Annotated in this window: 55 protein-coding genes and 2 pseudogenes (2 of these 57 running past the window's edge); 4 read left to right on the forward strand and 53 right to left on the reverse strand. The window is 43.3% G+C overall.

What is annotated here, in order from left to right:
- The 30 genes and pseudogenes from NST33_RS22555 to NST33_RS22700 all read right to left on the reverse strand — a co-directional run.
- A protein-coding gene (locus NST33_RS22555; protein ID WP_133385600.1) for a DUF2004 domain-containing protein crosses the window boundary here: on the reverse strand, window positions 1-127 show its beginning. 341 nt of this gene lie to the left of the window's left edge; only the first 127 of its 468 coding nucleotides appear in the window; it begins with the start codon at window positions 125-127; its stop codon lies beyond the left edge, outside the window.
- A pseudogene (locus NST33_RS22560) lies at window positions 124-504 on the reverse strand (HNH endonuclease); the annotation flags it as partial. The gene NST33_RS22555 and the pseudogene NST33_RS22560, both read right to left, overlap by 4 nt.
- A 77-nt stretch (window positions 505-581) precedes the next feature.
- A complete protein-coding gene (locus NST33_RS22565; protein ID WP_221821900.1) occupies window positions 582-1,022 on the reverse strand; it encodes an SMI1/KNR4 family protein in 441 nt (146 codons plus the stop codon).
- Window positions 983-1,402 (reverse strand): HNH endonuclease, encoded by a 420-nt coding sequence (locus NST33_RS22570; protein ID WP_339308748.1) that lies wholly within the window; start codon window positions 1,400-1,402, stop codon window positions 983-985. The genes NST33_RS22565 and NST33_RS22570 overlap by 40 nt, the downstream gene beginning before the upstream one ends.
- 447 nt (window positions 1,403-1,849) lie before the next feature.
- A complete protein-coding gene (locus tag NST33_RS22575; protein WP_221821899.1) occupies window positions 1,850-2,344 on the reverse strand; it encodes an SMI1/KNR4 family protein in 495 nt (164 codons plus the stop codon).
- Between the two features lie 26 nt (window positions 2,345-2,370).
- Window positions 2,371-2,811, reverse strand: coding sequence for an SMI1/KNR4 family protein (locus tag NST33_RS22580; protein WP_253502147.1), 441 nt, complete (start codon window positions 2,809-2,811; stop codon window positions 2,371-2,373).
- Window positions 2,812-2,911: 100 nt separating this feature from the next.
- The gene (locus tag NST33_RS22585) at window positions 2,912-3,451 is read right to left on the reverse strand and encodes a T6SS immunity protein Tdi1 domain-containing protein (protein ID WP_221821897.1); all 540 of its coding nucleotides are present in this window, start codon (window positions 3,449-3,451) and stop codon (window positions 2,912-2,914) included.
- 160 nt (window positions 3,452-3,611) lie between these two features.
- Window positions 3,612-4,058, reverse strand: a complete 447-nt coding sequence (locus NST33_RS22590) for an SMI1/KNR4 family protein (protein WP_221821896.1) — start codon at window positions 4,056-4,058, stop codon at window positions 3,612-3,614.
- A gap of 604 nt (window positions 4,059-4,662) precedes the next feature.
- Window positions 4,663-5,187 carry a hypothetical protein gene (locus NST33_RS22595; RefSeq protein WP_221821894.1) on the reverse strand — a complete coding sequence of 175 codons (525 nt, stop codon included), beginning with the start codon at window positions 5,185-5,187 and terminating at the stop codon, window positions 4,663-4,665.
- Window positions 5,188-5,361: 174 nt separating this feature from the next.
- Window positions 5,362-5,616 (reverse strand): Imm3 family immunity protein, encoded by a 255-nt coding sequence (locus NST33_RS22600; protein ID WP_339283616.1) that lies wholly within the window; start codon window positions 5,614-5,616, stop codon window positions 5,362-5,364.
- 1,037 nt (window positions 5,617-6,653) lie between these two features.
- Window positions 6,654-7,184 carry a hypothetical protein gene (locus NST33_RS22605; RefSeq protein ID WP_339305140.1) on the reverse strand — a complete coding sequence of 177 codons (531 nt, stop codon included), beginning with the start codon at window positions 7,182-7,184 and terminating at the stop codon, window positions 6,654-6,656.
- Window positions 7,162-8,349, reverse strand: coding sequence for a hypothetical protein (locus tag NST33_RS22610; protein WP_339305142.1), 1,188 nt, complete (start codon window positions 8,347-8,349; stop codon window positions 7,162-7,164). The genes NST33_RS22605 and NST33_RS22610 overlap by 23 nt, the downstream gene beginning before the upstream one ends.
- A gap of 49 nt (window positions 8,350-8,398) precedes the next feature.
- Complete coding sequence (locus NST33_RS22615; RefSeq protein ID WP_221821888.1) at window positions 8,399-8,785, reverse strand: hypothetical protein; 387 nt, start codon at window positions 8,783-8,785, stop codon at window positions 8,399-8,401.
- A 12-nt stretch (window positions 8,786-8,797) separates the two neighbouring features.
- Window positions 8,798-9,781 (reverse strand): hypothetical protein, encoded by a 984-nt coding sequence (locus NST33_RS22620; RefSeq protein ID WP_339305144.1) that lies wholly within the window; start codon window positions 9,779-9,781, stop codon window positions 8,798-8,800.
- A gap of 173 nt (window positions 9,782-9,954) precedes the next feature.
- Window positions 9,955-10,410, reverse strand: coding sequence for a hypothetical protein (locus tag NST33_RS22625; RefSeq protein WP_221821884.1), 456 nt, complete (start codon window positions 10,408-10,410; stop codon window positions 9,955-9,957).
- A 17-nt stretch (window positions 10,411-10,427) separates the two neighbouring features.
- Window positions 10,428-11,391, reverse strand: a pseudogene (locus NST33_RS22630) (hypothetical protein).
- A 17-nt stretch (window positions 11,392-11,408) separates the two neighbouring features.
- Window positions 11,409-12,005 carry a hypothetical protein gene (locus NST33_RS22635; RefSeq protein WP_221821881.1) on the reverse strand — a complete coding sequence of 199 codons (597 nt, stop codon included), beginning with the start codon at window positions 12,003-12,005 and terminating at the stop codon, window positions 11,409-11,411.
- A 193-nt stretch (window positions 12,006-12,198) separates the two neighbouring features.
- A complete protein-coding gene (locus NST33_RS22640; RefSeq protein WP_339308750.1) occupies window positions 12,199-13,113 on the reverse strand; it encodes an immunity protein YezG family protein in 915 nt (304 codons plus the stop codon).
- 8 nt (window positions 13,114-13,121) lie between these two features.
- Entirely contained in the window at window positions 13,122-14,393 is a 1,272-nt protein-coding gene (locus NST33_RS22645) for a hypothetical protein (protein WP_339305147.1), read from the reverse strand.
- Between the two features lie 212 nt (window positions 14,394-14,605).
- Window positions 14,606-15,556, reverse strand: coding sequence for a suppressor of fused domain protein (locus NST33_RS22650; RefSeq protein WP_221821880.1), 951 nt, complete (start codon window positions 15,554-15,556; stop codon window positions 14,606-14,608).
- An 18-nt stretch (window positions 15,557-15,574) separates the two neighbouring features.
- The gene (locus tag NST33_RS22655; protein ID WP_221821879.1) at window positions 15,575-16,510 is read right to left on the reverse strand and encodes a WG repeat-containing protein; all 936 of its coding nucleotides are present in this window, start codon (window positions 16,508-16,510) and stop codon (window positions 15,575-15,577) included.
- A 15-nt stretch (window positions 16,511-16,525) separates the two neighbouring features.
- Window positions 16,526-20,374, reverse strand: coding sequence for a hypothetical protein (locus tag NST33_RS22660; RefSeq protein WP_339305150.1), 3,849 nt, complete (start codon window positions 20,372-20,374; stop codon window positions 16,526-16,528).
- A 1-nt stretch (window position 20,375) separates the two neighbouring features.
- A complete protein-coding gene (locus NST33_RS22665; protein ID WP_221824334.1) occupies window positions 20,376-20,813 on the reverse strand; it encodes a DUF4280 domain-containing protein in 438 nt (145 codons plus the stop codon).
- Window positions 20,814-20,829: 16 nt separating this feature from the next.
- A complete protein-coding gene (locus NST33_RS22670) occupies window positions 20,830-21,153 on the reverse strand; it encodes a hypothetical protein (RefSeq protein ID WP_339305152.1) in 324 nt (107 codons plus the stop codon).
- Window positions 21,154-21,200: 47 nt separating this feature from the next.
- A complete protein-coding gene (locus tag NST33_RS22675; protein WP_339305154.1) occupies window positions 21,201-21,359 on the reverse strand; it encodes a hypothetical protein in 159 nt (52 codons plus the stop codon).
- Window positions 21,341-22,447, reverse strand: a complete 1,107-nt coding sequence (locus NST33_RS22680; RefSeq protein ID WP_221824338.1) for a pentapeptide repeat-containing protein — start codon at window positions 22,445-22,447, stop codon at window positions 21,341-21,343. The genes NST33_RS22675 and NST33_RS22680 overlap by 19 nt, the downstream gene beginning before the upstream one ends.
- 20 nt (window positions 22,448-22,467) lie before the next feature.
- Window positions 22,468-23,883 (reverse strand): hypothetical protein, encoded by a 1,416-nt coding sequence (locus NST33_RS22685; protein WP_221824340.1) that lies wholly within the window; start codon window positions 23,881-23,883, stop codon window positions 22,468-22,470.
- 15 nt (window positions 23,884-23,898) lie between these two features.
- Entirely contained in the window at window positions 23,899-24,558 is a 660-nt protein-coding gene (locus NST33_RS22690) for a hypothetical protein (RefSeq protein ID WP_339305156.1), read from the reverse strand.
- A 13-nt stretch (window positions 24,559-24,571) separates the two neighbouring features.
- Complete coding sequence (locus NST33_RS22695) at window positions 24,572-25,345, reverse strand: DNA and RNA helicase (RefSeq protein ID WP_339305158.1); 774 nt, start codon at window positions 25,343-25,345, stop codon at window positions 24,572-24,574.
- A 30-nt stretch (window positions 25,346-25,375) separates the two neighbouring features.
- A complete protein-coding gene (locus tag NST33_RS22700) occupies window positions 25,376-25,759 on the reverse strand; it encodes a hypothetical protein (RefSeq protein WP_339305160.1) in 384 nt (127 codons plus the stop codon).
- 602 nt (window positions 25,760-26,361) lie between these two features.
- Between NST33_RS22700 and NST33_RS22705 the strand changes: the two genes are divergently transcribed.
- Window positions 26,362-26,610 carry an IS3 family transposase gene (locus NST33_RS22705; RefSeq protein ID WP_339308752.1) on the forward strand — a complete coding sequence of 83 codons (249 nt, stop codon included), beginning with the start codon at window positions 26,362-26,364 and terminating at the stop codon, window positions 26,608-26,610.
- 839 nt (window positions 26,611-27,449) lie between these two features.
- Here the strand turns inward: NST33_RS22705 and NST33_RS22710 are convergent.
- The 18 genes from NST33_RS22710 to NST33_RS22795 all read right to left on the reverse strand — a co-directional run bounded on the left by NST33_RS22710 (window position 27,450) and on the right by NST33_RS22795 (window position 48,380).
- Entirely contained in the window at window positions 27,450-28,151 is a 702-nt protein-coding gene (locus tag NST33_RS22710) for an SMI1/KNR4 family protein (protein WP_339305162.1), read from the reverse strand.
- Window positions 28,152-28,167: 16 nt separating this feature from the next.
- Window positions 28,168-31,398 (reverse strand): hypothetical protein, encoded by a 3,231-nt coding sequence (locus tag NST33_RS22715; RefSeq protein ID WP_339305164.1) that lies wholly within the window; start codon window positions 31,396-31,398, stop codon window positions 28,168-28,170.
- A 2-nt stretch (window positions 31,399-31,400) separates the two neighbouring features.
- On the reverse strand, window positions 31,401-31,835 hold the full coding sequence (locus NST33_RS22720; protein ID WP_307543034.1) for a DUF4280 domain-containing protein: 435 nt from the start codon (window positions 31,833-31,835) through the stop codon (window positions 31,401-31,403).
- Window positions 31,836-31,850: 15 nt separating this feature from the next.
- The gene (locus tag NST33_RS22725) at window positions 31,851-32,366 is read right to left on the reverse strand and encodes a hypothetical protein (RefSeq protein WP_339305166.1); all 516 of its coding nucleotides are present in this window, start codon (window positions 32,364-32,366) and stop codon (window positions 31,851-31,853) included.
- Window positions 32,366-33,472, reverse strand: a complete 1,107-nt coding sequence (locus tag NST33_RS22730) for a pentapeptide repeat-containing protein (RefSeq protein WP_339305168.1) — start codon at window positions 33,470-33,472, stop codon at window positions 32,366-32,368. The genes NST33_RS22725 and NST33_RS22730 overlap by 1 nt, the downstream gene beginning before the upstream one ends.
- 36 nt (window positions 33,473-33,508) lie before the next feature.
- Window positions 33,509-34,924, reverse strand: a complete 1,416-nt coding sequence (locus NST33_RS22735) for a phage baseplate assembly protein V (protein WP_339305170.1) — start codon at window positions 34,922-34,924, stop codon at window positions 33,509-33,511.
- Between the two features lie 21 nt (window positions 34,925-34,945).
- Window positions 34,946-35,581: a hypothetical protein gene (locus NST33_RS22740; RefSeq protein ID WP_339305172.1), complete on the reverse strand. Its 636-nt coding sequence runs from the start codon at window positions 35,579-35,581 to the stop codon at window positions 34,946-34,948.
- Between the two features lie 31 nt (window positions 35,582-35,612).
- Window positions 35,613-36,386: a DNA and RNA helicase gene (locus tag NST33_RS22745; RefSeq protein ID WP_221824342.1), complete on the reverse strand. Its 774-nt coding sequence runs from the start codon at window positions 36,384-36,386 to the stop codon at window positions 35,613-35,615.
- A 31-nt stretch (window positions 36,387-36,417) separates the two neighbouring features.
- Window positions 36,418-39,069, reverse strand: a complete 2,652-nt coding sequence (locus NST33_RS22750) for a molecular chaperone (RefSeq protein WP_221824343.1) — start codon at window positions 39,067-39,069, stop codon at window positions 36,418-36,420.
- A 32-nt stretch (window positions 39,070-39,101) separates the two neighbouring features.
- Window positions 39,102-39,791, reverse strand: a complete 690-nt coding sequence (locus NST33_RS22755) for an iron-dependent peroxidase (RefSeq protein ID WP_100528546.1) — start codon at window positions 39,789-39,791, stop codon at window positions 39,102-39,104.
- A gap of 7 nt (window positions 39,792-39,798) precedes the next feature.
- Window positions 39,799-41,091 carry a normocyte-binding protein gene (locus NST33_RS22760; RefSeq protein ID WP_221824770.1) on the reverse strand — a complete coding sequence of 431 codons (1,293 nt, stop codon included), beginning with the start codon at window positions 41,089-41,091 and terminating at the stop codon, window positions 39,799-39,801.
- Window positions 41,091-42,935, reverse strand: a complete 1,845-nt coding sequence (locus NST33_RS22765) for a SpoIIE family protein phosphatase (protein ID WP_221824344.1) — start codon at window positions 42,933-42,935, stop codon at window positions 41,091-41,093. The genes NST33_RS22760 and NST33_RS22765 overlap by 1 nt, the downstream gene beginning before the upstream one ends.
- A gap of 40 nt (window positions 42,936-42,975) precedes the next feature.
- Window positions 42,976-43,857: a protein phosphatase 2C domain-containing protein gene (locus NST33_RS22770; RefSeq protein ID WP_260632975.1), complete on the reverse strand. Its 882-nt coding sequence runs from the start codon at window positions 43,855-43,857 to the stop codon at window positions 42,976-42,978.
- Window positions 43,842-44,375, reverse strand: coding sequence for an FHA domain-containing protein (locus NST33_RS22775; RefSeq protein WP_091013796.1), 534 nt, complete (start codon window positions 44,373-44,375; stop codon window positions 43,842-43,844). Before NST33_RS22775 ends, NST33_RS22770 begins: the two co-directional genes overlap by 16 nt.
- Window positions 44,376-44,418: 43 nt before the next feature.
- Window positions 44,419-44,970 carry an FHA domain-containing protein gene (locus NST33_RS22780; protein ID WP_127545040.1) on the reverse strand — a complete coding sequence of 184 codons (552 nt, stop codon included), beginning with the start codon at window positions 44,968-44,970 and terminating at the stop codon, window positions 44,419-44,421.
- A 42-nt stretch (window positions 44,971-45,012) separates the two neighbouring features.
- The gene (locus NST33_RS22785) at window positions 45,013-45,474 is read right to left on the reverse strand and encodes a DnaJ domain-containing protein (RefSeq protein WP_339178288.1); all 462 of its coding nucleotides are present in this window, start codon (window positions 45,472-45,474) and stop codon (window positions 45,013-45,015) included.
- Between the two features lie 126 nt (window positions 45,475-45,600).
- The gene (locus NST33_RS22790) at window positions 45,601-46,026 is read right to left on the reverse strand and encodes a hypothetical protein (protein ID WP_056695746.1); all 426 of its coding nucleotides are present in this window, start codon (window positions 46,024-46,026) and stop codon (window positions 45,601-45,603) included.
- 185 nt (window positions 46,027-46,211) lie between these two features.
- On the reverse strand, window positions 46,212-48,380 hold the full coding sequence (locus tag NST33_RS22795) for a transcriptional regulator (protein ID WP_221824348.1): 2,169 nt from the start codon (window positions 48,378-48,380) through the stop codon (window positions 46,212-46,214).
- Window positions 48,381-48,955: 575 nt separating this feature from the next.
- On the opposite strand from NST33_RS22795, the gene NST33_RS22800 reads away from it, so the two are divergent.
- Window positions 48,956-51,010, forward strand: a complete 2,055-nt coding sequence (locus NST33_RS22800; RefSeq protein WP_339305177.1) for a vWA domain-containing protein — start codon at window positions 48,956-48,958, stop codon at window positions 51,008-51,010.
- A 181-nt stretch (window positions 51,011-51,191) separates the two neighbouring features.
- Here the strand turns inward: NST33_RS22800 and NST33_RS22805 are convergent, their stop codons facing one another.
- The 3 genes from NST33_RS22805 to NST33_RS22815 form a co-directional block, all read right to left on the reverse strand.
- Window positions 51,192-52,181, reverse strand: coding sequence for a serine/threonine-protein kinase (locus tag NST33_RS22805; RefSeq protein WP_221824350.1), 990 nt, complete (start codon window positions 52,179-52,181; stop codon window positions 51,192-51,194).
- A 298-nt stretch (window positions 52,182-52,479) separates the two neighbouring features.
- The gene (locus NST33_RS22810) at window positions 52,480-53,349 is read right to left on the reverse strand and encodes an alpha/beta hydrolase (RefSeq protein WP_221824352.1); all 870 of its coding nucleotides are present in this window, start codon (window positions 53,347-53,349) and stop codon (window positions 52,480-52,482) included.
- 210 nt (window positions 53,350-53,559) lie between these two features.
- Window positions 53,560-54,213: a ribonuclease H family protein gene (locus NST33_RS22815; RefSeq protein ID WP_076214201.1), complete on the reverse strand. Its 654-nt coding sequence runs from the start codon at window positions 54,211-54,213 to the stop codon at window positions 53,560-53,562.
- A 154-nt stretch (window positions 54,214-54,367) separates the two neighbouring features.
- Between NST33_RS22815 and NST33_RS22820 the strand changes: the two genes are divergently transcribed.
- Window positions 54,368-55,003, forward strand: a complete 636-nt coding sequence (locus NST33_RS22820; protein ID WP_260632977.1) for a DUF421 domain-containing protein — start codon at window positions 54,368-54,370, stop codon at window positions 55,001-55,003.
- A gap of 145 nt (window positions 55,004-55,148) precedes the next feature.
- Here the strand turns inward: NST33_RS22820 and NST33_RS22825 are convergent, their stop codons facing one another.
- Both NST33_RS22825 and NST33_RS22830 read right to left on the reverse strand, forming a co-directional pair.
- Window positions 55,149-55,916 (reverse strand): ABC transporter ATP-binding protein, encoded by a 768-nt coding sequence (locus NST33_RS22825; RefSeq protein WP_339305180.1) that lies wholly within the window; start codon window positions 55,914-55,916, stop codon window positions 55,149-55,151.
- Window positions 55,917-55,918: 2 nt separating this feature from the next.
- A complete protein-coding gene (locus tag NST33_RS22830) occupies window positions 55,919-56,995 on the reverse strand; it encodes an iron ABC transporter permease (RefSeq protein ID WP_339308754.1) in 1,077 nt (358 codons plus the stop codon).
- A gap of 484 nt (window positions 56,996-57,479) precedes the next feature.
- Here NST33_RS22830 and NST33_RS22835 point away from each other — a divergent pair, with 484 nt between their 5' ends.
- Window positions 57,480-57,671 carry the start of a MarR family transcriptional regulator gene (locus NST33_RS22835; RefSeq protein WP_339305182.1) on the forward strand. The gene runs 231 nt beyond the window's last position, so 192 of the gene's 423 nt are visible here — the first part of the coding sequence; its start codon is at window positions 57,480-57,482; its stop codon lies off the right edge, out of view.

A 57,671-nucleotide genomic window follows, 5' to 3' on the forward strand; every position in this document is an offset into this window, starting at 1 on the left:
TTCCATCTTCATCTCCATCAATCATCAATGTAATTTCAAGTTCTCCTCCGAATAATTGAAACATAGTCTTCCTAGTCCAACCATAGTTATATTCGAGCACTCCAAAAACAGGATCATTCTTTATCATTGTGTACTCCCCTCTTTATTGTTTATTAGAAATCCCCCAGGTTCAAACGCTCCTGCATTCATTTCTCCCACACCTCCAAGATGCCCAAAAGTACTATTCATCTCTGTAGGTACTAGCTGCATTGTTTTAACATCATTTAATTCGTGCCATGTTAGTTTATTTCCATCTCGATAAATCTTTATATCTTTAGCAGTAATTTTACCAGACTCCATACCAAATTGGCGTGCTATTTCAGGAGAATTATTAAGTTGTTCAGCTAACCTTTGATCTGATTGAGCAAAATTAGCTCTTCTCGCTGCTCCTCCGTATGTGCCTTTTCCACCTAACATATACTCAATTTGAACTTCTGCTTTAGCTACTGGTGAAAGATCAGGGATCAGACAAATAAAAAAGCCAATTTCGACTTATAATTCAAGTTGAAATTAGCATTTCTGCATCCGTCATTTTCTAAAGATTAAACTTCATATAAACTATCTAAAAAGCTATCAAAAGAATCAGATATAAGAAACATATTGCTCATCTTCTCAGTAGGTTCTATATCATGAAGGAAAATATATATTTTCCCCGCATACTCTTCGCTAGTTCCCAGACAAATTTGATTTCCTCCAGAATCATCACCTATAGATATAAATTCGTTTGGGATTTCGCCATATAATGAGTCAAACACACTTGATAACTCATCGTAGGATTCATTGATATCTAGCCCATAAAGTGTGTTGAGAGCAGTCTCTCCTTCATCATCTGAAATTTCGAAAACATTTGGCTTTACATTACCACCGTTATACTCAAGCAAAAAATCGCGATATTGAACCGGAAGTAAGAAAGCATATTTTGCTTCAAATTCCTCAATATTTTTTAATTTAATTTTTTTATTTGTGTTATAAATCGTTGCCATGGTAATTCTCCTTTATAATCATTTTTTCCGTTAACTGTAGACTGACCACCTATATGTCTAAAGTCCCTATGGATATCCTTCTGAACAAGAACCATTGTCTTTCCATCTTCATGATGATGCCAAGTGTACCCAGTTGGAGGTTGATTTAGTTCAGTAACTGGTGGATCAGAATCCTTATTTAGTCCTGCTTCTAAGTTCGCCTTCTTGGAGTCCGCCTGAGGGTTTTTAGGAATAGTAATTTCTATTGTTACTGCTGGTTTAATAGCTGGTTTAATAGTTAGATGGTAAAATGCTGAAAAGTCAGGACACCCATTAGGATAACTAACCGATATTCCATTTTTGTTAGTATATGTCCATGTTCCATTCCCATCAATTGAAATATGTCCACCTTTATCCTACCATTTTTAGGGACAGGAAATTATTGGCTTCGTTTCCATTACTTCTTATGTCAAATCCGACAGTTTTAACTTCTTACCTTTACCCGTCTCCTCAGTGCCTTCCGTATTTTCCTTCGGATTGTTTGTATCCTATTCTACCTTTGGTTTCTTCGGTTCGGATGATTTAGACGGTTTCGCATCGACTTGCCGTTTACCTTCGCCTTTTTTTTAGATGGAGATGGCTTCCACGTATTCACTTCATTCGGCGTTTCATTTTTTTCTGGTTTCGTATTCGATTTGGTGCTATTTTTCGGCGTTGTCGGTGCATTAGGTTCATTCATTTTATTTAGAAATCTTTTCTCACAAAAAGACCCATTCCACCTGAATAATACTGATGAAATAGGCCTTATAATTTTAACTTCTAATTTTTGAAATTATTCACGATTATTCCTACGTCTGAGAAACAAATAAACTATCCAAAAGGTCAGTGAAACTTTCTGTGATCAGTCTGATATGTTCTTCCTCTAGAGGAAGTTTCTTTTCAATATAATTGTCATAATCCATATCGAAATGATACACACTCCCTTTATTAGGTCCTTCTACTACAATACAAACTAAATTATTCCTCGGTGTCTCACCTATTGGATAATAAATTCTCGATAAAATATTTGCTTCTGTGTACAGACGATACTTTTGTTCTGAATTATTATTTAAATTATTAGACAAAGGAAAAAACATCAAAATAGAAGACTCTATTTCACCTTCTTTTTGGTCATCATTTGTAGTAAATCTCCTTCTAGTACCAGTTTTTCCACCATTCTTTAACATTAAAAATTTCTTATAATCATCAGGGAAAATCATATTATACTTCTTCTCGACTATCTCAATCTCCTGAAGACTTACAGGAGGATATGAACTTTTAATAATATTTTCATCTATATTCATACTTATCCACCCACCTATTAAGAAAGTCAATAATATTCATCGCTGGCCTCATGTAATGTTTCTAAGAGCTCAGAAAAACTGTTACATACCTCAGTAATGGAGTCCTCACCAAATTCTTCATTGTTAAGAAAAACAACTGAAGGTGAATTTTTACTTTTTCGGTAATCAAAGCAAAGCTGATTGCCAAAAGGATCTGTTCCAAATGGAAATATCTCTTTTGGCATGAAATCACTTATAAATTCATAAACTAAAACAATATTAGGCTCACTTGTAAAGCTTAGTAAATGGTCAAAAACTCCCTCTCCTCCATCATCATAGGAAAATATATTTGGTACAGGATGCCCACCATTATAGTTTTTAACACATTCTCTATAGTCATCAGGAAATTGTATACCATATTTTTTTTCAACCTTATTAATTATATCTTCACTAATATCTCCAACTGTACGTTCCCAAATTATTCCCATTGCTTACTCTCCAATTAGCTTTTATATACCTCCTATAGATGCCCCTTATAGAAAATAATCCATACTTTTAAACATTTATATCGGTCTCCATTTTTTATTTTCATTCCATTGGTCCCATAAAATGATTGATTATATATATATGCTCAATAAATTTAACTTTTTTTAAATTCTCAACTTTCTCTGCTCCACCTAATCCTAAAAGAGGCACATAGCCAAAACATTCATCGTCAGCAGGCTCTCCATATTTTTCAAACGCTTCAAGATAGGGAGACCAGTCAAGAGCTTTATTCAAAAAATATTCATCACTTATGTCCCCAAAAAAGTACTTAAAATTTTTCCCTATAACATTTACTTCATGCTTTCTGAAGTTAAGCGCCATTAAGTATCCATCTTCCCAAATCAATATATCTCCCATTGCTGTTGTAAATAGAGGAATTGCTAATTTTGCTCGACTGTAGGTATCTTGTAATAATTCTAAATACTGATCAGGATTAATAATTTTCAGATATCCATTGGAAAGACTACCCAGTCCATATTCCTTCCATACTTCAATTAGTTCAACAGGAATTCTCGATCTGTATTTCTCGATAATGCTTATAGGTATTTCTTTCTCAAAAACGAAATTCGGAATAGATGGCATACTTCTTTATACCTCCTTTAGCTCTTAAAACATTTCCTGTTTGAATCGTTTAGTGTTCTATCTGCTGGTTGTATTGTACGATCTGTTGTAAATATTTGTGTAACATTAACAGGCCTAAGTATATTGTTTTGTTTATTAAGTTAACAATGCCAAAAAATCTTTAAAAACTTTCCGCCAAAAAATAACTCACTGGATCGAATTCACCAGAATTTGCGTGATCCCAGACACAAACATTAGGAGAATTTCTAGATTCACGAAAATCTAAGCATATAAAGTCACCAGAAAATAGAACAGCTACTGGTAACAAGGAAACTCCTATTAAGTCCTCATCATCAATTAATCTCTCATCAAGTTGAGATTTTGTGGCATCAATATCAAATATTCCAAATCCATTGTCGGTTGGATCTTCAAGAATGCACAAAAATCTAGTAATTAAGTAATTATGACTATTACAACTAAAATAACATCTTTCTGGAATGCCTCTGTTGTTTATCTTAACAAATTCTTTATAGTCTGAAGGCAATACTACCCTCCAAAAACCTTCTTCTTTTGACAATACCTGATCAGTTGGTAATGGATAGATAATAGATTTTGCTCTCGTTCCCACAATTTTTTTCCTCCCTTATCTCGGTGCATCTGCCCATATTCCGGTTGATCTACCACCATTATGAGTAGTAATGTTGTGTATACCAAAGGGAACTAATTGCATTTTCCCCGGTACTTCTGTGATGCCATGTATAAGGTCCATCGTTAACCGATTTCATTATGTCTTCCGGTAAATTTTATTCAGCCAGTGAAACTGCTCTGTGTCACCTTTTTTCCACAAATCTTTTGGAAGGTAATCTGTGTGCACTAATACACCAGCCCCCTCGAAATCAGCAAAGCCGAAACAAATACCTTCTACTTTCTTTCACTTCAATTTTTGGTATAAGCTTTAATTCCGCAGCTTTATTTCTAATCAGTTTTCTTTGTTTACCTGTTAAATCAGCACCTCCCTGTACACTTTTTCGTAATTTATAAAAATCTATTACAAAACAGATCGACACCATTGGCTCTTTGACCAGGATCGATCTGTTTTATTTATGCCTATATCTACTTTGTTTACATTTCTTTTTCCGATCCCACTTATATACTGTCTTATCGCGTATCCCGGACCTACTCCAAAAAATAATAACTTTTGAACTGATTAGTCTTCTAAAACCACTTTACGATTACTTTATTTTCTCATCCCAATTTTTGTCCAGTTTATCCAGACTATTTTCACTAATATCCATTGGTTCAACCGTGCTCATTTCTACAAAAACAATTCGAGAACGTGCAGCCCTTCCATAGGTTAACTCTCCATTATGGTATCTTATCCTCCCGCCTCTACTAAACAACTTTATAATTGGAGTATAGAGTCCTTGGAATTCAAGTGCTATCGACTCGTTTTCACCAGATAAATATGCCCATTCCAAATAGCTTTTACAAACTGATTTGACTAACCACTCATCCTTAATTTCGTTTAATTCATCACAGTATCCATATATTTCAATTGGCAACTTTATATCACAGATATCTGCTGCACTAAACACTGCAAGTCTCTTGTTAGGTTCTTGATCTATAAAATCATAAAAATGAGAACCTCTCCTTAAAAACTCATATAATAATATTCCATGTGAAGGTTTGTTAGGTTCTTCATTCTCCCAATTAATGTTTCTTATAATGGTTCTGGCATCTTCAAATATCTGATTCAACTAGCTGCCCTCCTAAAATTTAATTATATTAGTTAAATTATAAGATAGTGTCATCCGAATTAAAATCTGGGAAATACTTTTGCGGAGGAGGTGCAAGATCATGAGCCCCTCGTTAGGTGTTTTTCCAATCATACCTTCTATTAGATTTTATGATTCAATTTTACGATATGGTACTCATGATTTATAATTTTGAAGCTTAGTTAATACTTCCTTGATTCGTATAGAAAGATCTGATTGCTCAGCTTCTGTTAATTGTTCATCCACTTCATTCATATCGAATTTCTCGAATTCGCTTTTTATTTTCACAAATTCACGGATAAGTAGTTCTGCAAGTGTTGTTTTAACAACAATTTTCTCACTAAGTGTACTCCTACATTCACGATCGAAACGCTCCATTATTTGCTCAACGAGCCCACTCGTATCTTTCATGTCATTAATGATATTCCCAAAGTAATTTTTAACTTCATTCTCCATTTAATAGCAGTACAATCTTGAATATGGAATATATTCCGCATGTATACTTTCGATTCTATCAAGCACCATATCTCTTCGTTCTAATATGTCCTGGTACTCATCCGGAGTCGTTTCAAGTTGCAACTTGTTTAAATCTAAAGAATTTAATCCCTCAACTATCCTCTGTTTTGATTTTATGAATATACTTGAATGTGTTAAATAAATTCTTCCTTCTGAAATTAATATTACTGATTTCTCCCTTTCGCCTCTTTTTTGTATACCGAAGTATGCCTCAGTGGTACAAGCAAGTGCTTCAGCATTTACTCATTCTCTCGCTTTTATAATCAAAATACCTTTCATAAAAAGCACCAAATAAAGCTTCATAATTTCGTTTCATCTGCTTATCTCCTTTATTAAAACTCAACTAATTTGTCACCATTGTGGATTACTTCAATATCAATATTTGGATAATCTTCGTGGAATTTCTTAATAACTCTGCTCACTACTTGTACAAGTATTAATTTCAGTAAATAATTTTATTTTCCCATGGGCTTGTGAAGGATCATTTAATTTATCCAGTCTAGCAGCTAAATCATTTAGGATCTTATATCTGTATCATTATCTCCAAATCTTACACCTCCTCCTCTATCCGGCGCATGAGTAGCCTCATACTTAGGTTTAGGTAGCTTTATTGAATAATCAGCATAGTCTTTTGCCTTGTTATCACGATTCGATCCACTATGTGCATAAAATTCCTTTTTGTTTATACCTTCGATATTCACTTCTGAATATGCAAAATTCAGTTCATCTACAGTAGTGAGTAAATTTAAGAAACGTAATAAAGCTAAGAAAGAAAAAAGTCAGTTGCGGTAATATACTTGACTCGTTATCTCCTGATCCTTAATTGGCCGTGCATGGTGCGCATGGATGTTGGAGGTACAAATCAAAAAAACGGTCAATCATGGTAATATCTGACCATAATTGACCCGTTCGAGGTACGATATCGAGATTAACTAAACATCTTTATTATTAAGATCAATTCTCTCCAAATTAGAGTCACTTATATCGGTTTCTAGCCTACTGCTATGAAAATCAATCCAATTTTCAAGAACAAAAGCAGCACTACCACAACTCAAAGCCCTGTCGCTATCGAATCTTAGTTTCCCACCTCTTTCAAAAAACTTAATAATTGGTTCATAAATATTTGCTACTTTTAAGACTTCCGATAAGCCTTTTTCAACAACATATGCTGTTTCTAAATAATTTCTACATATTTTATAGTGTATAGGGTTGTTAATGTCAGGCAAACTTTCATCCACAATCCTATCAATTTCTAGCAGCAAATCATTGTTTTCAATATTTAGGACTCTAACTGGACTTCCTATTGGGCTTTGATTAGAAGTATAAGAACTTGTAAAGACAGCAATTCTTCTCAAGTATTCAGCTAACAGAGCTGAATGTGATTCTTTGGGCTTTTCTCCTGTATTCCAGTCTATTTCATTTATTTTTTTCACCGCACTACTAAAAGACAATCTCATATTCATCACCTTTTTTGATTTTATAAAATCTCGAACTTTCCTCCTTATATCCAGGAAATGTTCCAAATTCAGGTTGTGGTACAGCATTATCATGTGCACCAGGAGGCTTTGATTTCCAGGTTTTCGACTCGAAATCCCAAGAACCTGGATGCCTATAGTATTCTTCCCCAGAATCCATTCGGGCTTTTTCATCTAATTCATGTGCTTTTAACTGTTGAAACCATTTTTTCTGATCAGGAGTCAGTTCTCCATCCAGAACTTTGTGATAAGCATATATTACTTCGGGATCAGGTGTTAATCTAGTTTTATAAAAGTATAAACCTTTCTCATCGTAAGCTGGAAGATCATATTTATTAAGAAACAGATGTGATTTTAAATCAATTGCATCCTGTAACTCCAAACCTGTATTCTTAGCAAAATCCTCTATATCTTTCAATCCTGTACTTCTTATTTCTTCAGCTTTCTTTTCAGCAGCAATTTCAATCTTAAATTTAAATTCTTCCTCGGGAGGATCACCATACCTCTTCGTATCTTTTCCCGTCCCCTCAGCCTCTGATTCACTTTTTTGTCTTTCTTCCTCTTCCCTTTTACTTTTCTCCTCCTCTTTTTTCTTTTTATCATCTTTACCTTTTCCTTTTTTCTTAGATGAATCCTGTTTCCACTGATTATGACTGTTGGGAGTCTGATTATCTTTTTTGTTAGCGCTAGATGAGCTTGTTCCTTCACCTTCACTCGACTTTTTCCCTGTACCTGTATTCGATCCTGTAGTATCCGTTTCACCCGATGATTTGGACTTCTTACTAGTACTCGGTGTCTGACCCGTTTTCTTGCCACTGCTTGGTGAGTTTGTGCCTTCACCGTCGCCAGACTTCTTCCCTGTACCTGGACTCGATGCAGTAGCATCCGTTTCACCTGACGATGGAGACTTCTTACTGCTGCTTGGGGTCTGATTCGGTTTCTTGCCATTGCTGGAGGAACTTGTTCCTGCCCCGTCGCTTGACTGATTCCCAGCGTTCGAGCTAGTTTTCCCTCCGGAACCCACTTCCCCGGCATTACCCGACTCTTTGGGCTTGTTTTTTCCCAAGTTGCTCCAAGGCTGAAACCGGACGACCTGACTCTCCTTATAATAATCGCTGACGGCTTTAACCATCACATCTTTTGACTTTTTCACAAATGTCTTTGTTTTGCTTGTAGCCGGTTTGTCTGTCGTCGTTGTTCCTTTAGAAGCAGCTTGGAGAACCCGTTGTACCTGGCTGGTCTGAGGGTTCGGGTACACCTGAAGAACCCTTTTTCGTGCTTACTCTGCCCGTAAATCCATTGAACTCCCCGTCTAACCCTTTCATAGTCATCTCGTGTTGCTCGAATTCACCCATCAGGGTAGATAATTCTTCTTCGCTTATCGGAGCCATAATTCGCCGGGCAAGATACTTCTTCTGTTCGACCGTCAGATTCTGTTTCTGCCAGTAATTATAGTCACCCATTTCCTCGGCGGTGATGTCTATTCTTCCGATATCTCGAGCAATGCTGTTATGATAAGGGCCAAAAAAGAGTTCATATTTAATGTCATTCTGCTTCACATCCCCATAATACACGAGTGCTTCCTTCAACTCTTGGTCAACCTATTGATGAGCCCAATGCTCCCTCGTATTGCCTGGAATCTGATAATACATCTGGCTAATTTCCTTTTCCTGCTGATGCAGTTTCTTCACAAAATCCATAAAGGAAGTAGCCGTGCTTAACTCTCGTGCTACTGAGACAACTTTACCAAATAATTGGTGCTTATAAGCCTCTTCTTGCTGCATCTTGCCCACGAAATCACCATTCAGATAATTCAGAAGTTGTAGGGCCGAAGGCTTAAAGGATCCTGCACTTGGGATGTTCCCGATCAAGCCGATTGCTGCAGCGCCAACGACAACGGCCTGTGCCGCAATGGCTGGTGCACCTCCAAGCATACCCAAAACGGGGATCATGCCCGCCATGGCGACCGCTGCACCAAACAGGGAGACCTCCTTCATGTTAACCACGGAAGGCTGCATAGCAGCTGCCTCATATTGTTCAAGCGGAATAAGGGGCGGCTCCGGCGGCAAATCAGCTACCACGACCGGTGCCTTATGGCTGCCTTCTTGTTGAAGTAGTCCAGCACAAACATCAGCTTGTCCATCCAATATAAAGCTGCTTCCTCCGCCAAGAAGCCAAATTGCTTCAGGGGCGGTAGCTTTAATCTGACCTACTTTAAGCGATAGACTGCCACCCTGAATCGAGATATTACCTGCACTCTGCATCGTTACACCCTGGTCATTCAGTGTGATGACCAATCCAGCTCCAGCCTCTACGGTCACCTCATCCGATGACATACCAATAGATGGTCCGTCAGGGTGGCCCCACATTTTGTGTTGCGTTCCACCGGAAACCGAACGCTTGCTTTCGGGTACTGCATGACGAATATAAGCCTTGGACTCGCGACTTCCGGGAATGTACAGTTCTACCGTGTCACCAAGCTCTGGCATCAAGAGCAGATAGATCGTGGTTTTCGCATATGATGATCTTCTAGCATCATACGATGTGCAATGATGTGCAACCTGGACTCCATTCTGTTTATCCAAATCTTTAGTCATTTTTCTTATTACGTATCACTGAATATAATTCTTAAGACCTTGTGTATCATATGGTTGATCAAAGTTTTGACTTTTATTACGCAAGATTAACCCTTTCTAAAAAACCTCAAAACAAATAAGCCCCAGTCAAATAACTGGAGCCTGTCTGACTTAACTCTGAACTAAATATACAACTGGATATGACGCTCTTTTTCAGGAATATCTTCATCTTCTAGTAAATCCACTTCGGTTAGCGCACCCTCATGCTTAAGTTCGGCGATGAACAATGCATAGAAGTCTCCTGCTGTCGGATAGGAGAATAAACCATATCCTTTTCGAGAAATCAGCTTGTTTACCTCCCTAATTTTCTCAGGGAGATATTTGTAGTCAAACTCTCCCAACTCTTCTAGCTGATCTGCAGTTCCCAATTCGATATCATAGGCATACTCATAGTCTAAGATGTAATTGACGATTTCCTGATCCACTTCTCCTTTGTAGTCCAGAAATAAAAACCGTTTGGTCGCTAAGCCATGATTCAGCATACTATAATACGCCAGTGATTCATCCGGATCATTCAAAATTATGTCGATATCCTCTGTATCATCGAAAATTAACGGCACCAAATCTTCATCTGCCATGCAGTCTTCCTCCTCTCCTATTCAAACAGAACTCCATGGTGGTTTGGGATATACTCTGGATAGTTTTTGCGATAGAAGTCATCAATCATTCGTAAAACGGGATCCCATTCTGGATACGGTTCAGGATCTTGAATGTTCATTTTAGCCTCCGGTAAGTTCATCAGGAAATCATCAAAATGACTTGGGTTGGGCAGACCTTGTTTTTTCTCACATGAAGCAAATACAAAATTTCATAAGGATAAAAAGCGTAATCATAATTTCCAAACTCAAGCGATTTTCCTAACTCTGAAGCAAGCGTGGAATGATGTTCGGACATTCTTCCAATTAAATGCGTAATTTCATCCACATCAGGTGTATTCCATTGTTCCAATACTTCTCTGTAGATTCCAAGTTCTTCGGGAATCAAGCCACATGGCTGTTCCCGATTTGTTAATGCGGATTTCACAGCCAAGTGAACATATTCATTAGTTCCCTCAATTTCTTGCTTGGTATGTTGGAGATATAACTCTAGTAAAAACCAGATATGTTGATTCCAATCATTCGCTTCCATTAAATTATCTCCAAGATATTTGACTATAAAATCAAAAAATATCTTTTCCTCTTTTACCCATCCGTATAAATTGAAGTGTATTAATGCGATGATGCTATACTCGAAAGAATAATCAATCAATTTCAGGCTCGGATAACGCTCTCTATAAATATGCCTACCCATGCACTGATAAAATTTTATTTGTTGGATTTTTTTAGCGCACTTACATTTCGACCGTTTTTAATCAATACGTCATTTTTCCACACATCTAACCAAAAGGAAGATATATTATCCATATCAATTAATAGAATGTGATCTCTCTCTGTATCATTAATATCGATGACCTCAACAATCTCATTTTTACCTTCTTCGTATTCATTTACGGCATTACTACCAAAAAAGTTTTTGACATACCTTTTGTAGGCCAAATGCATTTTTTTTGAATTAACCATTGTGTTCTCCTTAAGTTTTATTTTATCTCCTTACTCCAATCTTTTACTTTTACAACATCTACTCCAAAACCAACCGAAGTTTTCGAAATATCAACCTCTACTCTGATATACTCAAACTCCAACCCTGGGTTATCTTTTAAAAGTTTCTTGTACTTTGCTTTAAAATCCGCAAAACTTTTATTTTTACGGCTTGACATCACTTCAAAATATTTAGCACCACCCAGTTTTTGCTCTGTTGAATAATTGAAATTTCCCCACTCGGAAGTCTTAGCCTCAATCATGGTTAATTTAGGAGGCGGACCTTTGGACAAAAAGGCTCCATCTATGCCGTTCCTACCAACTTGAAATTGATCGGAAATATCCTTACCCAGATTGTTGTTTATTGCGATTTTTTTCGCAACTTCCTCGCCAAAATCACCCTTATCATGATCATAATATTTTGTATTATCGATTTTTCGCTCATACCCTTCTACACTGGATAAATCAAATTTACTACTTATATCATCTGGAGTATCCAGTTGATTGATTGAATACCTTACTCCGTTGTCTTGACTGATCATCAGCTTATTTAAAAGTTGTGAGAAAACGAAGGTAATAAAAAAGAGGTCAATCATGGTGGTATCTGACCATAATTAACCTGTTTGATGTATAGGAATAGCGTTATTTAAATTATAAAATTAAAGCAATTGATTTGCGTACAACCGAAATGATGAAATCTTTATACGGGTATTACATGGGTTAGTTGTGTTATTGGTCGAATGATGGATGTAATCGGCACTGGGTAGTCCTACCAAAGAAAAATGGCATTTAATTCGCTTCTTCAAACTGCTTCATTTTTTCGATCTTTATTCTGTCATTCTCTTCTTGTGGAATATTATTCAGATATTTACTTTCCCAATATTCTAACCTGTCTGAAGGGCCAAAATTGGATTCTCCCCATTTTGTATAGTCGTATATTATATTTAATTTTCCTTCAGATGTAAGTTTCATGGTTATTGAAAACCAAGGCTCTTGTCCATCTTCTATAAATATATTTTTTAGATCATTGGTAACTTTCAACAACTTTCTCATAGTTTTTTTATATATTTCTGAATTAATATTGTAATTCTTCAAAATATCTCGGCAATAAACATAATCATGTTTATTTATTGGTTTGAAGAAAAAGAAAACACCCCCTTCTCCATTTTCTACCTCGCCATTAAAATAAAAATTTTCCCAATCTTCAGGTATCAATTCATTTATTGTTTCTGCTATCTCTCTATATAAATCATTCATCTGCTGTTCCATTCTACTAACCTCCCGGTTGATTCTGTATTGTAATAGTAACTTCTTTTTCTTCCCTATTTGGTAAGTTACTTCGAATGAATGTGGTCTCATTGAACTTCCTGAATAGACTGGTTCAATTTTCACAGTAACTTTTTTAGGTGGTACTTCATTCAGAGCATTCGCCCATTCAGTTTCCATTTCATACCATTTTCCGCCACTTCGATTAATTTGGCTATTCTGTGGCACTAAGTTATCGATATCCTTTGGTCCTTTAAACTGTGCCCCTATCAAGTGTCCACCATCGTCATCAGGTAACCTACCTTGCCCTTTTCCTACCGTCCTCTGGGCATATTCACTACGGTCTCCTTTACCAAGTACAAGTGCTCCTTCACATTCAATAATACGCCCTTGACTGTCCGTACGATAATTATAACCATCTGGTGATGTGTATTCTATATTTGGTTTTAAAACTTTTTTCTATTCTTTCTTGTAAAATGATCTCCATACTTAACTGTTTCATAGACTATTGGTGGCGGTATAACAGCTTGTCCCGTCCCCTCAGCCTCTGATTCACTTTCTTGTCTTTCTTCCTCTTCCCTTTTACGTTTTTCCTCCTCTTTTTTCTTTTTATCATCTTTTCCTTTTTTCTTCGATGAATCTTGTTTCCACTGATTATGACTGTTGGGAATCTGATTATCTTTCTTGTTAGCGCTAGATGAGCTTGTTCCTTCACCCTCGCTCGACTTTTTCCCTGTACCTGTATTTGATCCTGCAGTATCCGGTTCTCCGGATGTTTGGGTCTTCTTACTGGTATTCGGAGTTGGATCCTCTATCTTGCCACTACCTGATGATTCTGTTCCTTCACCATCGCCAGGCTTCTTCCCTGTACCTGGACTCGATGCAGTAGCATCCGTTTCACCCGATGATTTGGACTTCTTACTAGTACTCGGTGTCTGACCCGTTTTCTTGCCACTGCTTGGTGAGTTTGTGCCTTCACCGTCGCCAGACTTCTTCCCTGTACCTGGACTCGATGCAGTAGCATCCGTTTCACCTGACGATTGCGACTTCTTACTACTGCTCGGGGTCTGATTCGGTTTCTTGCCATTGCTGGAGGAACTTGTTCCTGCCCCGTCGCTTGACTTATTCCCAGCGTTCGAGCTTGTTTTCCCTCCAGAGGCATTCCCCGACTCTTTGGGCTTGTTTTTTCCCAAGTTGCCCCAAGGCTGAAACCGGATGACCTGGCTCTCTTTATAATAATCGCTGAAGGCTTTAACAATCACATCTTTTGACTTTTTCACAAATGTCTTTGTTTTGCTTGTAGCCGGTTTGTCTGTCGTCGTTGTTCCTTTAGCAGCAGCACTTGGAGAACCCGTTGTACCTGGGTGGTCTGAGGGTTCGGGTACACCTGAAGAACCCTTTTTCGTGCTTACTCTGCCTGTAAATCCATTGAACTCCCCGTCTAACCCTTTCATAGTCATCTCGTGTTGCTCGAATTCACCCATCAGGGTAGATAATTCTTCTTCGCTTATCGGAGCCATAATTCGCTGGGCAAGATACTTCTTCTGTTCCACCGTCAGATTCTGTTTCTGCCAGTAATTATAGTCACCCATTTCCTCGGCGGTGATGTCTATTCTTCCGATATCTCGAGCAATGCCGTTATGATAAGGGCCAAAAAACATTTCATATTTAATGTCATTCTGCTTCACATCCCCATAATACACGAGTGCTTCCTTCAACTCTTGGTCGACCTGTAAAAGCTAATTCTTCAAAAAATATAAAAGGAGATAAGCAATTTAAACTCCAGATTAAAAAAAGTTAATCACAAAGAAACTACCTCTCCTCAATCCTGATTTCTATTATCATTTATTCAAAAAAAGGACTCATTCCACCTAAAAATTGGAATGAATCCTCTAATCAAAATCATTTGTCTCTTTTTAGCAGCAATCAGTTACATCACAGAGTTTCTTCTTGTTGGACTATAATTAACATATCCTTTTTCAAACATTTTATCAGCTATAATATATATGTCATCTTCTTTTTTTGCTATCTCCAGTTCCTCAGCCGTTACACCTAGTAATAAATTTATTCTACCGTACCCAGAAGAAACAGGTATAATTTCAGGTAAATCTATTGGTGGAGTAATTATAAAACCACTTAAGTCTGTATTTGGAAGCCTACCTTCGCGATATTCTATAAATTGGCCAGGATAAATATGATTTTTTGTTTCTTCAATATATTTAGTCCAACTAACCAATTCATCTCTAAAAACACTTTCGTTAGGCTTTGCTGTTATCATCAATTCATACCCATATCCAGATGTTTTTCCATTTTCAAACTCAATAAGGGATGGGGTACTATTCTCAGGATTAGTTAGCCCCGATGTGATGTATACATCCAGTCCATCAAAAGCATTTTCATATTTAAGGATTAACAAATCACTCTGCTCACTTCTCCACACGATCCTAGGTTCTATGCAATCAAACATCGACCAATATATTATTTCAATTCGATCTGACAAGGGGAATTCTAAAGGTGGAATGAAAATTCTTTTTAGAATGTTTTCAACTTGAGGATAAATAAAATGTCCCTTATTTATTGTGATTTTCATTTTCGATAAGGGAACTTCAGATGAAGCAAGATTTAATAACTCCTCTTCATCTAATTCTATCCACACATCCGGATTTGCTTCATCACGGGAATATAAAGTATTAATATCCACAATACCTATACTAGATAATCCTAGCAAGTCTACTAATGGAGATTTTTGTTTTCCAGCAAATAATACAAGTTCACATCCACTCGGAAAGCAGAAACCTATTGATTCAAGACATCTACATAAATATTCAAAATATGGGGATCGTTCTAACACCAATTCTAGTACTTGTTTTCTATTTTCCACTTTGAACAAAACCTCCGTTTACCAAAGATTAAAATTGCTGGGTTTGAATACCCATTTTCCTCCTTCATCCACATAGCCCCATTCTCCATTAAATGTAACACAGCCAAGGTTATTGTAAAAAGAATCAGCTGTTGTAAATATATTTTTAATAATATAATTTCCATTTTTGTTAATGTATCCATACATATCCTTACTTTCAACTGGTGCTAAATTATTTTGAAATTCACCTACACTTTGAAATTTATCTTTGATGACCCTACTCCCCAAGTGATCTATAAATCCCCATTTTCCATTTGCTTTTAATTTGAATCCTCCTAATCCTTCGGAAAAACTTGAAACTTGATAATACTCAGGTTGTATAAGAAACTCCCCTTGTTGATTAATAAAGCCATAGAATTCACCGTCCACTGAGGCTTCAGCTAATCCCTCTGAAAAATTGGATACTGAATTAAATTGATAATCAATTTTCAGCTCACCTCTATCATTTATAAAACCAAATTTTGTCCCTTGCTTTACTAAAGCCAATCCATTTGAAAATGTACCCATAACATCAAAAATTGGATCTATAATAATTTCACCAGATACCCCAAAAATACCTACTTTCTTGTTTTTCTCCGCTATAACTGAAAACCCCGGATTTATTCCATGTATTCTATCAAAGATTGGTTCTATTACAAACTCTCCTTGCTTATTAATACATCCATACTTTCCTTTATAATAAACCAATGCTAAGCCATGTTCGAAGTCCCCTAGAAAGTCGGCACTCAATTCAATTACCCATTCGTTTTCAGTATTTATATATCCTTCCTTATCATCGAACGTCCAAACATATGCTAAACCTTCACAAAAATTGTTTACAGCCTTATAAGAAGGCTCAATTATAATGTCACCTTGTTTATTAATAAAACCATACTTCTCATTTATTTTAATTTTATAAAGATTATTATCCTTCATTTTTATTCTGTCCTCCTAATGGAACGGCCCTGGCTGCTTATACCATTCTTTGGGCCAAGTTTTTGCATTTGTTGACAATGGATTATATACAACATCTATTTTTTTATCAGGCATTCTCACTCTTACGTAACCTATCGGATTATCAAGGATATCTGTTATCACTAACTTTCCCTGACCTTCTTTTACTCTATATGTTTCGAATGCTTTAATTTTGGGATCGTTTACTTGACGCGTCTGAGGTACAATATTTAGAGGACTATCTTCAACTGCATTATCAAGAGCCCCTTCATTTATGGATTTAATATGTCCTCTTTCAGTTCCTGGACTAACTTTCGTTCGACTATACCCAGAACCACGCTTCCCTTTAGTACCAACTGTCCAAATCATCTTAACTGTATTTCCGAATTTATCCAAAAGAACCGTTGTTGTTTCTTTACCATTCAAATCTAATACACTAATCTTATACACAGCTCTTCCATCTGTAATCTTTTCGACTGAGAATTTGTTATTTGTTATACCTTCTCTTAATTCTTTTATCATAACACGCGATAAATTTTGAGATTTCAATGCGACAACCAGATCTTCAAATTCTGCATCTGTTAACTTGTTTTTTATAGTATCATTTGATCTATTTCTCTCGTCAGACTCATTCGGTTTCTGGCTATCTTTCTTCTTAGATTCGTTCGTATCCTTATCTTTTTGTGATTCTTGTGGCTTTAATAGATCCTTAGACTTATTTTCAGCCTCTTCACCCTTTTTACCTTTTCCTTTTTTCTTCGATGAATCTTGTTTCCACTGATTATGACTGTTGGGAATCTGATTATCTTTCTTGTTAGCGCTAGATGAGCTTGTTCCTTCACCCTCGCTCGACTTTTTCCCTGTACCTGTATTTGATCCTGAAGTGTCCGGTTCTCCGGATGTTTGGGTCTTCTTACTGGTATTCGGAGTTGGATCCTCTATCTTTCCACTACTTGATGATCCTGTTCCTTCACCATCGCCAGGCTTCTTCCCTGTACCTGAACTTGAACCCGTACTATCCGTTTCACCCGATGATTTGAACTTCTTACTACTATTCGGTGTCTGATCCGTTTTCTTGCCACTGCTTGGTGAGTTTGTGCCTTCACCGTCGCCAGACTTCTTCCCTGTACCTGGACTCGATGCAGTAGCATCCGTTTCACCTGACGATTGCGACTTCTTACTGCTGCTCGGGGTCTGATTCGGCTTCTTGCCATTGCTGGAGGAACTTGTTCCTGCCCCATCGCTTGACTTATTCCCAGCGTTCGGGCTTGTTTTCCCTCCGGAACCCACTTCTCCGGCATTACCCGACTCTTTGGGCTTGTTTTTTCCCAAGTTGCTCCAAGGCTGAAACCGGATGACCTGGCTCTCCTTATAATAATCGCTGACGGCTTTAACAATCACATCTTTTGACTTTTTCACAAATGTTTTTGTTTTACTTGCAGCCGGTTTGTCTGTCGTCGTTGTTCCTTTAGAAGCAGCACTTGGAGAACCCGTTGTTCCTGGATGGTCTGAGGGTTCGGGTACACCTGAAGAACCCTTTTTCGTGCTTACTCTGCCCGTAAATCCATTGAACTCCCCGTCCAACCCTTTCATAGTCATCTCATGTTGCTCGAATTCACCCATCAGGGTAGATAATTCTTCTTTACTCATGGGAGCCATAATTCGCCGGGCAAGATACTTCTTCTGTTCCACCGTCAGATTCTGTTTCTGCCAGTAATTATAGTCACCCATTTCCTCGGCGGTGATGTCTATTCTTCCGATATCTCGAGCAATGCCGTTATGATAAGGGCCAAAAAACATTTCATATTTAATGTCATTCTGCTTCACATTCCCATAATGCACCAGTGCTTCCTTCAACTCTTGGTCAACCTGTTGATGAGCCCAATGCTCCCTCGTATAGCCTGGAATCTGATAATACATCTGGCTAATTTCCTTATCCTGCTGATGCAGTTTCTTAACAAAATCCATAAAGGAAGTAGCTGTGCTTAACTCTCGTGCTGCTGAGACAACTTTACCAAATAATTGGTGCTTATAAGCCTCTTCTTGCTGCATCTTGCCCACGAAATCACCATTCAGATGATTCAGAAGTTGTAGGGCCGAAGGCTTAAAGGATCCTGCACTTGGGATGTTCCCGATCAAGCCGATTGCTGCAGCGCCAACGACAACGGCCTGTGCCGCAATGGCTGGTGCACCTCCAAGCATACCCAAAACGGGAATCATGCCCGCCATGGCGACCGCTGCACCAAACAGGGAGGCCTCCTTCATGTTAACCACTGAAGGCTGCATAGCAGCTGCTTCGGCTGCAGCTGCTGCTTGAGCTGCCTCATATTGTTCAAGCGGAATAAGGGGCGGCTCTGGCTCAGGCGGCAAATCGGCTACCACGACGGGTGCCTTATGGCTGCCTTCCTGTTGCAGCAGTTCAGCACGGACATCAGCTTGTCCATCGAGAATAAAGCTGCTTCCTCCGCCAAGGAGCCAAATTGCTTCAGGGGCGGTAGCTTTAATCTGACCTGCTTTAAGCGATAGACTGCCACCCTGAATCGAGATGTTACCTGCACTCTGCATCATGACACCCTGGTCATTCAGTGTGATGACCAATCCAGCTCCAGCTTGTACGGTCACCTCATCCGATGACATACCAATAGATGGTCCGTCAGGGTGGCCCCACATTTTGTGTTGCGTTCCACCGGAAACCGAACGCTTGCTTTCGGGTACTGCATGACGAATATAAGCCTTGGACTCGCGAGTTCCAGGAATGTACAGTTCCACCGTGTCACCAATCTCTGGCATCAGGTAGAGTCCGCTGTGACCTTCGGCGACGTAAGATGTCGATAAAGGATATGGACAGGAAGATTCTGCTTTAATCGGACCATCTTCGATATACAGTTCCATCTGTACACGATCACCAATAATGCGGATTACTTCACCGTATAAGGAGAGGCCAATGAGATCCAGAAGATCGGATCGTGGAACCCGAATATGGTCTTCCAACATCATACGATATGTAGTCATGAGCAACCCGGATTCCAATCGGGATTCCGCTTGAGTTACCGTTAATTCTTTCCCGTCAGGCAGTTCGACTTTATCACCCAAAGCATAGGTTTCATAACACTCCATCGTATAGATGAGCGCCCCCTGTGTACCTTTGGGATCCTGCATCATATACCGATGCTGTTCATCCCCATGCCAATTCAGATGGCCCATTTCTTTCTTGACATGATATGGACGATCCAGAGGCCATTTCCACAACTTGCCCATGGGCAACCCGAAGAACAATTTCGGTGAAGCCGCTGTCACTTCAGGCACCAGTACGGTACCAAACCGGGAAGCCAAACGTCTCAGAAACATCCAGTCGGTTTCTCTATATTGTAAAACAAGTTCTCCCAATTGGGTATTCTCTGTGACATTATCAATTACATCCGAGTAGGTATACGCCTTCATCACGTATTTAACTAATTCGCCATAGGACATCGCCCTGTTCTGGAATGCTCGCTCGGATATTTCAATGTCCATCTGATATGTATTCGATATGGCCTCTAGCTCGAACCTGTATATGCCACCAACCAAATGTACAGTTAATGAAGTCATCACGCCATGAAACAGACGCCTTACAGATTTCCCCATTTGATCTAGCTGTCTTAGTACAATCGGTTCTCCTTCAGCCTGGACATGAAGGATGCCTGGTCCATCTTCCTCCGGTATAACGCCGCTAATATATAACTTCGCATGCTCATTAATCTGTCGGGTAATTCGGATTTCTTCCAGCCATTGCACTTTATACGGCCAATATAAACGGAGTTGTTCGTATCCGATGCGTTCCTGTACCTTTTTCATGGATTCGTTCATCTCAAAAATCCAGCTGCTGTCCGTCATCCTCGATGACGATATCTCCACCATACAGACACTTATGCGTACAGTGACCAAGTAGAGCAGCTTTCCCTTCCACCTTGGCATCTCCTTTGCCATGTAGCCAAGGCATAGTCAATACAGGTACACACGGTGCTTTCTTCACCCCATAGATATCCACCATCATACTGTTGGATACAGCCGGATTCTCCATATTGGAGCAATTTCCAAATGATCCAATATGGACTCCAGGTACATAATCTTCAATCGTCAACTGAGCCTTGCCTTTGATGTAAACGCCATGACTAAATGGGATCTTCAATCGGGTACGCTGTGTACCACAACTGCAATGCAGAATCGCTCCGGCAACCACATAACTCTTGGAATCTCCTGTAGCAGGTTGAAGACTGATCTCACTCTCTTGATTACCTTGTGTCATTTCGCCTCTCTCCTCTCTATATTGTCTGTTCCTGCTCCAGACGGACCAGCTGAATCCCGGAAAAATCCCGACGCAGCAGACTCTCTGCCAAAGCTAGATTAACGATGATGACAGATTCACGAGGTTCCTTTAATTGAAACAAAGGAAGTTCAGCCTTACCTCGATCCAGAACAATCTGTTTCAGACTTCCATCCAGATGACGTTCCGTTTGGGGAGAGAGCACATCCATTACCGTTGGATAAATAGCCCAATAGGTCTCCTGGGACATACGTGCTTTGTCCGTCAACACTGCCGCCCTGCGAATTAAGCCGGGATGGTACAACGTAAATACTTCCAGCATTCGATCCGATACCAGAGGTACAGGGCGCTCCAAATAATCGGTGTAATCTACATTAGGTCTGCTTTTGATTGAAAGGTTAATTGCGGTGTGATTACCACTCCCTCCTGAAAAGAAGCATTCCACTCTCGACGCTGTACCTCACCAACCGCTTCTGTCTCTACACGATTTGTCCATCTGGTATCCTGCATCAGCCTAAAGTATCGCATGGCGATTCCTCCTTCACCGACTCCTCAAATATCGCATCTTCCAGATCTGCCCCATCCCATAACACGTTGGTTAGGTTTGCTCTACGAAATATAGCTCCACGGAGTCGCGCTCCCCTGAAATCTGCTCCGGTTAAGTTGGCATTCTCGAAGTTGATACCTGAGTACCCAGGACCCTGTATTCGACCATCAGGATGCCCTTCTTCCCCAGAAATGCCCCTGAAGATAGCCCTCTCCAGTGAACATCCATTGAAGTCAGCACCGTATAGTAGACTGTCAGCAAAATTGGTATCTCTCATATCACAGTTATGCCAACGTGTGCCTACCAAGACACAACGTTCAAAATCTGTTGATTTTAATCTGATGTCATTAAACCTGCTATACCGGAAGTCTAGATCACTGCATATCATCTCTTCCATGTCCAGATCGTGATAGTCCGCATACATCCCACCCAAACCATCACCCTCTTCAAGCTCCCTGCCGATGTCTTCCAGGTTCCGTTCTCGTTGGTCAAGTCGATACACACATTCACTGGTATCCAAATACTCCCCTACACGAACCTCAAATTCGGGCTCCACCTGCATATCCGATATCAGTTGGGAATCAAGGAGCTGATGGAAACATTGACGAATAAAATAAATAACATAGCGGTGAACCAAAGTTACCTCTTGAAGTCGTATTCGATCCAGTTCAACCATCGAGATCATCCCCTGATAATCAGGAAGTGTCTTCTTCAAACGATCAAGCATCCGTTCCAAACAATCAAAGGCCCACTGGGCATCATATATTGCCTGTATAGGCTCTCTGTCGAGAAGCCATGACATATCACTGGCTTCGGCAAGATAATGCATCGCTCCCGTAGCGACTTCTGTCCGCAACAAAGAATATTGGATGTAAGCAACATTCCCTTTGGCACCAATCTGTTGACTGTGCCTTACTTTACTAGTTAATTCTTCGAAATAACTTAGGAACTCCGTAGTCAACATTGGGGATTGGCTATTTAATGTATATTGAAGGTCAGCCATCAGCCTGATTCGTTCAGGCTCCACTTGATTCGTATAAAAGTGCAGTAGTGATTCCTTCCGGCTCACTGACTTTCCTCCTTCCAACGTTAATTAGATTTCACTTCTGTCCCGCTCATTTGAGCCTGACCATCCAGCCTTATTTTCCCTACTCCTCCTTCAAGAAGAAGTTCTGATCCAGCAGATAATGTAATTTTCTTTCCTGCTTTTAGCGAAATGCTCCCTCCTGCTGACATACTTACTTGCTGACTACCTGCAATATGAATACCTTCATTTCCACTAAGTCGAATATAGACCTCTCCTTCTTTGCCGCTAATGATTACAGCGTCTGGAGTAAGACGTATCTCTTTCCCATGAGGAGTGCGAAAAATTTTATGATCTGGATTGTTCAGCTTGTTGGTGGATGTCGACTTGTTATCCAGTCGTGGAGCACCTGTGGCGTAAGCATCTTCTTCATACATCGTTGGGAAATATACAGCTATCGGGTCACCAATTTCGGGCATGACATACCAGCCGGTCTCTCCCTCTGCAATATACGGAGATTGATACAACAGCCACAGTGCATCTTCCGTCCCTTGTTTATCATCACAATCAAGATGCACCTGAACCTGTCCACCATGTACACCGATAACACGCCCCATTAATGAGCTTCCAGCAATCAGCGGATTGTAGTACGTCTTTTGCCGCAATCCTTTGTGAAGACTCAGCACATATTTATGCTTTAGAATACCTCCGGCTAGTTCCGTATAGGCTTCCGTAAGATACAGACTTCTGCCACGGAATGAGATATGGTGTCCCAGTTCCATAACTTGATCTGTCTCCACTTCGTATACAATGAAGTCACTTTCATTCACATTTACAGTCTCGTTCTCTGTGAAGTACATGAACGGAGTCATGTTTTTGTGGACGGTATAACGCGTATTGTCCAGTTCGATCGAGTTACCATGCTCATATACGCCGAAATAAAATTTGGGACTGTCGAATTGAGCCGCAGGCATCAGACTCGTATGAAATCGGGAAGCCAGTCTTCTGAGAAATGCCCAGTCTGTTTCCTGGTATTGCACGGCAACCTTGCCAATCTTGGCTCCCCCGGTCCCCTCATCGATCACGTCCAGTCCCGGATAATCCTGATCCAGCTCCTTTAACAATTCAGGGAGCGTCATCTGGATGTTTTGAAACGTACGGGTTCGCTTCTTGACATCCATCAGGTATGTATGTGAGATTGCTTCAACCTGGAGCGTATATACGCCCCTCACAACCTGTACTTCTACAGATAAAGGAATGCCTTTGAATAGCGGACTTTTGTTCCCTTCCTCGTCCTTTTGCCACACTTCAATCGGGGTATTCTTATCCGTAACATCCACATAACGATCTTTCCATTCCTCGGATACCATGCCTTTGAAAACAAGACGGGTGTGCTCATTCATCTTTTTGCGGATTGTCAATTCTTGCAGATGTACTAGCTCATAAGGTTCAATAATCAGATTTTCATACGTCAGGCTCATGGACTCAGCTCCTCTCTAATTCATTTCGACAATGAGTGTATCCAGAAGTGTACCACCGGGTTCCATCCAATTTCTCTTCTCATCGTCCGTACAGTTAAAACCATAAACAAGGACTTTCTGATCTAAAATGGTGAACACCATATGGTTATAAATTTGATCATTCAATCCCTGAACAACGAACTGGCAGTAACCCGTGGAAAGACCGGCATCCGTCACTCGAACGCCGTGTTTTTTCCATTCTCGTACAGGTTGAGTTGCACGAATCACATCAGCCATCGATTCCGTAAAGGAATTCAGCTCTTCCGGAGCAAGACGATGATCCAATGTCTTGAACGTAAAGTTGATCGTTCCCGAATCATTGGTATAGATCCATTCAGGACGATGGGACGACGGATATTTTAACTGAGCTTCTCTTTCTGTCACCAAACGAAATGTGCGGGGAAGAGACACCGTAACCTTGCCCTCGTATAGCTCCGTTCTTCTCAGATGTATCGTTTCCTGTTCAAGGCGTATCATGGTTATTGGCTCGAATGGTTTTACTTCTCTTGATTCAGGAGAGGCTTCAACATCTCTAGTCTCTGTTCCCTGATGAGGTTCACCGTTCAATGTTTTGCCATATAACATCGGGATGATTTTGCGATCCATATGTTCCATAAACGAATTCCATCCTCCCATTCACTTGAAAATTTCAATCCACAATCATACGATGTGGTCCACCCACCGGCATACCCGAACGTCCCGTTCCCCGACCTGCATTCGCCAGTATGCGATCCAGATATCGATGAATCTGCGCATTATCATATTCTCTGTACTCCAGCCCTAATCGACTAGCAATGTGATGCAAAATGACGCTACGCGCAACCGTTCCTTCATTGAGACACATCATGGCGAAGACCAGATCCTGGGGATCAGAGGTCCCCGTTCGAAGCAACCTCTCGGCATAATCCTTCATGACAACAGGAGATAAGGTGCTTGCCCCCTCGGCTGCATAAGGGACATGAATGACATGCAGGGTGTTGAACTCCGTTGCCAAGTCGGCAAAGGTCTGGTAGTCACGCCGCAGCCGCGCCCCTTCCTTCAGCTTGAATCGAGCCAGCTCCAACTCTCTCGATGTGCACGTTGTCTCTTCATCCAAGAGCAGTTCGGAATGGCTTATCGTCATGTCACTCACGGTCTCCTCCGCGGTAAACCGAAGCTTCAACACATTGACCCGTCCCGTAGCTTGGTATGCCAGTTCCATAGGCTCTGTCAGCATATAAAGCCTTCCTTTATACAGCACCATCCCAGGAGCGACGACCAATTTGTCCGGGAAGACTTCTACCTCTGCACCTGCAAGAATGCCATCTGCATAACCGCGATAGTACAGTTCGATGAAGTCTCTGGGGAAATCACGTAGTCCCTCCAACATGGATGTTTTCAGAATTCTTCCCTTGTTAAAATGCGGATACGAATATGTGAACATGAGCGGTGTTCCCCCTTCTGCTCGTGATCCTCACTTCATTCCGTCAAAGAAGTCCAGTTCCGACAAGTCTGTCTCAAACGGAAGCAGCTTCTGCGATCCCAGATACAGCCGTTCATTTCTGCGAGCTACAGGCAACACATGGAAGCCCCAATGACTATCATCCGGAAAGACAAAAAACTTCGTCTCTCCATTCACGATGGAATCCGTATCATCTTGCGGAATTTTATCTCCATATCGATCTCGAATGTCTTCGTAGAGTACCTCTTTATAGAAATCCGGGCGGTTCGCATATACGAATTTTTGTCTCAGCTGGCCATCGCTTCCGCTAAGGTACAACTCCACTTCTGCCGTCTCGAATGGCCGGGAAATGCTACCGGGAATGCCATCACTCCGATCCAGACTGCTGATCAGCATTTTTTCACGTCCATTATGCGTGTAGGCACTTACGGTATACGGAATTACTGGTATTATCCCTTTAAGTAGACACTAAAAAAAAACTTCATGTTATCATGAGGGTTCAAGTGACACTTGGAGGGGGAATTTTATAAAAAAAAAGACAAACATTTCAGACCAATACCGAAGAATTCGAATTGAATGCAGTTCAATCGGTTGTCGAAGGTTCTTCGAGCTACAAGGTGGTTACTGAGCGCGAGGGAATTCGAAACTGTTCACAACTAAAGGTGTGGTGAAAAAGTGGAAAAACGGGGAAGCGTTCGATGATGCGAAAAAATAGTGTCCCGAACCCACTGAAGGGACGCCCCCGTACAAGCTTTGGCTGCGCAGAGGAAGAAAGAGATTACCTTCAAGCGCAGGTGGATTATTTAAAAAAGCGGTATCCAAATCTAGTAAAGGAGAAGCGTTGAGCCAGCGAGAGAACTGGCGCTATCCTAGATGAACTACGCTGCTCACATGGCATTACACGCCTATTAACGATAGCAGGAATCCCTCGATCCAGTTACTACAAATGGCGAGCAACACAGCCGCAGCGAGACGCAAGACAAGACCGCGATCGTGAGATCAAAGAATGTATGATGACCATTCATATGAACAACAGAGAGTTTGGTTACCCGCGTATGACAACGGCGCTCTGGGAGGCTGGTCTGAACGTCAATCACAAGAAAGTGTGGCGAATCATGCGGGAACTATCCATACAATCTGTCATTCGCAGGAAGCGGAAGAAGTCCAGCTATACGCCATCCGTTATCTACCCGGTCTGTGATTCAAGACTTGTTCAACAACGAAATTGTAGCTTGGCAGTTATCTAAACGGAACGATGTACAGCTCGTATTGGATACGGTGGAACAATGGACACAAAAAAAGAGACGTTTCGGAAGCCGTGCTCCATTCGGATTAAGGCTTCCAGTATACGTCTCAGGCGTACAACTCACGATTAGAAGCATTCGGCGTCAAAGACAGCCACTCTCGCAAAGCAACCTGCCTAGATAATGCATGCATCGAATCTTTCTTTTCACATCTCAAAACAAAGAAGCTGTACAAGAACCAGTGTAATTCAGAAGCGAGATTCGACAAGCGGTGGAAGAGTACATGTACAGTTACAACTATCGACGTTTTCAAGCCAAACTCAGACAACGCGCACCAATTGAATATCGATGCGCGTTGTTTGAGTTTGGCTTTTTTTCATCTGTCTACTTGACAGGGGTATGACCATTTTTGCTTGTTGAATATTTAAAACTACCTTATCATCTTTTCTATCGTAGTGGCGTATTTTACAGTTGCGATTGATCCAAAAAAATTTTGAGAAAGCGAAGAGAACAAAAAACAGATCAATCATGGTATTATCTGACCATAATCAACCTGCTTCGTGTAATGGAATAGCGTTATTTAGGTTACAAAACTTTAGCATTTCTTTGCGTACAAACAAAATAGCGAAATCTTTTATACGGGTATTACATGGGTTATATGTGTTATTGGTTGTATGATGGAGTCATTCCGCACTTGGTAGCTGCTCCAAGCTTGAATCTGTTAAAGAGTGTACACAATCTATTTTACAGACTTGAGCAGTTAACTCCCATTGCGGCAATTTATAAATCAGAATAGTAACTTCAAAAATAAGTTTTTGTAACTGCTCATATATATTAAACAACTATTCAAAACCAATTACAATCCATTCATCTACATAGCTCCAAAAATTTATATTATAATTCGGTTGTCTTTTTGCTGACCAAAAAGTCGCATTATTATTATTACAATTTTGATAGTCTATTACAATATACGTTCCCATACCATTTGTGAAAAAACCAAAAGATGATTCTAAATTAATTCCGATGGGTTCTTCTAATTCATCAATTATCCCCCATTCTAAATCCTCGTCTCCTAGAAACGTTACAGACTTGATAGGGACTAGCCCCATAGATTCACTAGCATAGTAATAAAAACCATTGTGAACTTCTTCATAGAATTTTTGAATTAAGTTGGGCATTTTCTCCCAAACTTCACGTAATTCCTTATTGTTAAATTGATCCTGTGGATTACGTCCCTCGTAATATAATATGTTTCCCTTAGAATTTTTGATTGTATATAGAACCGAAAAATCCTCCCCTGATTGCATTAATTCAACATCTACAAGAAATTCGCTTAAATAAGATATTGTGTTGCGTAATTCTATCCGTAGATATTCTTTCCAAATTCCTAGAATTCTTTTTATTCTGACTGTGCTATCTTGTTCTTTAAAAATATCATACCAATCATCTGGAAGTTGGTTAGTTGCAATACTACTGATGTCTTTATGAGTAAGCAATCTTATCTCTTGGTTATATTTTCTTAAATACTTCAATTTATCATCCATTGAAATTTTCAACTCCCTACTTGTTATTCAAATTATTCAAATCATCTATTTGCTTTTGTAGCTTCCTTTCTATTTCTCTTTCAATAATCATCATTCTTTGTCTGAATTCAGAATCGATTTCAATTTCACCTTTCTTTCCTTTTTTATAATGAGTCCATTCTTCAAAGGTTTTTGACTGTTTTGAAGTATTGGCTGACTTGCTTAATCCAATAAAGTTATCTGGATTATTAAGAACTTCAAGCTGTTGTGATTTTGTTAATTTCCCGAAACCGTCCATTTTAGTTATATTATTCATTGGTACGATATGGTCTGCTTCTAAAGAACCTATAAAAGTTTTTCCGGGTATTGCTTCGTCCTTTGTCTCCACATTTTTGTTGTGTCCCTCATTAACCTTGTCTCTTAACTCTGGTGTTGGCGTTTCATCTCTCAATATTTTATATTCTTTATCAGTAATTTGTCTATCTCCATAACGAGGCGGTGTCCCAACATCTCCCGCTCCCTCAGTGCCTTCCGAATCATCCTTCGGTTTGTTTGTTTTCGGATTCTCCGGTTCGGTTGATTTAGGTGGTTTAGTATCCGCTTCAGAATTATCCTCAACCTTATTTGGCAGAGATTTCTTCCATGAGTTCACGTCATTTGGAGTAGCATCTTTTTCTGGATTCGTCTTAGTTTCGGTATCTTTTGGTTTCTGTTTTGGTGGCTTCTGGTCACTATCCGCTTGGTTAGGTTTAGTTTCAGGTCCAACTTCAGCTTCTGTTTTACCACCAGAACCTGCTTGTCCCGTTTTTTTCGACTTATCCCCGCTCCAATCGCTTCCTCCCCCAGAAACGATCCTCATTTTCTGGCTATCTGTCCATTTCTTCTTTACAAATGTCGTTGCTGTTTTTAATCCTTTACCAACAACTTGCATGACCTTTCCTTCAATGTCTGGCGTCCTTACCCTTAGATTACCACCAATCATCGTTCCGTTCTCTATTAAATCGCGATGCATTTCATAATCGTAGATCATCTCTACGAATTTCTCATGGCTAATCGGATTGTAAATCAACTGTGTCAGATATTTCATCTGTTCCAATGTCAGGTCCTGACGCAACCAAAAATCATAATCTCTTAATTCCTCGACGGTAATATTATGATATATGCCAGCACTGTCTAATGCCCATGAAATTTCTTGGTAGTAGGGCGAAAAGAAGGTTTGATGTTGAACATCGTCTTTCTCCACACTCTTGAAAAATTCCAGCGACTTCTGCAGGTCACGTTGGAATTTTTCACGCGCCCATTTCTCACGGAAGTAACTCGGAATCTGCTCATAAGCAAGGCTAATCTCCTTGTTCTGTTGTTCCAACTTCTTAAAGAAATCGGTCACCGAAGTCGATGTAGTCAGCTCTTTGGCGGCCGTCAGCATTTTACCAAGCATCGTCCATTTCGCTTCGTTCTCCTGCTGTTGGAGCTCGGTAAATCTGTTCGTAAATCGGTCTAGCAAATTCAGAGCCGAAGGCTTGAAGGAGCCTATCTTCGGCACGCTCGCGATCAGACCCGTGGCAACGGCAGCAATACCTACGCCGATGGCTGTCTGAGCAGCAATCCCCCCTAGAGCTCCCAGGATCGGAATCATAGCAGTGATGGCCAATGCAGCTCCAGCCAACGATCCATCTTTCGGGTTCGTCGTTGATGCCTGCGTCACTGCAGCAGCCTCTGCGGCTGCTGCGGCCTGAGCTGCTTCGTACTCCTCAATCGGCATCAGCGGTGGCTCCGGCTCCGGAGGCAGATCCGCCACATGAACAGGCGCTTTGTTGCTGCCCTCCTGTTGCAATAGACCTGCTCGTACGTTGGCCTCCCCGTCCAAAATGAAGCTACCACCCCCGCCAAGCAGCCAAATCGCTTCTGGTGCTGTGGCTTCGATCTGTCCGGCCGCAAGCAGGATATTGCTGCCTTGAATGGACAGATTGCCTGGACTATTCAATACGATCCCCTGATCATTTAAGGTAATCGTCAACCCGGATCCAGATTGCAGTGTAACCTCCTCAGGCGACATCCCGATAGAGCTTCCGGCAGGATGCCCCCAGACTTTATGCTCTGTCCCTCCGTTAGTGGAACGTTTCCCCTCAGAGATAGAATGACGAATGTACGCTCCGGATTCCAGACTACTTGGAAAATATAATTCCACCTGATCCCCGATCTCCGGCATCATGTATAACCCGCTATGCCCTTCCGCAGCATAAACTGGCGCGACCGGATAGGGGCAAGCGGAGCCTTGCGTCATCGGGCCCTCATCCATGGGTAATTTGATCTGAATGTGATCATGAATCACGCGGACCACCTCGCCGTACAGCGATAACCCAATCAGGTCCGATAGGTTGCATCTAGGTACACGAATGTGGTCTTCGAGTACCATGCGGTATGTCGTCATGAGTAACCCGGATTCCAGTCGCGAATGGGCATACACCACGGTCAGCTCTCTGCCATCTGGAAGTTCGACCTTGTCTCCCAACGCATAGGTCTCGACACTTTCCACCGTATATTGCAATACGCCTTGCGATCCCTTGGGGCCCTGAATGATATATCGATCTTCCGTTCCGGAGCCGTGCCAGTCGATTCCAGCCAGCTCCTTACGAACCTGATAAGGTTGGTCTTCTGGCCATTTCCACAACTTACCTGCGGGCAAACCGATATACAGTTTTGGTGATGCCGCTGTGATTTCGGGGACCAGCACTGTACCGAATCGCGAGGCAAGCCTGCGTAGGAACATCCAATCGGTCTCTTTATATTGTAATACAAGTCCGCTCAATGAGGTATTTTCGGTAACCTGATCCATGACATCCGAATAGCGGTAAGAATTCATAATGAATTGAATGAGTTCTTTGAACGTCCACCCTCTGTTTTGAAAGGCTCGTTCCTCAATTCGCATATCCATTTGATAGGAGTTGGACAAGGCTTCAAGTTCGAATCGATAGACCCCTCCCGACAAATGAACCGAGAGCGATGTCATTACGCCATGGAAGAGTCTCCTCACTGATCTACCATTTTCATCGACTTGTCTGAGTACGATAGATTCCCCTTCAGCCTGAACTTGAAGAACGCCCGGCCCATCCTCTTCCGGAATTATACCGCTGACGTAGAGTTTCGCATGCTCGTTCACTTGGCGGGTAATTTGCACGCCTTCTAACCACTGTGCACGATAAGGCCAATATAGACGTATTTGCTCATAGCCGATCTGGTCGAGTTTTTTCTCCGTAATTTCACTCATCGTCAAAAGTCCAATTGCTGTCCGTCATTCTCTATGACGATATCTCCGCCATACAGACACTTGTGCGTACAGTGACTGAGCAGTGCAGCTTTCCCTTCCACCTTGGTATCTCCCTTTCCATGAAGCCAAGGCATGGTCAGCACGGGAACGCAAGGCGCTTTCTTAACCCCATAGATGTCAACCATCGTGCTTGCCGCTACTGCTGGATTAGCTGGATTGGAACAGTTACCGAATGATCCAATATGAATACCTGGAACATAATCCTCGACAGTCATCTTCGCCTTCCCCTTGATATATACGCCATGACTGAATGGTATCTTCAATCGTGTACGCTGCGTCCCGCAATTGCATTTAAGTATTGCTCCTGCAACGACATAGCTTTTAGAGGCTTCTCCAGCCGTATGAATCTGGGCATCATGATCTTGACTTCGCACCATCATAACCTCTCCCTTCTAATTCGTTTGTTCCAAGTCCAACGGAATGAATTGTACTCCTGCCACATCTCGCCGCAGAATGCTCTCCGACAACGCCAGATTGACAATGATCACGGTTTCGTGCAGCTCCATCAATTGGAACAGGGGTACATCCGGGAAATCTCGCTTCAGTACGATCCGCTCCAGACTTCCATCCATGCGCCGACGGGTATGAGGAGATAATACGTTTGCCAGTGCAGGAGGATGAATGGCCCAATACGTCTCTTGGGTCATTCGCTCCTTGTCCGTTAATACGGTAGCCCTTCGCTTGAGCTGAGGACAATACAAAATAAGTGTTTCAAGCAATTGATCTGAAACCAAGGGAACCGGCTGTTCCAAATAATCCGTATAATCGACATGGAATCCGCTTCGCACATAAAGGTTAATGGCTGTATGCTCACTGCCCGAATCATGAAAAGCCTGATTCCAGGTCCTGCGTTGCAGTTCACCGACAGGCTCAGTCTCTACGCGGTGTATCCATCTGGGATCGGCCATTAGACGAAAGTATCGGATAACCCTCGCCTCCTCTGGGCATCGTCAAAAATCGCACCCTCCACATCAGCACCCTCCCATAACGTATCTGTTAGATTGGCTCCACGGAATATGGCTCCACGAAGGTGTGCCCCCCGGAAGTCAGCACCTGAAAGGTTTGAATTCTCGAAGTTAAGTGCATCGTATTCTGGACCCTGAGCGAGTCCTTCCGGATGTCCCACCTCCCCTATTATCTCCCTGAAAACAGCTCTTTCCAGAGAACACCCGCTGAAATCTGCCCCATATAGAATGCTTCCGGTGAAATCGGTGTTCTCCAGACTACAATCGCGCCAACGTGTCCCTATCAAGATACAGCGTTGAAAATCGGTAGAATGCATATCGATACGATCAAAACGGCTGTAACGAAAATCCAGATCGTTGCACTCCATTTTGCTCATATCTAGTCCCTGAAAATGCGCGTACATGACCTCCAGACCATCACTTTCTTCCAATGCTTCACCAATCTCCTCAATGCTCCTAGTCCTTTGATCAAAACGAAATACGCACTCACTAGCATCCAAGTATTCTCCTACACGTACTTCGAATATCTGTTCCAGATCCATAAGGGAGTTCCATTCGAAGTCCTCCAGCGCGCTACAGCTACGGCGTATAAAATGTACAAGATACCGATTCACCAACGCCGCTTCCTGTAACATGATTCGTTCCAGTTCTACCACTGTAACGGTTCCTTGATAGTGAGGAAGTTCTTCTCTTAATCCATTGAGCATCCGCTCAAGACACTCATAGGCCCAGTGGGAAGAATAGAATGAACGGATGGGTGTTCGATCCAGCAACCATGAAGCATCGTATGCTTCGACCAGGACATTCATCGCCCCTCCAAGAAGTTCTGTTCGCAACATAGAATATTGAATGTAAGCGATCGGCCCTTTCGCCCCACGCTTTTGGGCGTCGCTGACTTCCTGAACCATAAACCTGAAATGACTTTGGAGCTCAGCTGTCAATTCCGTATACCTTGTATGCAGCGTATGCTGCAAATCATCCATAAGTTTGGCCCGCGCAGGTTTTACCTGATGGGTATAAAAATGTAATATAGATTCCTTGCGATCCATTGGAAATTATCCCTCCTGCCCATACGTCACCCTATACTAGTTGGCTTTCACTTCTGATCCACTCATTTTTGCTTGTCCATCCAATTTGAATGTCCCTCCCCCGCCTTCCAGCAACAATTGCGAATCGGCAGATAACGTTATTTTCTTCCCGGCTTTGAGCGAGATATTGCCCCCAGCAGACATCCGAATCTGCTGGCTTCCGATAATCTGAATGCCCTCGTCCCCGCTGAGACGTATGAACACCTCGCCCTCTTTGCTGCTAATGGAGATGGAATCTGGGGTCAGTCTGATTTCTTTGCCATAAGGCGTACGGAAAATTTTATGATCCGGTTTGTTTAATTGGTTCGTTCCAGTTACCTTATTATCCAGACGGGGTGCTCCTGTCGCATAGGCCTCTTCTTCGTTTTGCGTTGGAAAATATACGGCCACCGGATCACCCACTTCAGGCATGACATACCAACCTGTCTGGCCCTCTGCGATGTATGGCGACTGATACAACAGCCACAACGCTTCCTCTTCCTCCTGTTTTTCATCACAGTCCAGCTGAACTCTTACATGACCACCATGCACTGAAAGGATGCGACCAAGTAATGAGCTTCCGGCAATTATCGAATTGTAATATGTCTTTTGTCTTAGTCCTCTATGAAGGCTAAGTACATATTGGTGCTTCACTATTCCTCCCACAAGCTCGGTATATGCCTCAGTCACATATAGGCTTCTGCCTCGGAAGGTAATATGATGTCCAAGCTCCATCACCTGATCTGTCTCGATTTCATATATAATGAAATCTGATTCGTTGACCTTTATCGTATCGTTTTCGGTAAAGTACATGAATGGTGCCATGTTTTTGCGGATTGTATAACGTGTATTGTCCAGATCGATTGAGTTTCCGTGCTCAAAGACGCCAAAATAAAATTTGGGGCTGTCAAACTGAGCGGCCGGCATTAAGCTCGTGTGAAAGCGAGAAGCAAGTCTCCTGAGAAATGCCCAATCCGTTTCTTGATATTGCACGGCAACCTTCCCGATCTTGGCCCCCCCTGTTCCCTCATCAATCACGTCCAGCCCCGGATAATCCTGATCCAGTTCCTTTAACAAATCGGGTAACTTCATTTTGACATTTTGAAATGTACGCGTTCGTTTTGTAATGTCCATCCGGTATGTATGTGAGATGGCCTCCACGTGGAGCGTATATACACCTCTGACAACCTGCACTTCAACAGATAGTGGAATGCCTTTGAACAGAGGCTTCTTATTACCATCCTCATCTTTTTGCCACACTTCAATTGGGGTATCCTTATCCGTAACATCGACATAGCGATCCTTCCATTCCTCAGACACCATGCCCTTAAACACGAGCCGAGTGTGCTCATTCATTTTTTTCCGGATCGTCAGTTCTTGCAAATGCAACAGTTCATATGGTTCAATAATCAGATTTTCATAAGTCAGACTCATGTTTCTCATCCCCTCTCAACTTCAATGGATCGCAAGTGAATTAAGAATCGTCTCCCCAGGCTCCAGCCAATCGCGCTTTTCTTCATCCGTGCAATTAAATCCGTAAACAAGAACTGACTGGTCTAAAATCGAAAAACCGATATGGTTATAAATCTGATTATTCAACCCCTGAATGGAAAACTGACAGTAGCCCGTGAACTGTCCCGTTTCAGTAATTCGAACGCCATGTTTCTCCCATTGTCTGATAGGCTGCGTCCCTCGAATGACATTGGCCATCGTTTCGGTAAAGGAAGTCAGCTCCTCTTCCGAAATTCGATGCTCCAGCCTGTTAAACGTAAAATTGACTGTCCCTGAATCATTGGTATATATCCATTCCGGCCGATGAGACGAAGGATACTTCATGCTCGCTTCCTTCTCTGAAATTAAACGCAATGAACGTGGAAGGGATATGGCTACCCTACTATCGTACAGCTCAGTTCGTTTTAGAAATACGCTTTCCTTTCCAATACGGAGCCTCGCCGGCAGCTCTGCTGAATCAATAGCCTGAGATTTATGTGCCAATTTAACCGCCTCTTCAATTTCACTGTTCTGACCATTCTCTTCATTTTCACGATGGTTATATAATATGGGAATTACTTTGCGATCGAGATATTCCATATCAAGAACAACTTCCTTTCCTTGTGCTGAATCAATCCACAATCATACGATGTGGTCCGCCCACCGGCATACCCGAACGTCCCGTTCCCCGACCTGCATTCGCCAGTATGCGATCCAGATATCGATGAATCTGCGCATTATCATATTCTCTGTACTCCAGCCCTAATCGACTAGCAATGTGATGCAAAATGACGCTACGCGCAACCGTTCCTTCATTGAGACACATCATGGCGAAGACCAGATCCTGGGGATCAGAGGTCCCCGTTCGAAGCAACCTCTCGGCATAATCCTTCATGACAACAGGAGATAAGGTGCTTGCCCCCTCGGCTGCATAAGGGACATGAATGACATGCAGGGTGTTGAACTCCGTTGCCAAGTCGGCAAAGGTCTGGTAGTCACGCCGCAGCCGCGCCCCTTCCTTCAGCTTGAATCGAGCCAGCTCCAACTCTCTCGATGTGCACGTTGTCTCTTCATCCAAGAGCAGTTCGGAATGGCTTATCGTCATGTCACTCACGGTCTCCTCCGCGGTAAACCGAAGCTTCAGCACATTGACCCGTCCCGTAGCTTGGTATGCCAGTTCCATAGGCTCTGTCAGCATATAAATCCTTCCTTTATGCAACACCATCCCAGGGGCGACGAACAATCTGTCCGGGAAAACTTCTACCTCTGCACCTGCAAGAATGCCATCTGCATAACCGCGATAGTACAGTTCGATGAAGTCTCTGGGGAAATCACGTAGTCCCTCCAACATGGATGTTTTCAGAATTCTTCCCTTGTTAAAATGCGGATACGAATATGTGAACATGAGCGGTGTTCCCCCTTTCTGCCCGTGGTCCTCACTTCATTCCGTCAAAGAAGTCCAGTTCCGACAAGTCTGTTTCAAACGGAAGCAGCTTCTGCGATCCCAGATACAGCCGTTCATTTCTGCGAGCTACAGGCAACACATGGAAGCCCCAATGACGATCATCCGGAAAGACAAAAAACTTCGTCTCCCCATTCACGATGGAATCCGTATCATCCTGCGGAATTTTATCTCCATATCGATCCCGGATGTCTTCATAAAGCACCTCTTTATAGAAATCCGGGCGGTTCGCATATACGAATTTTTGTCTCAGCTGGCCATCGCTTCCGCTAAGATACAACTCCACTTCTGCCGTCTCGAATGGACGGGAAATGCTACCTGGAATGCCATCACTCCGATCCAGACTGCTGATCAGCATTTTTTCACGTCCATTATGTGTGTAGGCACTTACGGTATACGGAATTACAGCGGCATCATGCGTGATGTCGGCTTGAACGCTTCCCGTTTTGCGCGCACTCAGATAACGAATCGCCCCTCGAAGGCAGGCAAGTTTAAGATCAGGCACACGCCCTTCCGCAGGTTTTTGCCGAAACTCAATGCTTCTGCCTGGAACGAACTCTTTCAATGCTTCCCGAAATACATCAATGCGACAGGACTGACCTGTCAACTTGATAATCGAGTACTGGTTCATCCGTCCCTGCCGATAGAAATCATCCAAAAACTTGCGAACCACCTCATAGATATCGGCCTTAATCAGCTGGGTAATTTCCTTGATATTGAACACCACATCGGGGAACTCATATTCATCCTTCAACTCCCCATTCCGTTCTACCGAGAGGAACCAACGCTCCATGGTGGTGATCTGCAGATCACTGTCCCCGTCGCCCTCCATCTCCGAGTGGAATCGGTTACGCAAGATGCCGGTTTTGCGGAAAAATTGTTGCTTCATCTCTTCTGCGATTTCCCACAGGAAGTAGAAGTTTCCTCTTACCCGCAAATACTCATCCCGTGAACGGTTCTCTCTGCGCGCAAACGCAGTCGGGATGATGTGTTCTGCCTCCTCATAGCGTTGCTCCAGCTTCTGATAAACGGACTTCACACCCTCTTCGTCCACCTGACGGAACACATCCGCACCAGGTGCCTCAATCAGGCTATCAATATCCGTCACCTGACGGCGTCCGCTATAGTAGTCGGCGAATACAATCTTCATGAATTGCATAATACGATAGGTAATGTTGTGACCTCCGAAGTTCGTATCCCCATTTTCGTAGGTCGTATGGATATCGAGCTTGTACGCCATATGTCCATCCTCGATCGTAAAGGCACAGGAAGATAAATCCGTCGTTCCACCGCCACAATCAATCACGAGCGCATGATACGTCTGCCCTTCCATAAAAGCACCACGTTCCATCCCGTCAGCAAGGGTGTTATAGAGCACAGCCATTCCCTCATCCAGCGCATACGTCTGCTCAATCCGATAATCCGGGAGCATCTCTCCGAACATCTGCAAAAACTGTATTTTCATCTTCACGGGACTCGTAAAGTGCACATGGCGAAACTTGCACTTGAACTGATGCTCTGCCGTTCGGATGATGTAATTCATGTACGCACGCAGCAGATCCATACGAGAAACGATGGCCGCATTGCCATGAACATCGACGATTTCTTCCATTTTGTTGTAATTGTTCACCCATCGCTTCATGCTGCGGAAGACACTCGCCCGGCTACTGTATCCTCCCCGACGCATACTTCGCAGCGCTTCATAGCCGAACTCGTAACGAATGTTCGCTGGATCCGAACACTCCGCCACCCCAATGGCCGTAGGCAAGACCTCGATCCAATCCGTATCTTTGTATGTAGGATCGGGAAAAGAAACGTAGTTGATGGCATCCATACGGACTCGCCCATTCAGCAAATCCTGGCTGCTCGGCGCCTGAATATAACCGTTATGCAAATAGGCGCCTGCCGTCGTATTGGAGGTGCCAAAATCAATTGCAAGCACTGCTTCTGTCGGTTCAAGCTCCCGGATGTCCAGATCTGCCAGTGGGATTTGAGTATATTGAATATGAACCGGTGGAAGCGGTCTGCTGGAATAATAGGTCTGATATAGGTACTCCGAGTCGCGTTTACGGAAAAAGAGAAGACTATACTGTCTGTTTCCAGATCTCTTCCAGGTCGCCCCACTTCCTGCGGTCAAATAAAAGGTTCCCGATACGGAGTCGTCCTTAACCAGGTTGAAGATGCCGCACAGCTCCATGCTTTCATTGACTAAAAGTACGTTGGATTCGGTTAGTCCCCCCGGTGCCGTAACCACATATCGATCCAGCTTGTCCACGTTCAATCCTTCGTACAGAATCAGTCGCGCAGGTACACTAATGCCTCCATCACTGCTCATGGGCGCCGTCATATGACGAGAAATAGCCTTTTGTATCCGCTCGAATCCACCTTCAACAGACTGATTGATCCACAATATATCGTCCGCTCCCAGAAATTTTAAAATAATCCGAATCAGTTCTTCCCGCTCCGTCCGAGGACCCAATCCCTCGATTAACCGTTCCTTGTAGCAAATGTTCCGTAATTGGAACGTGGTCATGTCCATCAATTCTTCACGCGTATAACGCATGGTTCCTCTGGAACGTTCCCTGCTCGTGGCATCAGGATACAATCGGTATGAATAGCCGTTCATCTATACTTCCTCCTTACAACTGCTGGTGCTGCTTAATATAGGGCAATCCCGTCCTGTATCATCGTATAATCCACATCCAGAATGCCAAAATGATGCCCCCAGTATATTTCCGTGTCGAAACGTACCGGCAGAAAGAGTTCAAGAATCAGTTCCAGCTTCTCCTTCGCTTCCGTACGCTCTACCTGACCAATATACAAAAGCAATTCATCCTTTTCTTCACAATTGGCATATAGGGTTGAACGCGGGAACATTCGAACAAGGGTATCCCTCAGCAGATGAACCGCCTCTCCCGTATCATACAAACGGAGCATATTGCAGGCGATCACTTCCTGCTCCTCCTGTCCGAACAGCTCCAGTCGCCGCCGAACCCGATCCCCGTATACACCCGAATGCATATCCTTCAGAATGAAGCGAATATAATACTCCCTCTTGTTCATCCCCTGCATCAAATCCATATCCGCCAGAAAATGAATAACCAGATCAAAGAGCGCTTCCCGCAACTCCACCTGCTCTTCATTATTGATATCGAAGAGGTCCCGGAAAATATCAAAAAAGCGATAATACGGATTGACTTCAACCGTGCCTTCCACGCCTGAAGCATTCAGGTTTGTCTGGCTAAGTTCCATGTAAGGCGAATATACACGTGCTGGCACAAAGGTTACGTCGCGCAGATCGGTTCCATTACGCTTGGCCCGAATAATCAGATCCCAGATGTAATTCATGCTGTACTCACACCCATTCCCCTTCGCAGCAGTATTCCGGGAAAGCCAGCTGGATTTCGGATACCAGAAAGCTCAGCAGATCATCCAGAAAAATGGCCTGTCCCGGCTGCTTTCCGTGTCTGCTGAACCTTAAAATCATTCGATGTTTATCTGTTTCAACACGGACATGATCGCTAACAAATGCATTAAGTGGATACGTAATGCCCAAAGCGGGTCCTGGCGCCACCACTTGCACATCTTCCAGTTCCAACCCCTCTGCTGCCTGAAAAGCGTGAACCATGCGGGAAATCTCTCCTTTGGATCGTACAGAACGTCCTTCCTGGCGAGCATATTTACCGGCAAACCCTTCCCGCTTGTTATTGGAAAACAGCGGATAGTCCATCCTGCCAATGCGGGTTGCGACGGGACCCGCTATTTTCAGCACCGTCCATGAATCGGATTTTTCCAGTGGTGATACGATGGTGATATCTTCTTCCGATCTTTTGATATACCGAATATGCGATTCGTCTCCATCCACCAGATATCCGTGTTCCGTTCCGGTTTTGCGGAGTGGCAACACATGTTCATAATTGATTCGGTCCGAAGCCGGAACAGGGAATCCACCCGTTTTCATATCCAGCTTCTGAATGTTCCACAGCGGAATCATATTGGTTCTTTTATAAGACTCAAACTCTTCGAGATGGATGGAAAGTTCCTTGACAGCATGTTGTTTGTCCCATGCTTCTCCATCGTCCGAACTGACCAGAACACAATCAATGAATTTGTACACATAGGGTGCATTGATCGATTTCCATGGCAGACTGTTCTTACGAAAGACCCGGTACAATTCTTCAACTTTGGAGATATACGCTGCACTTGATTTCAACCGAACCGTTATGGCATGCCTGCCTCCACTGGTTACTATCTCCCCGCGAAATGTCCGATTACTGTTCAGTAGAGATTGGAGTTCCTGTTGCCCACATTCCATGTAGAACGTGAATAATTTCATCTCTTCCTGACGCGCCAATGCCTCTGAAGCCTCACTCAAATAGACGGACTGTGATTCAGCATCCTCAGGAATGATCGGGTACAGAAATTCATGAATGGGATCCAGATCTTCCCGCGCACATAATGTGACATATACATCATGACGTTCCTCCTGAGGCAACACCTCATCAAAAACCCGTTGCTCAATCTGTTTGTTCAGCGTCTCCTGATACTCCACAAGATTAAGAAAAACGCCTGTCATGAGATCTTTGAGCATGCGGCGTTGTTCGAGATCCTCCATCTTGTTAAGACGGTCACGAATCATGTCTTTCATCATGAATCTCCTCCTTCCGATGATTCCTGTTCGTTCACATCAGCCTCCGTGGTATCGGTGCTTCCGTCAGCCTTGGAGGCAGAATTGCTGCCAGCATTACTTGTCGTTTTTCCAGGAGAAGTACCTGAGCCGGAAGCATCCGCATTGCCATTTCCAGCCGAGGTGCCATTAGCAGTGGAAGAACCGTTCCCTACTGTATTGCCTGTATTCACACTTCCTGTACTCCCGGTCATATCCGAGGTTATGCCCGAGGTATTTGGTGAGTCTGATCCTGCCGTATCCTGCGTAAGATCAGCCGCCGGTATCGGTGGGTTCAATTTCTCATCCAGTTTGTTTATTTTCCGCTCCATGGCCAGCACACGTTCCAGCATATCGATCTCTTGATAAATTCCCTGTGCCGAAGCATAGGCATCCATGGCTCCGCTGTAGTCTCCGGCTTCATTGAAGCGGTCACCCTTCTGTTCCAGCGTATCTGCCTGAAGCTGCCGGGATTGTCGCTTGATATCTGCACGTTTGGTCTCGGCCGTCTCCAGTTGCGTAGCAATCTCCTTCAGCGCATCTTTGTAAGCTGTCTCCGTAGCGGCCGTTCTGGCCCGTTTATACAAAATGATTGCTCCACTGTAATCTCCGTTCTGGAGTTTCAGATCGCCCTCGGTGATCCAGTCTTGCACTTGCTGGAAAGTGGTCATCTGCTCCAGTCGCTCCTGAATAACTTCCCGGTTGAACATGCTATAGGATTCAGACAATTCCAATGCTTTGGTGTAACTCGCGGTTGCTTTGGTAATGTCGCCTTCTTTCAGGTGAGCTTCCCCATCAACCAGCGTCTGAGCAGCAGCCATTTTCGCAGTCAACAGCTTTTTATGTATCGGGTCCTTGATTTTGATGGAATTGTTGCGCGCCAAGCTGTAGTCCGAGACCGCCTTGCCATACTCTTGTTCCTTGACGTACTGGTCTGCGGTCTGTTCATATTGCAGCATATCTACGGCCAATTCAGCTTTTTTCGCTGCACTTTTCACCGCGTAGAATATGCCGGCTCCACCAAAAATCAGGAGCATAACCAGCATGATGGCAATCCGCTTAATCCATTTCTTACGGTTCTTGGGCTCTTCATGAAAAATCTTGTTCACATATAAGGCTGCCGCACTATAATTCTCGATACGGGCACGCTGCTTGCTAAGCATCACTTCTTCAAGCGTATCCGCCAGCGTCTGCGGGTCATTGGCACCTTCAACCGCATCGATCATCTCGGCATCCTGAACCCCTTCCCATAATCCAGGGGTGCAGAGCACAAGTACATCGCCATCGGCCAGCTTGATCTTATCCGATACATACGGCCTGATCATGCCAGGTTTGCCCGCGTATTCGTACAGATTGCCGCGTTCATCGTGCTGATCCACACGATCCTCTGCAATCTGGCCTTCGGCTGCCAACTGGACAGCAACGCTATGATCCTTGCTTTTTAATGCAAGCCGATTTCCACGGAAATGATACAACCGGCTGTGTCCGGCAGATGCCCACACCATACGTGTATAGTCTGTCACGACAATGACGAATCCCGCTTTGAGCCTGACTCGGCGACTTTCATACTGAAGCCATTCATGTGCAATCTTGATATACTCTGTTAGTCTGCGTTTGGACATGGTTGGCTTTTCCAGAAAGGATTCCAGAATGGTCTGTACTGTGATCTGTGCGCTATTCACTTCCGTATCCGTATCCAAACCATCTGCAATGACATAACAGGCCCAATCTTCCAGCTCAACGCAGCCGTAGAAATCCCGATTTTTCAGGAAAGATCCCGCTTCCGAGACAAAAGCCGTCTTGAATTCACTGTTCTCCTTCCTCATCCGTCTCCCCATTTCCCTTCCCTGTGCGTTGCCTGATCCGTTACCATCCTTGCTCCAAAATGATAATCGTGGCATTATCCTGATGCACGAGCTGTTTTTCTTCAATCAGATCAATGATGGTCTGGGCTGCATCAAATGGCGACATGTCTTTCGCCAGTATAGTTTCCAGTTCCATCTCAGTAAGAGAGTTGTATACCCCGTCACTGCATAACACAATCTTGTCCGCCGGTTGCAGTGCAAACGGCTCGTCCGCGATTTCCATTTGTTTAAAATGGTCGTACCCCAAATAGTTGACCAGCCTTTTGCGCTGCGGATTATCCAACGCCTCTTGCTCCGATATTTCTCCAGACATATACTGTTCTTCGAGTTGAGTTTCCAGCGTATGTTTATGATTGATAGCAAGTAGCTCACCTTTGCGAAACACGGCCAAAATGCTGTCCCCTACTGCGCCCCAGTACAGCTCCCTGCCCTTGATCATGGCTGATACCAACGTTGTTCCTCCAGGAACGCCAAGTAAATTGCGAAGAATCGCCTGATTTGCCGCATGGGAAGAAGCATCCCAAAACTCCGCCGGATCAGGAAACCGCTCCAACGCTTCAAACTCACGGATAAATGTTTCTACAGCAGTTGTACTGGCTACTTTCCCACCAGATAAGCCGCTAATTCCATCGGCAAGTACCGCAAGTACACCATATGGCTCCACGGCACAGGCAAAATAATCATCCTGCTCACTGCGAGCACCAATGGTCTGTCCATTCCCGATCTGAACACCCACTGGCCTATCGTCACGTTGCCTTACCGGAATCCGGCTTCGGACGAATAACAACAACCAGATCGACAAACAGCCTGCTACCAGAACCCAATAAGGCGTTAGCTCCTTGTCGTGCCACAAGATCATAAAGGTATTCACTGTTGCTCCCATTCAAAATGCACACCACATAATGGGATGAAAATGAATTTGCTGCGACCCAATTGAATGACGTCGTAGGCAGCCAGTTCCACCGGAGAATAGACCGCTTCATTGTTGTGATAAGCAAGGCCGGAAGCATCGCCGGGCAGCAGATAGAAATTCCGTTTTTTGGGATCATATACAATCACTGCATGATTACGCCTAGAAATCGTGTTATCCCCAAGGATTCGAACATGCATCTCTTCCGAACGTCCAATAAAGTTCTTTTCAGCCATAATTCGATAATCCTGGCCCATCTGTGGACCTTCGATGCACACCATCCATCCCGTTACCGGTTCAATTCCTGTCGTTTCTCCCAGGTATGGCATCGTTCTGTCATCCTCTGCCGTGCGAGGCGCGCGTGGGATTGCTCCCCCTGCTTCACTATTGCCGGAAGGCGGTGACTCGACGGCCAGATTGCAATATGGACAGGTGTTTCCGTGCCGTCTCGTGCTGAACATATGTCCGTTTCCACATCTTGTCAGACTCATTTCTTTTCATTCCCCCGTAAGTTTGTATGATGGTACGCCAACGTTATTTCACCAAAATGCGGGTATTGGCAATATAAATTAAGTCTCCTGCCTCAATCAGGCTGGGTTCTTCGATTTCCAATTTGGATGATCTGCTTTGATTTCCCTTACGTACGCCCACGCCGCTGGCGGAGTCAATATCCTCGATAAACCATTGGCCCGAAGCTTTGTTCAGCACAGCATGTTGCGGACTGATGAGGGAAGCATATGGAGTATCGGACAGATCAATGTCCGCCTCACTGTTCTTCGAACTTTTTCCGATCAATACACTTGTCTCACCCTGAATGTACCATTCCTTCACACTTGTACCGTCATCGTCCAACAGTACGAGTTTCACAACCCGTGAAGACAACTTCTTCTTTTCCCTCTTGCTGGCAGGTAAGTATTTAAAAAACAGGTATGCTCCCCCGGAGAGGACCACAATAATTCCAGTTATCCACTGGGCACTCATGTCCCGGTTAATGATGAATATGTAATACAGCACGGCTAACGAAATCATGGCGACGCATGCGTCAACCCCTATCGTCATTACCGACCTTCCTCGTTTCACTTCCATAACCTCCGCCTGAACCGGCACGATCCATTACAGGCCACCGGCTTACTTTTTTCGAACTCCGAAATATCGGTCAAACATGGCGGACATATCCATTCCTTTGTTGGGATCGGCTTTGCCACTGTTTGAGCTTCCCTTGCCTTTGGGGCGATAGCCAAAAAATTGTTCAAACTGTTCCTGCATTCGTGATGGATCCGACCATACCTTATCGGTATTCATAGGTCCATTTTGGGCTTGTCCACTCTTTTCTCGTGCAGTACTGGATGTTGCTCCATTTGGTCCTCCTGGGTTCCCTGTAGATCGAGGTTGCTGATTGTATGCAGCCCTTAACTCGGGATTTCCGAGTGTGCTGTAGGCCTCATGGACTTGCTTGAAACGCATCTCTGCCTGCGGATCTCCCCCATTAACATCCGGGTGGAATTTCTTCGCCAATTGACGATAAGCCTTCTTGATCTGCTCCGGAGAAGCTTCACGTTCCACACCAAGCACGGCATAATAATCATTCATGGTATTCGTCCCTGCCTCCCTGCCGTATTCGGGCGTAAATAAAGATTAAGGGGCACCAAGGCCCCTTAACATGACAGAATTATTCTGGGCCAGCCATAACTGACCCGGAACATCAGCTGCTCCCTTTTATACCGGGAAGCCGCCTTCAATTTTAGTGAATTCCGTTTTGTCTTTTTTCTGTTTGATGAACAGGCTGAATTCACCTACGCCTTCGGTATCTCCGAAACGTTCTGTGTAATCCACAACGAACGCGTTAGGCATGTAAATTTTGCGTACCACTTGATCCGCCGCAACCACTTCAAGGGTTACTTTACGGTAGCAATCTGCTTTTTCAGCTGGAACAAGGGACCACAGAGCAAGTTTCATCGTGTCATCTGCATTGTCACCGTCTGTTGCTGTAATAATTTTGCCACTGATGCGAAGTGTTGCACCTACATCTGTGGATCTAGCGTTGGAATCATCCGGTGTATCTGTGTCATACACTACTGTGCGGATATTATCCATTCCCAATTCGATTGTTTCTGCGCCTTCTACTTTCAATACAAAACCCATTAATAAAAACCTCCTTAAGATTAGAAAACAATGTGCCCGGCATGCTCTTCCATCTGGGGAGAGGTACCGAAATATATGTATAAGGTCAGCCAGTAAAGGCTGCCTCTAACACCAAAATGAATGTCTATAATTCGTTGTTTAAAGAATCATATTCCATTTCTAAAACTTGTACCCACTCCAGTTTCTTACACCTTCATCGCGCTGGTGCCTTTGGTAATCATGACCTCCAGGTTCTTCACGTTGCCGTTAAATACCAGGTCAATGTGGCACATATTGCTCTTCTCATCGATGATAAAGCTCATATCGTCACCTTCCTGAATGATCGAATTGATCGACCCTCGGGTTCCCAGCCACCGACTCTTCTGACTGCTCGGATTGTTGCTGAAGAATTTGACGATATTTTCATGCTTGAAATCACCCGTCTGGAAACGGAGCAAGCGCTCAATGTAAGTACTTACGAGTGTTTTATACAAGGAATCAAAGCCATCTTCGGACATCGCCATGCTTCTCGCTTTGTATACCGTGATCCGCTTGATGTCGCTATCCTGGATTTGGGCATTCTCCGATGAGAAAATAAATCCAAAGTTTTTCCGGTTAATCGAATCCTTGATGGTGTTCGTGAATCCGGAGATTTCTTTGGTCATCGTAGTCACTACACGCAGACTGTTATCCCCTGCCTCAATATCAAAACGCACACCTGGATAATCCCGGTTCACGGTTTTGAATGCGCCTCGTAGATACTCGGGGCACTGATATGCAGCCACAATTCCGGCAGATACATAAGACGCACCGACATACACACCTTCAATCCACAGCTTCAGAATGTCTTCTTTCTCCTTGGAAAGTTCCACACCATTCTCTGTCTGAAGCATACGGCTGTCGATAACGACACCCGATTTCTCTTTCGGAATGATGGTGAAATTCGGAGCACTTGGAATGGCGAATTCGCTGTAGTCCTTGCGAGTTAATACCGCGCATTTATCAATATATTTATCGATGCCCGCAGTAGCCATGCTGCTGAATGTAGTCTCTTCTCCGGATTCAAAGCTGAAGAATACTTGTACTTTGTAGTCTTTAACGACTTGCAGGAGCATGGACAGGGATTCCATACTGTTTCCATCTTGTTTAACCACTTTCTCGTTACCACGGAAACGGGCTCGGCTGACTTGAACTTGTCCCGTATTCTCCAGTTCAACGGAAGGAACAATACCGAACCAAATGGTGTCGGTAAAATCATTCTTGGCATTGACTGTGTTGAGATAGGTCTCCAGCCGCGGAATGTTACTGCTCTTAACCAGCATATCCAGCTTGGCATTGGCAATCAGCATGGAAGGCAGCATGCCTTTGTTTTTGGTCGCATATTGATCAAAGAACATTTTGACACCCAAAATTTTCTCTACCAGCGGTTTTACGGTTTTTACAAAGTCATCCTTGGCGTTCTTGTAAAATTCCAGGTATGTATTGTAATTCTGTACTTCAACTGCCGTATCGACATCCGTCTGAACCGCAGGCAGTGGGCAGAATGTACGAACGACCAGATCCTGTACATACGGTGAAGGTGCCTCGGAGAGTGAATCATAATCTTCGGCAAACACCTGAGTCAAATCTGTGCTTGTCGACTCATCCAGGAGCATCAACTCGTTGTTATCACTCTTTGGAGCTTCGATAATTTTCAATTCTCCGCTCTCACCAATCGTGAGTTGTCCTATCTGAATCGCTTCGGAAGAAGTTTCTTCTTGAGCACGGCCCAGCAACAAGCGGGTTTTGATATCTTCGATGGCCAGTGGCAGCATCGCCATGACATTGTTATAGTTCCGGCTCGCATCTTCAAACATGACATTAAGTTTATCCCCGATATCCAACTTCTTCGGGTCCCCGTCATCCAGCTTCTCATGCTGGCCGTACATGTAATGAATTTCTTTCCGTACCTGCCGAATGTCATCCATAACCTTTTTCGGTGAGATCATATCCAGCAAATTTTCAAACTTGAAATCTACATTCGTAATCCCCTGACTACGTTTGGTATCGATCAGGGTAAAGAGCATTCTCAGGAAGTCATTGCTATGATCAATTTTGATCTCAGAGATTGCTTCATCCGGAATCCCTTCGGGCTTTTTGAGCGTATACATGACTTTCTGGTTTACCGCATTGAAAAAGGAATACACACTGGGAGAAAACTTGTCCAAAAACTCATCGAAGCTTCGTACAAGCAGGTGTTCATTGATCTCCTTGATCTTGTCATCATTCAGACTGTCGATCCCTTTTACGTCACCGACAATCGTAATCAAATCCATTTTCTCAGGATTGATCTCTTCAAAAAGCATCGTTCGGTTCGTTTGATTAATAATATCCATTCAGGCAACATCCCCCTAATGATGGTTCATTCGGGCGAATGCTTCCCCCCCTCCATCAATTTTTGACACTCCGCACGCTCTATCAGTCTTTGGTCATGATCTAAGAGAATCATCTTCTCAGGCGATCACAAGTCCAATAGAACGAGCTGTCAACATATGACTGGAACTTATGTACCAGATTATGCCGTTTGCTTTGGAGATTTATGGAATTCATCTTAATCATCAGTGATATGTTTTGTCAATATTACCCTATATAGGTCTAAAAGCTCATTTTTGTGACTTCGATATACCTATAGAACTAATTTCCGATTTCCGCTTCACTTCCCATCGAATCATGCCGATGATAAAGAATATCCTATAATCTGGATGATGTTCAATGATTTAAAATTAGTAGAGTTTTACTCCTAATCAAGAGGAAATCGCCTTAACGTATGCGGTGTTGCAATATTTTTAACTTATTGAAACTACGCATAACGGGGTTATATCGTGTAGAAAAAAAATTTTTTCAACAAAAATTAGTTTGATATCAAAAACATTTGCAGTACCCAAAACAGAAAGGAGATTCAAAGCATCATATGATATTAATAAAATTCAAAAAAGCAATTTTCACTCTCTTGTTCATCAGCTTTTTAATTCCAGCATGGGACATTGGGGAAATACACGCAGAATCATCTGTCAAGACCCACGCGTACGAAGGTCTCGATGCCATGTTTGTCCTGGATGTTAGCTACTCCATGAATGAGACCGACAAAGATCGCATTGCCGAAGAAGTTATACATATGTTTATGGATATGAGTAGTGGACCTAAGACCCGATTGGGATTCGTAGCCTACAATGACAAGATCACTTCATCCGTACCACTGATGGATATTTCATCCTCTGGAGCTCGCAATAATCTTCGTAGTCGTGTGGATGGCTTAAATCGTTCAGGATATACAGATCTCGGACTTGGCTTACGCCGAGGTGCTAGCCTGCTTGAACAATCCCAGACGGACAAGCGTAAACCATTTATGATTTTGCTCTCTGACGGAGAAACCGATTTACGAGGATCGACGAGCAGAACACCTGCCGACTCATCCAAAGATGTGGACAAGGTTATTGAGATGGCACAACAAGCTGGTTATCCCATCTATACTGTAGGATTAAACCGCGACGGTACGGTTAACCCGGCAGAATTGGAGCGTATCGCCAAAGAAACAGGTGGTTCTTCCTTTATCACGGGAAGTGCGGACGATCTGCCTGAAATCTTCAATCGTATTTTTGCAGATCAGATTCAATCTGTTCTTGTATCTGTAGCGGCTGTAACTGCAACAGGAGCAATGCAGGAAGTAACCGTGGATATTCCTAACTCCAGCATGGCGGATGCCAACATTATCATGCTCTCTGATCATGCTGTCTCCGAAGCTCAGCTCTATTATCAGTCGAGCAATGTCAGCTTCATTCGGTCTGATAAATATGCTCTGATGAAGATCATTCGTCCGGTCAAAGGACAGTTCAAACTGAAATTCAAAGGCCGTAGCGGTGATCTGGTGAAGATTAACCTATTAGGGAACTACAACGTCTCTGCGGTCGCAAATATGGCAACGGAGCAGCCAGTCAAGGGGAAGAGCATCACATTTGAGGCATCACTCTACGACCAGGCTGTGGACCCTGAGCCCATTAAGGACTTGGATGTGTACAAGGGACTGGAAGCGGAACTCATTGTAAATCCATCTGATGGAAAGACAGAACGTATCCCTTTGACCAATACAGGTAGCGGATTTACGGGAAAATACACTTTTCCCAAGTCGGATCTGTATACATGGGGACTGCGGATCGACGGTCCAGACTTTTATCGAGAAATTACTCCGGTTGAAGTAGACATTACGAATCAAGCACCCGTAGCTACCGGTGAATCCATGGTGTTATCCAAAGACGACAGCAATACAGATGTCGACCTGAACAACTACTTTAAGGATGCCAATAATGATCCATTAACGTATGTCCTTGCAGACGGTGGAAGTGAGCGCAAACTCGGGGATGCCGTCATTGAAGGTAACCTGTTGCGATGGTCTTCTCTTCACACTGGAAGTTCAACGATCAAGGTGACAGCAACGGATTCTGAGGGAGCAAGTATAACTACGGACATTTCGTTGCAAATTCATTCTTTACGTGAAAAGGTACTGCTATATACAGGATTGGGCCTGCTTCTTGCTGGTGGTATTTTCGCACTGTATTGGTTCATATTGAAGCCAAAACCCATATTCCGCGGAAGACTGGAAGGATACTTTCTAGCTACAGCGAACGGCGAGGATATACCGGTGACCAATTGGCCTCTCACTTCATTGGAACGCCGAAAAGTAAGTCTCAGTGAACTGTTTGATCGCATGGACATCGGGGTCAAAGTACCGGAATCGGGACGAATCTGGCTGGAAGCGGGTAAGAAAGAAACGTTATTGGTCCGGCACGATACGAATTGTACGGTTGTCCGAGGCCGAACTCCAGTGAAGCGCAGACATACGGAAGCTATGGAGTACAACGAAAAGTTGTACATTACGTTTGAGGATGGCGTTACGGAGATCGAAATTCGTTACAAAGCCATCAAACCAAGTACCAACATCTATGTAGGACAAAAGAGAGATTCACAGTAAACACCGTGTGATAACTACGTGGAAATGAAGCACACTGATGCATGCCTTCTATCAAAATATAAAAGAAAACAAGCCAGTTCGTCCCCTTCAATGGTAAGAACTGGCTTGTTTATGTTGTTCATATATTCAACTGCTATGCTCATTTAAGTGCATCCACTTTATGAACATAGGTCACGCATGCTTATGCCATCTCATGTTGCTTTTTCGGCTCCACTTCATAGACCTGTGTATGTTCATTCTCGGCCAAAGACCATTCCACCGTTCCAGGTTTACGCACTTTCCACACCCAGGCTTGAACTCGCAACGAGCTTCTGACCCATGCTAAGGAGGCACAGCGTTTCTCAGAACGAACCGTCAAACCCCAATGAATAACACGAGCGAGCCAAGGATTCACATACTCATTATGTGAGCGAACAGATGGCAATTCATCCTGGAACAACCGCTGTTTCACGTCCATAGGGGGTTGCCCGCATGCCCAATAATGGAGCAGAGCTGCCAAACTATAGATGTCCGACATCGGTCCCTGACTGGATTTCTCTGAATAGAACTCCAGTGGAGAATAACCAGCCGATGTAAATATCACCTGTTTCTCTCCGGATTGCATAGGCCAACGGGTGGCTGAGCCGAAGTCCAGAAGTTTGGGTGTACCATCTTCCATAACCATAATGTTGGAAGGTTTCACGTCCCGATGAAGGATGCCTTGCTTATGTATGTAATCCAATGTATCCACCAGTGGAAGCAGCGTCTCCGTTATGAAGGCAGCATCAAGAGCATGATTGTGTTCATTCAGATACTCGGTCAATGTGATTCCCGTGCAGTATTCCATAACCAGATACCCCGTATCATTTGCTTCAAAATGATCCAAATACGAAACAATATGAGGATGGTCCAGTTTCGATAACAGTTCACCTTCAAGCAGAAATGCAGCCAGTAGCTCCTGATATTGCCCACCGTATCCTCGTGAAGAACAGAACACTCTCCGCTTGTCTGCCTGACGTTCAGCCAGTCTCTGTGGGAAAAATTCCTTAATGGCTACCTTGGCACCCGTGTTACGATCTCGTCCTGCATATACAATAGCCAACTCACTGCTGGCTAATACCTGTCTTACCTGATATGTATCATTTATAATCACATTGCGCTGCAATGCCATTTTACAATTGTCTTTTCTCATAACAGACCTCTTTTCAACCTTGTCGATCGGAAGACTTTCCGCGTAAATGCATCATTTGGTTCAACCCGTGAGCAATTCATCGCCAACTATACATATAAACCAAATGATGCAATTTGAAACACCTTAACGCGAAATATTTAAATATTAATTATACCACACTGACTATGAACTGGTCCTAAGCCATATGAAATTCTTCTATAGAAGGAAATATCTCTTATATACTCTATCGACAGATAAAGCGAATTACTTTATTAAACTGGAAAAAAACATTTCTCCGTCCAGCTCTTGCAGACTCTTTTTAATAATTCTTTTGTAAAAACTGCTGTATTTCCTCATTCATCTGAACCAAAACGTCCTGTGAAGGAAAATGTCCTGTATCATACTTGATGGCTTGAACATTTTGAATAATCTTTTGAGCCCGTTCAATGCACTTATCCGCAGGGAAAAAGACATCCTTCTCCCCTACCAACAACAAGGTTGGTGACGTATAATTCACCAGTTCTTCTCGCTCCGTGAGCTTGGGCAGATCTTGATCTATGCTGACGTATTTAAAAAGTTTGCCGATAATGTTTTTATCCATTTCTTTCATGCAGTTGCACGACATGTTGTCCGTAATTTTTTGCAAAGAAGATGGTGAAGACGTCATGCGGTACTTGACGAGCGGCAGCGTGATATCCTGAGCTGTTTTAATTTTGGAGTTGACCGCAAGACCCGCAGGAGCAACCAATACGGCACACGAGATGCGTTCCGGAATATAGGTAGCCAGTCTGAGGATAATGCCTCCTCCAAACGATGGGCCGATAAACGCACTCTTTTCAATATCATAGTGATCCAGCAGATCCGACACCCATAAAGCCAAACTATCAAACCGTGTGGAGATACTCGCTTCCTCACTATAACCAGGGTGACCAATCGTATCAGGAGCAATAATCCGGTATTCCTTGAATAAGGAAGAGAACCAGGACAACGTCATCGGATTCACACAATTACCGCCTTGGAGAATAAATAACGGCTTGCCATCTAGAGGTCCTGTCAGTAAAACATGCGTCTTGCCAAAACGCGTCTCTACATACTCCCGAGTAAATTTCTCACCCAACTCGTTCAAATAAATCTCATACTCTTCAAGTATGCTGCTCTTGCCTTCTTCACTTCTATAAATGGAACTCATGTCTGCCTCCTGCAATATATACTCAAATACCCCATTCTATTGAATGGACTTGCTAATCAGTGGACCAAAAAGATAAAGAGGGCCTGCAGATGACAGGCTCCTCCATATGTTTAACTAATCATATTCAGATGATTATAGAGCGGAAACTGGAAATTGTAAATAACGATTCTAATAGACCAGAAATAAAGGAGGCATCCTTTGGAAAAATTCCTACTTCCGTCCGTAATCTGCCTTGATTTCGCCCCACTGCTTGGTCTGCCATTTTAGCACTTTATTGCTGTACGTATTCGTCTGGAGCCACTGCTCCGCACGATCAATCATCAGCCAGATCTCTTCCGTGGAGTTGTCCCGTGCTAACGTCGTGGCTACTTTTTTCTGCTTTAGCCATTTCATGGCATTGACCGAGTCGGTATACACCGTTTTGGTACTGCCTTCTTTCTTCAGATGTGCGAGGGCATGTACAATGGCCAAAAATTCGCCCAGATTGTTCGTGCCTTTGGAGATCGGTCCAACAGAGAAAATAATCTCACCAGTGCGGGTGTCCACCCCTTTGTATTCTACAGGTCCAGGATTACCGCGTGTACCCACATCAACGGAGATGCTGTCGTAATCCACTTCCTCTGACGTTTCCATGCCAGCACTTCTTCCGCTACCAGCCGACTTTGTCTTCGACGCTCCGCCTGCACTTGAACCCCAGTTCCCTTTCCATCCAGCACGATACGCTTCTTCTGCGGCTGCTTTGGACTCATATGATTTATATTTTGCTCCGGTATAATGATCCGTCTGCGCTTTGCAATCTGCCCATGTGTTATATACACCAGGCTTCTTGCCTTCCCAGACAACATAGTATTTCTGTTTTGCCACTGTGACCCGCTCCTTTGTTCACTTCATCAATACCCTATTGTAAACGATTGGGAGGGGTGAATGAAAGCTACGGATTCAGCCAACTGCATAATTGCTCCAACTCCAGAACAGCCTAAGAAGCAAAGAGCAAACTGGAATAGAAAGGAATATACGTATGGACTGGATATGGAAATCCGTTTTACTTGTTCTTGTCGGCATGATCCTGCTGAGAATTGCAGGACGCAAGTCAATCTCCCAGATGAGTGTGGTTACAACGGTCATCATGATCTCCATCGGAACAACGATTGTGCAGCCCATCGCAAATCATGAACTTGGTAAAGCGATTGGATCAGCATCGGTATTTATCGCGACATTGCTTGTAGTGGAACAACTGCAATTGAAATTTAATTTTTTTGAACGGCTCATGAGTGGCACTTCCAAAATCGTGGTAGAGGACGGGAAGGTCATTATCCCGAATCTGAAACGTATGCGTTACACGATGGATCAGCTCGAGATGCACCTGAGGAAGGAAGGTATTACGAGTGTGAACGATCTGGAGATGGCAACGGTGGAACCCAATGGTCAACTCGGTTATGTCCTGAAACGACATGCTCGTCCCGTGACGATTGGAGATCTGGAAGAGATCCTACGAAGTTATGCAATTACATCACGTAGTAGCCCAGCAACGGGAGAACACCCTCAACAAGACAACAGCAACAAGTCTTCAACGCATAGTGATAACTCCTCAGATATTTTTCAAGAAGTCAGCAACGGTGCTCATGCTCATCCCGTTGATCCTAAGCTTCAATAATTGATCCCTACCCCCACCTAAAAAAACAAAAGACCGGCCCTGTGAGCACTCAACAACATCGCTCCAACAGGTACGGTCTATGTTCACTTCAATTGATTATTGCGAAGATTTCTCCACGTCATCCAGACGAAAGATATAGTCCTAATCAACGTGTACTCAGATAAGCGATGCCCAAACCACCCGTAACCGGGTTCTTATAGATTTCACAATCTACATCGAATACCTCACCAATCATCTCACGAGTCAGAATATCAGCCGGTTTGCCATGTACAACAATCTGGCCCTTTTTCACCACATAGAGATAATCGCAATATTCTGCTGCGAGTTCGAGATCATGAAGCGCTGCCAGTATACCAATGCCGAGTCCACGGACAATATTTAGAATCTGAAGTTGGTATTTGATGTCCAGATGGTTAGTTGGCTCGTCCAGGATCAGGAATTCAGGTTGCTGTGCCAGGACACGCGCCAATACCACACGCTGTTTCTCTCCACCAGACAGAGACACGTAATTACGATCTGCATGTCCAGTCAGATGTACTTTATCCAGAGCTTGCTCCACGATTTCGTGATCCCGTTCATTATCTGTCTCCAGCATTTTTTTGTGTGGAGTACGACCCATCATGACCATCTCGCGCACCGTAAAATCAAAACTCAATTCATTAAACTGACCGACAACGCCCATATGTCTGGAAACGACCTTCGGGCTGGATTTGAGGATATCTGTATTGTCCAGAAAAACCTTGCCTTGCTGCGGTTTGATCACTTTATAAATGCTCTTGAGCAGCGTTGACTTGCCACAACCATTAGGCCCGATCAGTCCAACGAACTGTTTACCGTTCACCTGTAATGAAATATTCTTGATGATGTCCGTGTTCAGCACAGAGATGGATACATTTTCTACGTTCAGCTTCATGGTTAATTTCCTCCAAAACCGTAGCCTTTTTTGACCAGCATATACATAAACATTGGTGCACCAATCATGGCCGTAATAATACCGATTGGCAACTCCACGCTGGATATGAGGGATCGTGCAATAACATCCGTCCAGATGAGGAAAATGGCTCCAAACAGTACGGATACAGGCATCACTTTACGATGGTCTGAACCCACCAGACCTCTGACGATATGGGGAATAATGAGTCCGACAAAACCAATCATGCCACAGCTCGCCACCATAACGCCTGTCACTAAAGCAGTTAACAGCATGTACACCCTGCGGTACACACTCAGATTAATGCCCAGTGTAACGGCTGCTTCATCCCCCAATAACATCGTATTAAGAACTCTGGACTGTAAAAGGAAGAATAGAATCGCCACCAGCACGACGATCCCTACGAGTGGAAGCTTATTCCATCCGGAAGCCGCTAGGCTACCCATGGTCCAGAATGTCACCGTTTTGATGCCTTCAGCATTGTTAGCAAAATAAATAATAAAGTTCGAAAAAGCGCTGCATAACGCGTTAATTACCATTCCGGCAAGCACCAGCTTGACCGACGTCATTTTCCCCCGAATCCCTGCCAAAGTCAGGACCAGTAAGGACGCACCCATCGCACCGGCAAATGCCCAGAAAGCAACCCCCGTCTGACCAAGCCACCCAATCGCACCGAATCCAATGAGAATTGCAAAGGTTGCTCCAAGTGAAGCGCCTGAGGATATACCCAGTATGTAAGGATCAGCTAGTGGATTCTGTACAGCAGCCTGCATAACAGCACCGCACAAGGCCAAGCCTGCGCCTATAAACATCGCCATCAGCACACGCGGGAAACGAATCTGCCAAATGATATCGGTAAAGGAACCTGCCTCAATGGGTGTTGTCCCCCACTGAAATCCCGTTAATTTGGTTAAAAGAATACGATATGACTCCGCCAGCGGAATACGAACCTGTCCAATGGAAACCGCGATCCCTACGGATATAAGCGTAATCATGATTAAAGCTGCAATCAGTATAGCAAACCCGGATTTACTATGAATCAGAGACTCTCTTTTCCCCATACGCTGTGTCTGAACCTGAACCGTCTGTGCCATCTCTTCCCCCATCAATTCGCGTAAAATGTAAAACAAATTAAATTTAGCTATTTACAATGTGTTTTCTCGGATTATAATTGAGAATGATTATCTTTGTCAATTTAAAACACATAGAAAAGGGGTTCATCATTTAATGAAATTCACATCCGGAAGCATGTTGAGAATACAAATAAAACGACGTACCCGCTCACAATTGAGAATTTCATGTAGGTAAAGAGCTGATTGTAGGTGCAAGTCCCGATCTGGTACTCGGACGGGGCGACCTGTTCGCTGATGCAGACTGGGGCGTAGGTACCGTCGATGGATTGAATGACATGAATATTCGTACGTTCGTGCAAACGACGAATCACAAAGGCTCACTCGATAGCCTGTATAGCGATATTGCACAACTTGGGCAGATCGTCACGAAACAAAGCTTGACATTAGTTTGATAACAAACTATATTACACGTATGAAAACAAGAGACGCTATTTCACTCATATCCAAAATTAAAGAGAAGGTCAACCGCTTTATCCTGGCCGAGATGGCTGAGCAAGGAATCCAGGATCTCGCTACGTCCCATGGGGATATTATCTATGCCCTGTACAATAATCATAGGATGACTATGGCTGAAATCGCCAAAAAAATTGGCAAGGATAAATCC

It is taken from the genome of Paenibacillus sp. FSL L8-0435, assembly GCF_037965655.1.
Lineage (GTDB): Bacteria > Bacillota > Bacilli > Paenibacillales > Paenibacillaceae > Paenibacillus.

What these genes read in the sequence shown, in the direction of transcription:
- NST33_RS22750 (WP_221824343.1), bottom strand. Translation starts at nt 39,069, where the DNA reads ATGAACGGCTATTCATACCGATTGTATCCTGATGCCACGAGCAGGGAA.
- NST33_RS22695 (WP_339305158.1), bottom strand. Translation starts at nt 25,345, where the DNA reads ATGTTCACATATTCGTATCCGCATTTTAACAAGGGAAGAATTCTGAAA.
- NST33_RS22770 (WP_260632975.1), bottom strand. Translation starts at nt 43,857, where the DNA reads ATGGGAGCAACAGTGAATACCTTTATGATCTTGTGGCACGACAAGGAG.
- NST33_RS22725 (WP_339305166.1), bottom strand. Translation starts at nt 32,366, where the DNA reads ATGGCCGATCCCAGATGGATACACCGCGTAGAGACTGAGCCTGTCGGT.
- NST33_RS22800 (WP_339305177.1), top strand. Translation starts at nt 48,956, where the DNA reads ATGATATTAATAAAATTCAAAAAAGCAATTTTCACTCTCTTGTTCATC.
- NST33_RS22690 (WP_339305156.1), bottom strand. Translation starts at nt 24,558, where the DNA reads ATGGGAGGATGGAATTCGTTTATGGAACATATGGATCGCAAAATCATC.
- NST33_RS22720 (WP_307543034.1), bottom strand. Translation starts at nt 31,835, where the DNA reads ATGGTGCGAAGTCAAGATCATGATGCCCAGATTCATACGGCTGGAGAA.
- NST33_RS22565 (WP_221821900.1), bottom strand. Translation starts at nt 1,022, where the DNA reads ATGGCAACGATTTATAACACAAATAAAAAAATTAAATTAAAAAATATT.
- NST33_RS22600 (WP_339283616.1), bottom strand. Translation starts at nt 5,616, where the DNA reads ATGAAAGATACGAGTGGGCTCGTTGAGCAAATAATGGAGCGTTTCGAT.
- NST33_RS22785 (WP_339178288.1), bottom strand. Translation starts at nt 45,474, where the DNA reads ATGAATGATTATTATGCCGTGCTTGGTGTGGAACGTGAAGCTTCTCCG.
- NST33_RS22775 (WP_091013796.1), bottom strand. Translation starts at nt 44,375, where the DNA reads ATGAGTCTGACAAGATGTGGAAACGGACATATGTTCAGCACGAGACGG.
- NST33_RS22700 (WP_339305160.1), bottom strand. Translation starts at nt 25,759, where the DNA reads ATGCTGATCAGCAGTCTGGATCGGAGTGATGGCATTCCCGGTAGCATT.
- NST33_RS22715 (WP_339305164.1), bottom strand. Translation starts at nt 31,398, where the DNA reads ATGAGTGAAATTACGGAGAAAAAACTCGACCAGATCGGCTATGAGCAA.
- NST33_RS22575 (WP_221821899.1), bottom strand. Translation starts at nt 2,344, where the DNA reads ATGAATATAGATGAAAATATTATTAAAAGTTCATATCCTCCTGTAAGT.
- NST33_RS22730 (WP_339305168.1), bottom strand. Translation starts at nt 33,472, where the DNA reads ATGGATCGCAAGGAATCTATATTACATTTTTATACCCATCAGGTAAAA.
- NST33_RS22760 (WP_221824770.1), bottom strand. Translation starts at nt 41,091, where the DNA reads ATGAAAGACATGATTCGTGACCGTCTTAACAAGATGGAGGATCTCGAA.
- NST33_RS22585 (WP_221821897.1), bottom strand. Translation starts at nt 3,451, where the DNA reads ATGCCATCTATTCCGAATTTCGTTTTTGAGAAAGAAATACCTATAAGC.
- NST33_RS22710 (WP_339305162.1), bottom strand. Translation starts at nt 28,151, where the DNA reads ATGGATGATAAATTGAAGTATTTAAGAAAATATAACCAAGAGATAAGA.
- NST33_RS22660 (WP_339305150.1), bottom strand. Translation starts at nt 20,374, where the DNA reads ATGAACGAATCCATGAAAAAGGTACAGGAACGCATCGGATACGAACAA.
- NST33_RS22635 (WP_221821881.1), bottom strand. Translation starts at nt 12,005, where the DNA reads ATGATTGACCTCTTTTTTATTACCTTCGTTTTCTCACAACTTTTAAAT.
- NST33_RS22685 (WP_221824340.1), bottom strand. Translation starts at nt 23,883, where the DNA reads ATGAGCCTGACGTATGAAAATCTGATTATTGAACCTTATGAGCTAGTA.
- NST33_RS22765 (WP_221824344.1), bottom strand. Translation starts at nt 42,935, where the DNA reads ATGAGGAAGGAGAACAGTGAATTCAAGACGGCTTTTGTCTCGGAAGCG.
- NST33_RS22740 (WP_339305172.1), bottom strand. Translation starts at nt 35,581, where the DNA reads ATGGAATATCTCGATCGCAAAGTAATTCCCATATTATATAACCATCGT.
- NST33_RS22675 (WP_339305154.1), bottom strand. Translation starts at nt 21,359, where the DNA reads ATGCGATACTTTAGGCTGATGCAGGATACCAGATGGACAAATCGTGTA.
- NST33_RS22625 (WP_221821884.1), bottom strand. Translation starts at nt 10,410, where the DNA reads ATGGCAGATGAAGATTTGGTGCCGTTAATTTTCGATGATACAGAGGAT.
- NST33_RS22830 (WP_339308754.1), bottom strand. Translation starts at nt 56,995, where the DNA reads ATGGGGAAAAGAGAGTCTCTGATTCATAGTAAATCCGGGTTTGCTATA.
- NST33_RS22580 (WP_253502147.1), bottom strand. Translation starts at nt 2,811, where the DNA reads ATGGGAATAATTTGGGAACGTACAGTTGGAGATATTAGTGAAGATATA.
- NST33_RS22795 (WP_221824348.1), bottom strand. Translation starts at nt 48,380, where the DNA reads ATGGATATTATTAATCAAACGAACCGAACGATGCTTTTTGAAGAGATC.
- NST33_RS22820 (WP_260632977.1), top strand. Translation starts at nt 54,368, where the DNA reads ATGGACTGGATATGGAAATCCGTTTTACTTGTTCTTGTCGGCATGATC.
- NST33_RS22755 (WP_100528546.1), bottom strand. Translation starts at nt 39,791, where the DNA reads ATGAATTACATCTGGGATCTGATTATTCGGGCCAAGCGTAATGGAACC.
- NST33_RS22805 (WP_221824350.1), bottom strand. Translation starts at nt 52,181, where the DNA reads ATGAGAAAAGACAATTGTAAAATGGCATTGCAGCGCAATGTGATTATA.
- NST33_RS22825 (WP_339305180.1), bottom strand. Translation starts at nt 55,916, where the DNA reads ATGAAGCTGAACGTAGAAAATGTATCCATCTCTGTGCTGAACACGGAC.
- NST33_RS22735 (WP_339305170.1), bottom strand. Translation starts at nt 34,924, where the DNA reads ATGAGTCTGACTTATGAAAATCTGATTATTGAACCATATGAACTGTTG.
- NST33_RS22745 (WP_221824342.1), bottom strand. Translation starts at nt 36,386, where the DNA reads ATGTTCACATATTCGTATCCGCATTTTAACAAGGGAAGAATTCTGAAA.
- NST33_RS22790 (WP_056695746.1), bottom strand. Translation starts at nt 46,026, where the DNA reads ATGGGTTTTGTATTGAAAGTAGAAGGCGCAGAAACAATCGAATTGGGA.
- NST33_RS22670 (WP_339305152.1), bottom strand. Translation starts at nt 21,153, where the DNA reads ATGCTGGAAGTATTTACGTTGTACCATCCCGGCTTAATTCGCAGGGCG.
- NST33_RS22665 (WP_221824334.1), bottom strand. Translation starts at nt 20,813, where the DNA reads ATGACACAAGGTAATCAAGAGAGTGAGATCAGTCTTCAACCTGCTACA.
- NST33_RS22810 (WP_221824352.1), bottom strand. Translation starts at nt 53,349, where the DNA reads ATGAGTTCCATTTATAGAAGTGAAGAAGGCAAGAGCAGCATACTTGAA.
- NST33_RS22655 (WP_221821879.1), bottom strand. Translation starts at nt 16,510, where the DNA reads ATGAAGGATAATAATCTTTATAAAATTAAAATAAATGAGAAGTATGGT.
- NST33_RS22780 (WP_127545040.1), bottom strand. Translation starts at nt 44,970, where the DNA reads ATGGAAGTGAAACGAGGAAGGTCGGTAATGACGATAGGGGTTGACGCA.
- NST33_RS22605 (WP_339305140.1), bottom strand. Translation starts at nt 7,184, where the DNA reads ATGAATATGAGATTGTCTTTTAGTAGTGCGGTGAAAAAAATAAATGAA.